Raw genomic sequence first — 55950 nt, 5'->3', positions numbered from 1 at the left:
ATGAAAACATCGCCCGACGGCATTCGCGTTTTTCATTTTTATTGAAACTTTTGAAATTTTTCCCGCGAAAGCAAGGACTTATATTACTTACTGGCCGGCCGGCAAAACGGGAAAATTTAATATAGGCTTCAAGCATCTATATAAATCCCGCGGCGACTGCGCTACGATTAGCAGCTGCGCTTCTGCTGCCAGCGAGAAATTATTATTTCGAAGCCGGCAAAAACATTCGATGCCCTGGGGAACTCCCCCGCGCCGCCTGTCGCGCGATCCGGTCCTGCCGGCTTGCAGCGGACACCGGCGTCCCCGCCGCAGGCGCGGGGCCCGTTGCGGGCATCACGGGTGGCCGACACCACCAAGCAAGCTCGCCTATCTCTCCCGGGAGTCGTTGATGGATCGTAATCCGCTGGTTCTGCTGGACTTGGCTTGCGCGCCGCGCGCGCGATTACTGGCTCACCGGGCCCGCCGGCGGCTTTGGGTCCGGCACGACGTCATCGCGAAGACCTAGTCTTTCCGCAGCTCCGCCACCTCCCGCGTGGCGCTCTCCCTGGCTCTTCGCCGTGACTCTGAACTTAAGCGCTACCCAGGTGCTTACCTTGGGCAGCCCCGCCATCGCCCTGGTCATCTCGGGAAGCTTCCTGTGCATCTGGAAGTTCCTGGATCGCCGCGCCTATCTCGCCTTGCTGGCAGGCGCCTTCCTGCTCTACGCGGCCGGCGCGGCCATGCAGATCCTGCAATGGCCGCAGGACCGCGACCTGAACGTCACCATCCCCGCGGCGATCTATCTGCTGAGCATCGCCTGCATGACCGAAGGATTGTTGCGGCGCTACGACCAGCATGCGGGCTATCCGCTGGCGCTTGCCTGCCTGGCCATCTGGATGGCCGTGGCGTATTTCTGTTATGTCGCGCCCGATGCGGATGCGCGCAGCTATGTCCTGAATTTCGGCATCGGCGCCATCCTGTGCACCGCCGCCTGGCGTATCCGGCGCGCGCGGCGCGCCAGCCATATCGACAAGACGGTCTATTGGGTGTTTGCGCTGTTCGCGCTGAGTTTCTTTGCCCGCACGCTGCTCACGCTCGCCCTGCCCGCCTATTTCGTGCCGCAAGTCTTCGGCAGCCTGGCGTTCTGGTTCATCCTGCAGCTGACGCTGGTGCTCACCGGGCTGGTGCTGGCCCTGTTGCTGTTCGCGGCCAGCCTGGCCGACATGATCACGCGGCTGCGCGACGATAGAGACCTCGACGGCCTGACCGGCCTGTGGAACCGGCGCGCGCTCGACGAGCGCCTAGAGACCCTGATCGCGCGCGCCAGGCAGCGGCCTTATGCCTTGCTGCTCATCGATATCGACCACTTCAAGTCCATCAATGACCGCTATGGCCATGCGGTGGGCGACCATGTGCTGCGCGTGGTCAGCAGCCTGATCCGCGACTGCGCGGGCGATGACGCGCTGACAGGCCGGGTGGGCGGAGAGGAATTCGCCATTGTCGTGCCGGCCGAGCTGTCCGCGGCCTATCTGCTCGCGCAGCGCCTGAGCCGCGTGCTGGCCGAGACCCGCATCGCCGAACTGGACGAGAACCACGTGATCACCGCCAGCACCGGCCTGACTATGCTACAACCCGGCGATACCGTCTCCCTCTGGATGCGGCGCGCCGACACCCTGCTCTACCAGGCCAAGCGCGACGGCCGCAACCAGGTGGTGCTGCAGTCGGCCGCCGCCTGAGCGCGTCGCGGCCTTTCTTCTTTTACTACGCCCCGTTTTGAAACTCCCTATCGATACGTTCGTGCTGCGCTGGAAGGAAACCTGCGCGCCATACCCAAGCGACATCCTCACCCTGGCCCATGCGCGCGTCGACCAACAGGCGCACGAGCTCGCCGATGCTTTCTACGAAAGCATGCTGGCCGACGAAGCGGCCGCGTATTTTCTTTCCGACCAGCTGGTCCGCCAGAAACTGCACGCCTCCCTGCAAGCCTGGCTGCGCTCGGTGTTCGGCGCCGCGGTGCATCATGACTACGAAGCGGCCGTCGCCTTCCAGCAGCGCGTGGGCCAGGTGCACGCCCGCATCGACATCCCCATCCACCTGGTGATGCAGGGCACGCGCATGCTGATACGCCGCATGCGCGCCACCTTGGCCGACGACCCCGCCGTTGAGCAGACGCTGCGCTGGCCGCTGTCCAGCTATCTGGGCGAAATCATGCTGTTCGCCATCGAGCTCATGTCGCTGGCCTATGCCAGCTCGCATGATCGCAATGCCCGCGCCGAAGAAGGCTATCGCCTGTTGAGCCTGTCCCAGAACATCGGCACCGAGAAAGAGCGCCAGCGCGCGGCCCTGCTGGACTGGGAAAACCAGCTGCTCTTCGGCCTGTCCGTGGGCGACAGCGCCCAAAGCCTGCCGCGCCTGCGCAAGTCGGAATTCGGCCTGTGGTTCACACACAAGGCCGAGCATGCGTTCGAGGGCGCCAAGGAGGCCGAGGCCGCGCGCCTGCGGATCGAGGCGGTGGACCGCCTGCTGGATGCGGCGGATGCGCCGGACCGCATCGGCCTGCTGCACGCCGTGCGCGACGCCACCAGGGCCATCGCCTACCTGCTGGACATCCTGTTCGAAAAGGCCAACCACCTGGAGTCAGGACGGGACACGCTGACCCATCTGCTCAACCGGAAATTCCTGCACGTGGTGATGAGCAAGGAAGTCGCCTATGCGCGCAAGACCGGCTCGCCGCTGGCGGTGCTGATGGTCGACATCGATCACTTCAAGAACGTCAACGACGAGCATGGGCACGATGCCGGCGATTTCGTGCTGCAGCAGGTCGCCACCCTCATTTCGACGTATAGCCGGGGCGGCGACTATGCCTTTCGCCTGGGCGGGGAGGAGTTTCTGGTGGTGCTGGTCGACGCCAATGCCGACCAGGCACGGCATGTGGCGGAAAACCTGCGCCAGCGCCTGGCCGGCAGGACGCTGGCCCTGCCGGACGGCTCACAGCGGCGCGTGACCATGAGCGTAGGCGTGGCCGCCCACGACGGCCATCCCGACTACCAGCGCCTGCTCAAGCGCGCCGATGGCGCGCTCTATGCGGCCAAAGCGCGGGGCCGCAACACCTGCGTGCTGGCCGATTAATTGGTGCTGGCGCGCCAGGCGCCGGAGGGCTGCTGGCAGAACCAGAACGTCCAGTCTTCCTTGCCCGTGCCCTGGGCCACGCGCGCTTCGAGCTGGCGGCAGCGATTGGCCTTGGAGGTCGTGCTCGTCTGGCGCGGCGTCAGGCTCACCTCGATGGCGGGCTGCCGGCGCGTGGCCGTGCTGGTCCAGCGGGTGGTCTGCCCATCCGCCGACTGGTTCAGCGCGGCGGCCACCGCCTCCTGGAACTGAGGGCGGTCGCTCTTGGAGATGTTATTGATGATGGTGTGGTTGAGAAACACGGGCGGAGCCGCCTGGACCGCCGTCATCCCCGCCAATCCCAATATCGACACCGCGACAAAACGCGCAACGCTCATAGTCTTCTCCTGGGGAAATACCCACTGCGCAATATACCAATAGCGCGCCCGGCCTGCCGCCCCCGCTAGGCCGGCGGCGATTCCGGCAGCCAGTCGCGCAATACCGAAGCATGCTCCGGAATACTGCCATAGGCGCGCAGATAATCGGATTGCAGGATGCTCATGCGATAGGCATCGCGATAGCGGCCGTTGGAGAAGAATTCCTCGCGCAGCTCCCCTTCCACCGAAAACCCGCAGGCTTTGTAGATATGCACGGCCGCCAGATTGTCCTTGTCGACCACCAGATAGACTTTATGCAGATTGAGGACCCGGAAGGCGTAGCCGATGGCCACCCGCGTGGCGGCCTTGGCATAGCCATGGCCCTGGAAGCCGGGCGCGATGATGATCTGGAATTCCGCGCGGCGGTGGATATGGTTGATCTCGACCAGTTCGACCAGGCCCACCATCTGGCCAGCCTCGCGCTCGACGATGAAACGCCGCTCGAATTGGTCATGGATATGCCTGTCGTAGAGCGCCATCAGCTCGTCATAGGCCTCGTAGGGCTCTTCGAACCAATAGCGCATGATGGCGTCATTGTTGTTCAGGGCATGCACGAAGTGCAGATCGCCGCGTTCGAGCGGCCGCAGCTGGATGTCGCTGGCAGTGGCTGTCATGCCATTCTCCTTGGGGTCGTCAAGGCCGCCGCAGCAAGGCCGCTCGTTCGAGCGTGCGCACGCCGGCGCGGGCGAACATCTCCATGGCCTGGCGCGCCGTGTCGGGCGCGATGGCCCGGCAGGCGGCGAGGTTGACGATCACGTCCAGGCCCGCGCGGCGCAGCTGCAGCGCCGTGCTCTTGACGCAGTAATCGAGCGCCAGCCCGCCGACGATGACGGCCTGCACGTCCCGGCTCCTGAGAAACTCAAGCACGCCGGTCGAGCGGCGCTCCGCGAGATCATGGTAGCAGGCTCCGTAGGGATGCATATCGGGCTCCACCCCCTTCCAGACGAAAAAATCGTAGTCGGCCGGCCGGGGCAGGCCGTCCAGCAATTCGAAGCCCTTGGTGCCCGGCACGCAGTGCATGTCCCAATGCGTGTCCGCATGCGGCGCGTCCAAGGGCGTGAACATGGGCTTGTCGGCCGTCGCGCGCCAGATGGCGTAGGGGCTGTGCGCGTCCTTGGAGCCCAGGCGCCAGCAGGCAAAGCGCGCCTGGGCATTGAGTTCGGCGACGATTTCATCGCCGCGCGGAACCGGCAGCTCGTCCGGACACAAAGGGGTGAAGCCCTTCTGGGCGTCTACATCGAAAGCCGCCACGCGGCCTGGCAACAACATCCGGCACCCCCGGGGGGCTTGATATCAGGATTCGGCGCGGTCGCGGCCCTGCGGCAGGCTTTCGGCGTCCTTGGCCAGATCGTCGGGATCGGGCGGCGAAAACAGGTCCCAGCAGGCCACGAACAGCGCGGCGATGAGCGGTCCGATGACAAAGCCGTTCAGGCCGAACAAGGCCATGCCGCCCAGCGTCGAAATGAGGATGACGTAGTCCGGCAGCTTGGTGTCCTTGCCCACCAGAATGGGCCGCAGCACATTGTCGACCATGCCGATGACCAGGATGCCGAACAGGATGAGCACCACGCCCTGCCAGATGGCGCCCGTCACGAGGGAATAGACGGCCACCGGCGCCCAGATCAAGCCGGCGCCCACGGCCGGCAACAGGGACAGGAAGCCCATGATGACGCCCCAGAGCAAGGCGCCCTGGATGCCCAGCGCCCAGAAGATGAGGCCGCCCAGCGCCCCCTGCACGGCGGCCACGGCGATATTGCCCTTGACCGTCGCGCGCACGACGGTGGTGAACTTGCGGAACAGGTGCTGTTTGTAAGCCTCGTCCAGCGGCGCGGCGCGGCGCAGCCTGCGCGACAGGCGCGGCCCGTCGCGCAGCAGGAAGAACAGCAGATAGAGCATGACGCCGAAGCTCACCAGGAACTGCGCCGTGTCCTGCCCGATATTGACCAACTGCGTGGCCAGGAATTGGCTCAGTTGCATGGCGCCAGCCGAAAGCTTTTCCTGGATGCTGCCCAGGTCGGCCAGGTCGAAGCGCGCCAGCAGTTCGTGCACCATGGGCGGCATGGCGTCCATGACCTGCTGGAAATAGGCGCCGAAGTTCAGCGAGCCCGAACGGATGCGTTGATAGAGGTTGGCGCCCTCCTGCACCAGCGAGCCGGTGATCACGATCAGCGGAAGGATCACCACCAGCAGCACCAGGCACAGCGACAGCAGCGCGGCCAGATTGTTGCGCGGCGCCAGGCGCCGCGCCAGCTTGCGGTGCAAGGGGGAGAAGATGATGGCCAGGATGGTGCCCCAGAACACCGCGCCATAGAAGGGCCACAGCAGCCAGATGAACGCCAGGGAGACGGCGATCAGCAGCCCGATGAAGGTCCGGCTGTGCAAAAGAGGCGATTGCGTCATGAGTCGTCCTGAATACGGGGCGCGGGCGCCATTGTAGGCGAGGCCGGCCCGCTCGGACACCAGGCCTGGGCGGCGCAAAGCGCGGCCGCCTGCTCCAGGGCGCGCGACTGCGCATTGAGCGCCGCCAGCAGGTCATTGAGGGCATCGCGCACCGAAGGATCGCGCACCTGGGTCAGCGAACCGAAGGTGGCGATCTGGTCTTGGTGCACGGCGGCAAAATCGGCCACCTTCAGCGACAGGGACAGCGGCGCTTCCAGCAGGTCCCACAGCGGGCCGATGGCCGCCTGCCGGCCGATCACCAGGCGCTCGAAGGCCTGGTCGTAGGCCTGTTTGAGATCGGCGGCCTGCAATAGATCGGCGCGCTGGGAAAGGGCCTGCCGATAGGCCTGCTCCAGGTCCTGTTGGTCGCGGTGCAGGCTGGCGCGCAAGGCCTGCAGACGCTCGCGGCGCGCCGACAGGTCTTCCAGGGCATGCACCGGCAGCGCGGCCAGCGCCTGGCGGATCGTCCCGGCCGCGCGCCGCAAGGCCTGCTGGTAATCGCCAATCACCGCGTATTGCCTGGCGTAGTCCCCGAAATGCTCGAGGGTTGCCGCGTCAGGCGCGGCCCCGCCAGCCTCCCGCAGCCAGTGAATGAACGCGGCCCGCTCCTCGGGCTCGTGCTGGGTGCAAGCCTGCAAGCCCAGCGCCAGGCAGGCCGCCAGCACGGCGCGCGGCGCCCCGCCCGGCCGCCGCCGAAACGGAGGGAAAGAAAAAAGGGACAGCAAGTAGACGTCTATCCGGGAAAGAAGATCCCTGAGCTTAGCCCAAGCCGTCCCCCGGCCCGGCGCGGCGGGCATTTTGTTGCCAACGAAGCCTGATGTCACAACAAGGCTTGACAAAACAAAGACTTATCTCTACTATAGATAGATTGACCACGCGCGTTTATGGTTTAGCCATGGCGCGCATGATGTCAGCAGCCCTACCGGGCGACAAACTGACAGGCGGACAATGCTGTCCACGGATCGGCCCTTGCATGATCCCCGTCCGCCCCCACGTCGATGCTGTCTGGTCCCGCCACATCCAATATTTATACAGGCGGCCTTTGCATCGATATCGCCTCCCTCGGCCGGCCATGCCAGCCGCAGCGCAGGCGCTTTCGTTAATCCGCGGTTTGTCCGCCGGCGGCCAGTGTGTGGCCTCCCGCCGGATTATCGCGTACGACCCCCTCGGGAAACTCACGTCCCGCAATCGTTCGTCCACCAAGGACGGATTCCGACGCATCTGATGTGCGCCGGCATAGAAGTACGCTGTCCGGGCGACCGGAGCCGTGTTTCCATAAAAAAAATTGAACGAGGAAAACATATGAATACGCTGTTCAACATTCAAGACCTGGTGCGCCGTCCGGCCCATTCCAAACTGGACGACATGCCCATCAACGTGGGCGACGTGGTGCACCTGAAGCTGGCCGACGGCAAGGCCATCCGCGCCGCCGTCATCTACAACGCGCCCATCAACGGCACGACCACCTATACGACCGAAGTCATCCGTCCCTGCGGCACGAACCGCGGCGAGCGCATCCGCTTTCGCCACGAGCATGTGCATCGCATCGAGCCGGTGGCCCGGCAGCGCAGGCTGTCGGCCTGATCGCTGTCGCCGGGCGTGTTACATTGGCCGCGTCTGAAACCGCCCGCCGCCCGCCCCATGCCCTCCACGCTGCGCATCTGGGACCTGCCGACCCGATTGTTCCACTGGGCCCTCGCGGCCTGCGTGCTGGGCGCCTTCATCACCGTCAAGCTGGGCGGCCTGTACATGGAATGGCATGTGCGCTTCGGGCTGGCGACCCTGGGCCTCATTCTTTTTCGTGTGCTGTGGGGCCTGTTCGGCTCGCGCTATGCGCGCTTCTCGCAATTCCTGCGCGGCCCCCGCGCCGTCGCCGCCTATCTGCGCGGCGGCCTGCGCACCGCGGGCCATAATCCGCTGGGCGCCCTCTCGGTCATCGCCATGCTGCTGGCCTTCGGCTTGCAGGCCGTCAGCGGCCTGTTCGCCAGCGACGACATCATGATCCAGGGTCCGCTCTATGACCGCGTCGACGAAGGCCTGGCCTCCACCCTGACCAGCCTGCACAAGGCCAATGAGTGGGTGCTGATCGCCCTGGTCGGGCTGCACCTGCTGGCCCTGCTGTGGTATGCCGGCGTCAAGCGCCGGCCGCTGCTGCGGGCCATGGTCACGGGCGATGCGCCCGCCGGGGAGCTGCCCGCCGATGCCGCGCCGGCGCGCGATGACCTGGGCATGCGCCTGCGCGCCCTGCTCATCGCCTTGTGCTGCGCCGCCGTGGCGCTCTGGCTGCTCGGCCTGGAGAGCGCGCCCGCCTTCTAGGCCCGGGATGGGCCGCCCCAAAAACGATGACGCCCCTTGCGGGGCGTTATCGTTTTGCCGGGGCTTTATTTCTTGCGATAGACATCGTGACAGGCCTTGCAGCTGGCGCCAACGTCGCCAAAGGCGGCGCGCACCTTGGCCAGATCGCCGCTGTCGGCCGCCGCCGACAGCTTGCCGACGTTGTCGATCAGGCGCTGCTGCTTGTCCTTGAAGTCGGCCGCATTGCTCCAGACTTCGGGCTTGGCGTCGCCGCCTTCGGTGCCCGGGCCGAAGCCGGCCCAGGGCAGCGCGGCCAGCGTCTTGAGGATGTCGACATTGGCCTTGATCTGCGCGGCGTCATAGGGCGCCTGGCCGCGCACCACCGGCTGCATGCGGCTGAAATGCGAAGCCATCACCGTCAGGGCGGCCTGGCGGTACTTGACGGCGTCTTGGGGCTTGGCAAACTGCGCGGCGGCCGGCATGGCCGCGGCCGTACAGGCCAGGGCAATGAGGGCGGTCAACTTCTTCATGGGGATCTCCTGAGACGGGGCGAATCGCCGGTGTGCTCAGGGCCGCACCGGCGTGCGCACACTATACCGTCCGGGCCAGATCGACGGCCAGCCCCACATAGCTCCGCGGCGTCATTTCCAGCAGGCGCTGCTTGGCGTCGGCCGGCAAGGCCAGGCCGGCGATGAACTCGCGCAGCGCGGTCTCGGTGATGCCCTTGCCGCGGGTCAGGGCCTTGAGCTGCTCGTAGGGCTGCGGCAGGCCATAGCGGCGCATCACCGTCTGCACCGGCTCGGCCAGCACTTCCCAGCAGGCGTCGATGTCGGCACCGATGGCCGCCGTGTTGACCTCCAGCTTGTTCAGGCCGCGCAGGCAGGCATCCCAGGCCACCAGGCAGTAGCCAAAGCCGACGCCCAGGTTGCGCAGCACCGTCGAGTCGGTCAGGTCGCGCTGCCAGCGCGACACAGGCAGCTTGTCCGAAAGGTGACGCAACACGGCATTGGCCAGGCCCAGGTTGCCCTCGGAGTTTTCGAAGTCGATCGGGTTGACCTTGTGCGGCATGGTCGAGGAGCCGACCTCGCCCTCCTTGAGGCGCTGCTTGAAATAGCCCAGGGCGATATAGCCCCAGATATCGCGGTCCAGGTCGAGGACGATGATATTGGCGCGCGTCACGGCGTCGAACAGCGCCGACATCCAGTCATGCGGTTCGATCTGAATGGTGTGGCGGTTCTGGGTCAGGCCCAGGCCGGCCAATACCTTGCGGCTGAACTCGGGCCAGTTGATTTCCGGATAGGCCGACAGGTGGGCGTTGTAGTTGCCGGTCGCGCCGTTGAGCTTGGCCAGCGGCTCGACCGCCTCGATGGCGGCGATGGCGCGCGACAGGCGCGCGGCCACGTTGGCGAACTCCTTGCCCAGGGTGGTCGGGCTGGCCGGCTGGCCGTGCGTGCGCGACAGCATGGGCTGCTCGGCATTGGCCAGCGCCAGCGCATTGAGCTTGGCCAGCACTTCGCGCAGGCGCGGCAGCACGACCTGGTCGCGGGCGCGGCTGAGCATCAGGGCGTGCGAGGTATTGTTGATGTCTTCCGAGGTGCAGGCGAAGTGGATGAACTCCGCCGCCCGCGCCAGTTCGGCGTCATCGGCCACGCGCTCCTTGAGCCAATACTCGACCGCCTTGACGTCATGATTCGTCACGCGCTCGATTTCCTTGATGCGCTCGGCGTCGGCCTCCGAGAAGTCGCTCACCAGGCGCGCCAGGCGGGCGCGGGCGTTCGCGGAAAAAGCGGCCAGTTCGGGCAGGCCGGCATCCGACAGGGCCACCAGCCAGGCCACCTCGACTTCGACGCGGTGCGCCATGAAGCCGGCCTCGGACAGCAGCCCCCGCAAGGCATCGCCGCGCGATGCATAGCGCCCATCCAGTGGCGAAAGGGCATTGAGTTGGGTAAGCTGGTCGGCAATCTGCATGATCGGAAAAAATGGCGGTTGAAAGCGGGTTCCGATTTTATCATCCCGGTCATGTAACACTGTGACGCCCGCCCCCCACGGCCCCGCGAGGGCGGCCCAGCCTGCTATACTGCGGCCGCTTTCCGACTCTCCTATAACTCCATGAAACTTATCGGTTCGCTTACCAGCCCCTACGTGCGCAAAGTTCGCGTCGTGATGGCCGAGAAAAAGCTGGACTACCAGCTGGAACTCGAAAACGTCTGGTCCCCCGATACGCAGATCCAGCAATTCAATCCGCTGGGCAAGGTGCCCTGCCTGGTCATGGAGGATGGCGGCGCCCTCTTCGATTCGCGCGTCATTGTCGAATATCTGGACACGCTGTCGCCCGTCGCGCGTCTCATTCCGCAATCCGGCCGCGAGCGCGCGGCAGTCAAGTGCTGGGAGGCGATCGCCGACGGCCTGCTCGACGCCTGCGTGACCATCGTCAAGGAAAACCAGCGCCCGGAAGCGCAACGCAGCCCCGAATGGATCGAACGCCAGTACGGCAAGATCCGCGCCGCCCTGCGCGCCATGGACAGCAGCCTGGGCGATAACGCGCACTGCATGGGCGTGAACTACACGCTGGCCGATATCGCCGTGGGCTGCGGGCTCGGTTACCTGGACCTGCGCTTCGCCAGCCTGGACTGGCGCGCCGAACACGCCAACCTGGCGCGCCTGCACGACAAGCTGGCGGCCCGCGCCTCGTTCGTCGACACCCTGCCGCCGACCTGAAGCCGGCCTCGGCCAGAACCGCCCGGGCGACCGCCCGGGCTTTTTTTTGCGCCGGCCCCGCCTCAGGCCATGAAAGCCTGCCAGGCCTTGAGCAGCATATAGGCGGCCAGGCAGAACAACAGCCCGGCGAAGACGCGCTTGAGCGTGGCCACGGGCAGGCGATGCGCCAGGCGGGCGCCCACCGGCGCGGTCAGCACGCTGGTGCAAATGAGCGCCAGCAGCGCGGGCCAGTAAATAAAGCCCAGCATCCCCGGACGCTGCACGCCTTCGGCCAGGCCGGAGACCACATAGCCCACGCTATTGGCCAGCGCGATCGGAAAGCCCAGCGCCGCCGAGGTCGACACCGCCGCCAGCAGCGACACATTGCACCAGACCATGAATGGCACGGACAGAAAACCGCCGCCCGCGCCCACCAGGCCCGAAATAAAGCCTATCCCGGCGCCGGCGGCCGTCGTGCCGGCGATGCCCGGCATCTGCCGGCTGGGCTTGGGTTTTTTATTGCGCAGCATGCTCCAGCCCGAATAGCCGACGAACACGGCGAAAAACAATGACAGCCAGGCGGTGCTGATGGCGGCAAAGGCCGCTCCGCCCGAGAGCAGCCCGCCGACGATGATGCCCGGCGCCATGGCAAAGACGATCTTCCAGTCGATGGTGCCCTTTTTCTGATGGGCGCGCACGCTGGAGACGGAGGTAAAGAGAATCGAAGTCATGGACGTGGCAATGGCCGCATGCACGATCATGTCCGCGGGCATGCCGCCCTTCCAGCTGAACAACATGGTCAGGAAAGGCACCAGCACCATGCCGCCGCCTATGCCCAGCAGGCCGGCGGCGAAGCCGACCACCCCGCCCAGAATGAGCAGGCAAATCACCATCGTCACATCCACTTCTGTTCTCCTCTCGTTTTTGATGGAACCGGCGCGAGCGCGGCGGCGCCCGCCTCCCCCGAGGTCCGGGCGCCGGCGCAAAAAATAATCAGCGGATGATGCCGCCCCCCAGGCAGACCTCGCCGTCATACAGCACGGCGGACTGGCCGGGCGTGACCGCCCATTGATCCTGGACGAAGGACAGCGAAAAGCCCTCGCATTCCGGGCTGAGGCGGCAGGCCGCATCGGCCTGGCGATAGCGCGTCTTGGCTGCATAGTCGCCGGCCTCGGGCGCCTGGCCGTCTATCCAGCTGACGTCCTGCGCCTGCAGGGTCTTGGACAGCAGCCAGGGATGGTCATGGCCTTGAACGACGTAGAGCGCGTTGTTCTTCAGGTCCTTGCGGGCGGTGTACCAGGCGTCGGCCGTGCCGTCCTCGCGCTGCTGGCCCTTGACCCCGCCTATGCCCAGGCCCTTGCGCTGGCCCAGCGTGTAGAACGCCAGGCCGTGATGCTGGCCCAGGCGCTTGCCCTCGGGCGTGAGGATGGGGCCGGGAGCGGTGGGCAGGTAGCGGTTGAGAAACTCGCGGAAAGGCCGCTCGCCGATGAAGCAGATGCCCGTGGAGTCTTTCTTGGCCGCATTGTGCAGGCCGATCTCGTGGGCGATGCGCCGCACTTCGGTTTTGTGCAGCTCGCCCAGCGGAAACAGCGTGCGCGCCAGCTGGGCCTGGTTCAGCCGGTGCAGGAAATAGCTCTGGTCCTTGGAGCCGTCCAGCGCCTTGAGCAGCTGGAAGCGCCGGCCGCGCTGGCTGTCGACCGCGCGCACGCGCGCATAGTGGCCCGTGGCGATGTGCTCGGCGCCCAGCGCCATGGCGTGATCCAGAAAGGCCTTGAACTTGATCTCGGCATTGCACAGCACGTCCGGATTGGGCGTGCGGCCGGCGGAATACTCGCGCAGAAAATCGGCGAACACGCGATCCTTGTATTCGGCCGCGAAATTGACGTACTCGAATTCCACGCCGACCCGGTCGGCCACGCTGGCCGCGTCCAGGAGATCCTGGCGGGTCGAACAGTATTCGGAATCGTCGTCGTCCTCCCAGTTCTTCATGAACAGGCCGACGACCTCGTAGCCTTGCTGCTTGAGCAGCCAGGCGGTGACCGAGGAGTCCACCCCGCCCGACATGCCGACCACGACGCGGCCTTTCTTGTGTGATGTCTGAACCATGATGCTGCTTATTTTAAGGGCGCCGTGTCATCCGGCACCGGTTCCGCCGCGCGCGAGACTTCCATGAGCCAGGAGCGGAAGGCCTGCAAGGTGGGCGAGCTGGCTTTCTGCTCCGGATAGCAAAGGTAGTAGCCCTGGCGCGCGCGGATCGGCAACTGGATGGGAACGATGAGTTTGCCGTCGCGCAGTTCGTCTTCGATCAGGCAGCGCGGAATGAGCGCGATCCCGAAACCGGCCGCCGCGGCCTGCGACAACAGGGAATACTGGTCAAAGCGCGCGCCCTCCAGGGCGCGCCGCGTATCGCAGCCGGCCTGCTCGAACCAGTCGCGCCAGCCCTCCAGCGCCGAGGTATGGTGCAGCAGGGGGTAGCGCATCAGGTCGCCGGCCTCGTCGCAGGCCTGGGGAATCAGGCGGGGGCTGCAGACCGGCAGGATCTCGCGGCCGACGATGTAATCGGCCCCGCTGCCCGGCCACACGCCTTCGCCGAAGCGCACCGCCGCGTCGAGCTCGGGCGTGGAAAAGTCATACCCTTGGCGGTGCGGCAGGAACTCCACATGGATGTCCGGCCGCAGGCGCCGGAAGGCCGTCAGCCTGGGGATGAGCCAGCGGGCGCCGAAGGTCGGCATGGAGGTCAGGCGCAGCGTGCCGCCCTTGCCCTGGTGGGCGATGAGCTCCACGGTCGCCGCCTCGATCTGGCTCAGGCCGGCCTGCACTTGTTTGAGGTAGCTGCGCCCCGCCTCGGTCAGGACCAGGCCTTGCCTGATGCGTAGGAATAATTCAACACCGACAAATTCCTCAAGATGTTTCACTTGTTTGCTGACCGCCCCCTGGGTCACGCAGAGCTCCTGGGCGGCGCGAGTGAAACTGCTATGCCTGGCGGCCACTTCAAAGGCCTGCAGGTCGGTAAGCGAGGGGCAGAATCGGCGCATGGGCAATACTCGGCCAGAAATGCTTACACCTCTGGCATGAAAAAAAGTAATAGCTTACGGAGAATCTTTCGTTTGCGCAAACCGGCCCGGGGCTTTCAGAATTCGGAGTCAGTCTTAAAGACCCACGCCAATTCAGGGGAATTCATGCAACGTCGCAACCTCATCCTGGGCCTGTCCCTGGCCGCCGCCGCCCTGGCGGCCCCGTTCACCGCCGTGCACGCCGAAGACAGCTACCCGACCAAGCCCATCCGTCTCATCGTGCCCTTCCCGCCCGGAGGCACGACCGACATCGTCGGCCGCCTGTTCGCCGACAAGCTGGGCAAGGAACTGGGCCAGACCGTGGTGGTGGAAAACCGCGGCGGCGCCGGCGGCTCGATCGGTTCGGCCTTTATCGCCAACAGCGCGCCGGACGGCTACACGCTGGGCATCGCCACCGTGTCGACCCATGGCATCAATCCGGCCATCTATTCCAATCTGGCATTCGACGCCGAGAAAGACTTCACGCCCATCTCGAACCTGGCGGCCGTGCCCAATGTGATGTCCATCAATCCCAAGGTCGCGGCCAAGAACATGGACGCCTTCGTCAAGCTGGCCAAGAGCCAGCCGGGCAAGATCACCTACGCCTCGGCCGGCAACGGTTCGGTCTCGCACATGATGGGCGAGCTGTTCAAGATGTCCGCTGGCGTGGACCTGATGCACGTCCCCTACCGCGGCGTGGGCCCGGCCCTGAACGACACGCTGGCCGGCCAGGTCGACGTGCTGTTCGACAACCTGCCCTCCTCGCTGCCCCACATCCAGTCCGGCGCCCTGGTCGCCCTGGCCGTGGCCGCCCCGCAGCGCGTGGCCAACCTGCCCGACGTCCCGACCTTCGCCGAAGTCGGCCTGACCCCGGTGAACGATTCCTCCTGGTTCGGCCTGGTCGGCCCGGCCAAGCTGCCGCAGGCCATCACGGACAAGCTCTACGCCGCCGTGGCCAAGGTCAGCGCCGACCCCGATGTGAAGGGCCGCCTCAACGGTCTGGGCGCCGCGCCCGTGGGCAACAAGCCCGCTGAGTTCGCCAAGCAGATTTCCGACGAAATCGCCAAGAACAAGCGCGTCGCCAAAGAAGCCAACGTGAAGATCGACTAAGCGGTCTTCGGTCCCCGCCCGGCGCGGGGACCTCTCTTATTTTCGCAGCACCCCTTGTCATGCCTATCATCCATCCCCTGTCCTACCGCCTCGACCTGCCGCAGCGTTTTCCGCAAGCCGCGCCCCTGGTGCTCGATTCGCCTCACAGCGGCACGACCTACCCGCCGGATTTCGCGCCCTCGGTCGATCCCGGCGCCCTGCGGACCGCGGAAGACACCTGGGTGGATGACCTCTGGGGCGACGCCATCGACCTGGGCGTGCCGCTGATCGCGGCCAGCTTCCCGCGCGCCTATATCGACGCCAACCGCTCGGCCGACGAAGTCGATCCGCTGTTGCTCGATGGTCCCTGGGACGGCCCGATGAGCGATTCGCCCAAGGTCAGACTGGGCAAGGGCCTGATCTGGCGCATGCTCGATGACGGCACGCCGCTCTACGACCGCAAGCTCTCGGCCGACGAAGTGCGGCATCGCATCGAAGCCTGCTGGAAGCCCTATCACGCCAAGCTGTCCGAGGTGCTGGACCAGGTCCACGCCCATTTCGGCAAGGTCTGGCACATCAACTGCCACTCCATGCCCAGCGTGGCCGGCGCCTTCGCCACCGACCGCCCGGGCCTGGTGCATCCCGATTTCGTGCTCGGCGACCGTGATGGGTCGACCAGCGACCCGGCTTTCCGCGAATTCGTCGCCCAGTGGCTGCGCGAGCGCGGCTACAACGTGACGGTCAACGATCCCTACAAGGGCGTCGAACTGGTGCGCGTCTTCGGCCGCCCGGCCCAGGGCCGCCACAGCCTGCAGATCGAGATCAACCGCAAGCTGTACATGGATGAAGTCAGCCTGCGCCCCAACGACGGCTACGCCCGGCTCAAATCGGACTTGCGCGGACTGACCGCCGCGCTGGTCGACTGGACGCGCGCGCAGACGGCCTGACGCCGGACGGCTGCGCGCACGGGATGGATCCGGCGGCCAAGGCCCCGGTCATCCGTTCAGCCCCCCGAGGTCCATAAGACCCCGGGGGATTTTTTTTGTCTGCCGGCGCGGCCCTGATGCCCGCGCGCCCGCGGGAGGCTTTCGTGTATAACTACGCAAGCCTTCGGAGGAGGAGCGCAGATGCAGATCGGGATACCCAAAGAAACCCGAGACGGGGAGACTCGTGTCGCCGCCACGCCCGAGACGGTCAAGAAGTACGTGGCCGCCGGACACGCTGTCATCGTGGAGCTAGGCGCCGGCGCCGCGGCCCGCTACCGCGATGACGACTACCAGGCCGCCGGCGCAAGCCTGGCCGACGCGGCGGCCGCCCTGGGCGCCCCGCTCGTGCTCAAGGTAAGGGCGCCGTCCGAGACCGAGCTGCCGCATATGCGCCGCGACGCCGTCCTGGTCGGCATGCTGGATCCCTTCGACGCCGAGGGCCTGGCGCGCCTGGCCCAGGCCGGCCTGACCGCCTTTGCCTTGGAGGCCGCGCCGCGCACCACCCGCGCCCAAAGCCTGGACGTGCTGTCTTCGCAGGCCAACCTGGCCGGCTACCAGGCCGTGCTGCTGGCGGCCAGCCACAGCGGCCGCCTGTTTCCCATGATGATGACCGCCGCCGGCACGCTGAAGGCCGCGCGCGTGGTCGTGCTCGGCGCCGGCGTGGCCGGCCTGCAGGCCATCGCCACCGCGCGCCGCCTGGGCGCCGTGGTGGAAGCCTCCGATGTGCGGCCCGCCGTCAAGGAGCAGATCGAATCGCTGGGGGCCAAATTCATCGACGTCCCCTTTGAAACCGACGAAGAACGCGAGATCGCCCAGGGCGCCGGCGGCTATGCCCGCCCCATGCCCGCCGCCTGGATGGCGCGGCAGGCCGCGCTGGTGGCCCAGCGCTGCCAGCAGGCCGACGTCGTGATCACCACCGCCCTCATCCCCGGACGCCCCGCGCCCGTGCTGATCAGCCCCGAAACCCTGGCGGGCATGAAGCCCGGCGCGGTCCTGGTCGACCTGGCCGTCGAGCGCGGCGGCAACTGCCCGCTGACCGAAAAAGGCCAGGTGGTCGAAAAGCATGGCGTGACGCTGATCGGCCTGACCAACCTGCCCGGCAGGCTGGCCACCGACGCCTCGGCGCTGTATGCGCGCAACCTGCTGGATTTCCTGAAACTCATCACCGGCGAAGGCGGCGCGCTCGACATTCGGCGCGACGACGACATCGTCGCGGCCTGCCTGGTCTGCGAAGGCGGCCAGGTCCTGCGGAGGTCATAAGATGGAAGGCATCAGCCCTACCCTGATCAACCTGATCATTTTCGTGCTGGCGATCTATGTCGGCTACCACGTGGTCTGGAACGTCACGCCGGCCCTGCACACGCCGCTCATGGCGGTCACCAATGCGATATCGGCCATCATCATCGTGGGCGCCATGCTGGCCGCCGCGCTGACCGAAGGCGGCCTGGCGCGCGCCATGGGCGTGCTGGCCGTGGCGCTGGCCGCGGTCAATGTGTTCGGCGGCTTCCTGGTCACCCGCCGCATGCTGGAGATGTTCAAGAAAAAAGACCGTCCGGCCAAGGAGCGCAGCCAATGATCTCGCTGAACCTGGTCACGCTGTTCTACCTCATCGCCTCGGTCTGCTTCATCCAGGCGCTCAAGGGCCTGTCGCACCCGGCCACCTCGCGCCTGGGCAATGGCTTCGGCATGGCGGGCATGGCGATCGCCGTGCTGACCACCGCCGCGCTCATCGTCGGCCTGGCGCGCCAGGATGGCCCGGGCGCCGGCATCGGCCTGGGCTGGGTGCTGCTGGGCCTGCTAGTCGGCGGCAGCGTCGGCACGCTCATGGCCAAGCGCGTGGAGATGACCAAGATGCCCGAGCTGGTCGCCTTCATGCACAGCATGATAGGCCTGGCCGCCGTGGCGATCGCCGTCGCCGTCGTGGCCGAGCCGCATGCCTTCGGCATCGCCGCGCCGGGCATGCCCATCCCGACCGGCAACCGCCTGGAGCTGTTCATCGGCACTTTCGTGGGGGCCATCACCTTCTCGGGCTCGGTCATCGCCTTCGGCAAGCTGTCCGGCAAATACAAGTTCCGGCTGTTCCAGGGCGCGCCGGTCACCTTCGGCGGCCAGCACCTGCTGAACCTGCTGCTGGCCATCGTCATGCTGGCCTGCGGCTTCTGGTTCATGGCCACGCAGTCCTGGACGCCGTTCGTGATCATGACGGCGCTGGCCTTCCTCTTGGGCGTGCTCATCATCATCCCCATCGGCGGCGCCGACATGCCCGTCGTGGTCTCCATGCTCAACAGCTATTCGGGCTGGGCCGCGGCCGGCATCGGGTTCTCGCTCAACAACCCCATGCTCATCATCGCCGGCTCGCTGGTCGGCTCCTCGGGCGCCATCCTGTCGTACATCATGTGCCGCGCGATGAACCGCTCTTTCTTCAACGTGATCCTGGGCGGCTTCGGCGGCCAGGCCGCCGCGGCCGGCGCCTCCGGCGAACACGTCCAGCGCCCGGTCAAATCGGGCAGCCCGGAAGACGCGGCCTTCCTGTTGTCCAATGCCGAGACCGTCATCATCGTGCCCGGCTACGGCCTGGCCGTGGCGCGCGCCCAGCACGCCCTGAAAGAACTGACCGACAAACTGAGCGCCAAGGGCATCAGCGTCAAGTACGCCATCCACCCCGTGGCCGGCCGCATGCCCGGCCATATGAATGTGCTGCTCGCCGAAGCCGAGGTGCCCTACGACCAGGTCTTCGAAATGGAAGAGATCAATGGCGAATTCGGCCAGACCGACGTGGTCCTGGTGCTGGGCGCCAACGACGTGGTGAACCCGGCGGCCAAGAACGACCCGGCCTCGCCCATCGCCGGCATGCCCATCCTCGAAGCCTACAAGGCGCGCAACATCATCGTGAACAAGCGCTCGATGGCGGCCGGCTATGCCGGCCTGGACAACGAGCTTTTCTATATGGACCGCACGATGATGGTCTTTGGCGACGCCAAGAAGGTCGTCGAGGAAATAGGCAAGGCCATCGACTAGGCCGCCGGCTGCGCGGCGCGCAGCCGCTCATCGACGGCTTCCACCCAATGGCGCACGGGCGTGCCCGTGCCCGCCTGCAGGTGGCCGATGCAGCCGATATTGGCCGACAGGATGAGCTCGGCCTCGGTGTCGGCAATGGCGGCCAGCTTGCGGTCGCGCAGGTTCTGCGAGATGCCGGGGTTGAGCACCGAATACGCCCCGGCCGAACCGCAGCACAGATGGGTGTCGGCAAAAGGCTGCAGCGCGAACCCCAGCTCGGCCAGCAGGCGCTCGCTCAAGGGGCGCAGGCCCTGCCAATGCTGCAGCGTGCAGGGCGGATGGAAGGCCGCGCGCGGCGCCGGGCCAAGCTTTTCGGCCAGCGCGGCCGCATGCGGCGCGACCAGTTCGGCCACGTCCTTGACCCGCGCCACGACATAGGCGGCCTTTCCGGCATAGGCCGGATCATGCCGCAGATGATGCGCATAGTCCTTGACCATGGCCCCGCAACCCGAGGCGTTCATGACGATGGCCTCGGCCTGCCCCTCCTGCAGCAAGGGCCACCAGGCGTCGATATTGGCGCGCATCTGCGCCAAGGCCGCCTCCTGGGCATCGAGATGGAAATTCACCGCGCCGCAGCAGCCGGCGCCGCCGGCCTGGCGCACGCCTATGCCCACGGCGTCGAGCACGCGCACCGTGGCGGCATCGATGGAAGGCATCATGCTGGGCTGCACGCAGCCGGCCGGCATCAGGACCTGGCGCGCGTGGCGCGCGGCATCGGGCAGCCGGCCGGGCGCGCGCCAGGCCGGCACCTTGGACCGCAGCGCCTTGGGCAGCAGCGGCCGCAAGGTCTGCGCCAGACGCATGGACGGCGCGAACAGGGCCGAATTCATGCCCTTGCGCAACAGCCAGCGGCGCAGGCGGTCCGGCCAGGCGCGCGCGACGCGCTCGTCGACGACCTTGCGGCCCAGGTCGATGAGATGGCCGTACTGCACGCCCGAAGGACAGGTCGTCTCGCAGTTGCGGCAGGTCAGGCAGCGGTCCAGGTGCAATTGCGTGGCCTGGGTGGGCGCCGCGCCTTCCAGGACCTGCTTGATGAGGTAGATGCGTCCGCGCGGGCTGTCGCGCTCGTCGCCCAGCACCTGGTAGGTGGGACAGGTGGCGGTGCAAAAGCCGCAATGCACGCAGCGGCGAAGAATGGCGTCGGCTTCCTGACCAAGGTCGGTGCCGCGCGCCCAGGAAGCGAGCTGAGTCTGCATCAGGATCTGCCTATAGGTCCAGCACCATGCGGCCCGGATTGAACAATCCCGCCGGGTCCAGTTCCTGCTTGAGCCGGCGCGTGATCTGCGCCACGCCGGGGCTCAAGGGATGAAACACGCCGTCGTCCGGGATGGCGCCGCCCTGGGCGCGGAACAGGGTGGCATGCCCGCCGGCGGCCTGGGCGGCCTCGCGCACGGCGCGGGCATCGGCGCGGGCGCTCAACCACCGCTGGCCACCGCCCCACTCGACGAGCATGGGCCCCAGCGCCAGCGGCGGCGCGGTCGGCGCCACGGCCAGGCGCCACAGCGGCACGCCCCCCTGGAAGAAGGCATGCGTCTGCTCCCGCAGGGCCTGCCAGGCCGCACGCGCCGCGGCCGGATCAAGCTCGGCGCCGCCCAGACGCTGGCGCGCGGCGCGCAAGGCCGGCGCCGTGCCGGACAGGCGCGCCATCCAGCGTCCGCCCTCCCCGCCATCGCCATCGGGCACCCAGGCCGTGGCCGACACCGGCAGCGGCTGCCCGCGCCACTGCGCGAACTGCCGCAGCGCCTCGGCCTGCGTGCCGTGGCCCACGATCGTGGCCTCCTCGGCCGGCAGCGGCACCACTTTGAGCGAGATGTCCAGGATGGCGCCGAAGATACCCAATGAGCCGCTCAACAGGCGGGAGACATCGTAGCCGGCGACGTTCTTCATGACCTCGCCGCCAAAGGACAGGACGCGGCCCTGGGAGTCCAGCAGGCGCGCGCCCAGCACGTAGTCGCGCACGCCGCCGCAGGCCTGGCGCCGCGGGCCGGCCAGCCCGGCCGCCACGCAGCCGCCCACGGTCGCGCCCGCCTCGAAATGGGGCGGCTCGAAGGCCAGCATCTGGCGCTGTTCGGCCAGCGCCGCCTCAAGCTCGGCCAGGGGCGTGCCCGCGCGCACGGTCACCACCAGTTCCGAGGGCTGGTAATTCAGGATGCCGCGATAGGCGGTCATGTCCAGCACATAGTGGCCGGGCGCGGCATGGCGAGGATTGCCATAAAAGCGCTTGCTGCCTCCGCCCGCGATGATGAGCGGCTTATGGCCGGCGTGCGCCGTCATGACCTGGTCGCATAATTCCGACAGGACGAAATCCATCAGGCGTCGCCTCAGAAGCGGGCCAGATCGGGGAAGCGCATTTCACCCGCATGCACGTGCATCTTGCCGTACTCGGCGCAGCGGGCCAGGGTGGGAATCACTTTTTCAGGATTGAGCAGGCCTGGCGGGTCGAATGCCCGTTTGACCGCGAGAAAGGCGTCAAGCTCGTCACGCGAAAATTGCACGCACATTTGATTTATCTTCTCCATACCCACACCGTGCTCTCCTGTCACGGTGCCTCCGACTTGCACGCACAGCTCAAGGATGGCGGCGCCGAATTTCTCGGCGCGCTCCACCTCGTCCGGCTTGTTTGAATCAAACAGAATCAGGGGATGCAGGTTGCCGTCCCCGGCATGAAAGACATTGGCGCAGCGCAGGCCGAACTCGTCCTCCATCTGCTCGATGGCATTGAGCACGCGCGCCAGGTGACGGCGCGGAATCGTGCCGTCCATGCAGTAGTAGTCCGGCGAGACACGCCCCGCCGCCGGAAAAGCGTTCTTGCGGCCGGCCCAGAAACGCAGGCGCTCGGCTTCCGAGGACGACACCTGGCAGCGCGTGGCGCCGGCGGCCCGGAAGATGGCTTCCATGCGTTCGATCTCGTGGGCCACCTCCTCCGGCGTGCCATCGGATTCGCACAACAGGATGGCCTGGGCGTCCAGGTCGTAGCCGGCCTGCACGAATGGCTCGACCATATGGGTGGCCTGCCGGTCCATCATCTCCAGCCCGGCCGGGATGATGCCGGCCGCGATGATCTGCGTGACCGCGTTGCCGGCCGCCTCGACGCTGGCAAAGCTGGCCATGACGACCTGGGCGCAGACCGGCCTGGGAATGAGCTTGACCGTGACCTCGGTCACCACGCCCAGCATGCCCTCGGAGCCGATGAACAGGGGCAGCAGCTCCGGGCCGGGCGCATCGGGCGCCTCGCTGCCCAGCTCGACCACGTCGCCATCGATGGTGACCATGCGCACCTTGAGCACGTTGTGCACGGTCAGGCCATATTTGAGGCAATGCACGCCGCCGGAGTTCTCGGCCACATTGCCGCCGATCGAACAGGCGATCTGGCTGGAGGGATCCGGCGCATAGTAAAGACCGTAGGCCGCGGCGGCTTCGGAAATGGCCAGGTTGCGCACCCCGGGCTCGACCACCGCCAGACCGGCGGCCGGATCGATGCGCTTGATGCGGTTGAACTTGGACAGGCCCAGCAGCACGCCCTGCGCATGCGGCATCGATCCGCCCGACAGGCCCGTGCCGGCGCCGCGCGCCACCACGGGCACGTTCAAGCGTTTGCAGACCCGCAGGACCTCGCGCAGCTGTTCCTCGGTTTCGGGCAAGGCCACGGCCGCGGGCAGTGCGCGAAACAGCGACAGGCCGTCGCACTCATAGGGGCGAGTGTCTTCCTCGCGATACAGCACGCAATGCGCCGGCAGGACGGCCTGCAGTGCCTGTACCAGCGTTCGCGGAGAAAAGGGCGCCTGGGTATGGCTCAGGCCGGCTTCGACGATTGAAGTCATGAACGGAAAGATAGCGTGCGTAACTGCTTTGTTCATGCCGGGATTTACCCGCAGAGCGGGTTTTCCACCAGCCAAGAAAAAGGCGCCCCTCACGGGCGCCTGCCGCGTCGAGCCGCTGGCGGCCTACCAGGCGAGGATCTTGCCCGGGTTGAGGATGTTGTTGGGATCAAAGGCGTGCTTGAGGCTGCGCATGAGCGCCAGGGCATCCTCGCCATGCTCCTCGGCCATGAACTGCATCTTGTGCAGACCCACGCCGTGCTCGCCCGTGCAGGTGCCGTCGGCGGCGATCGCGCGGCGGACCAAATTGTGATTAATGGTTTCAGACTCCTGCCATTCGGCTTCGCTGTCGCCATCGAGCAGCATCAGCACGTGGAAGTTGCCGTCGCCCACATGGCCGACGATGGTGTACGGAAAGCTGGCGCGGTCCAGCTCATCGACCGTTTCGCGCACGCAATCGGCCAGGCGCGAAATCGGCACGCAGACGTCGGTGGTGCTGGCGCGGCAGCCCGGGCGCAGCTGCAGGCCGGCGAAATACGCATTGTGCCGCGCCGTCCAGAGGCGGTTGCGGTCCTCGGGGCGCTCGGCCCACTCGAAATCCATGCCGCTATGTTCGGCGGTGATGGCCTGCACCGTCTCGGCCTGCTCTTGCACGCCGGCCGGGCTGCCATGGAATTCGAACACCAGCATGGGCGTCTCGCGCAGCGAAAGCTTGCTATGCAGGTTGACCGCCTTGACGGCGGCCGCATCCATGAACTCCACGCGCGCCACCGGCACGCCCATCTGGATGATTTCGATCACGCTTTGCACCGCGTCGTCCAGGGTCGGGAAATTGCACACGGCGGCCGACACGGCTTCAGGCTGCGGATACAGGCGGACGGTCACCTCGGTGATGATGCCCAGCGTGCCTTCGCTGCCCACGAAAATCCGTGTGAGGTCATAGCCGGCCGAGGACTTGCGCGCGCGGCCGGCGGTGCGCACGACACGCCCGTCCGCCGTCACCACGGTCAGCGACACCACGTTCTCGCGCATCGTGCCGTAACGCACGGCATTGGTGCCCGAGGCGCGCGTGGCGGCCATGCCGCCCAGGCTGGCGTCGGCGCCCGGATCGATCGGGAAGAACAGGCCGGTGCTGCGGATTTCTTCGTTGAGCTGCTTGCGCGTGACGCCGGCCTGCACGGTCGCGGTCAGGTCTTCGGCATTGACGGCAAGCACCTGGTTCATCTGCGACAGGTCCAGGCTGATGCCGCCCTGGATGGCCAGCAGATGCCCTTCGAGCGAGGAGCCGGCCCCGTAGGGGATCAGGGGCACGCGATGCTCATTGCACAGCCTGGCCACCTGGGCCACCTCTTCGGTGGACTGCGCGAAGACCACGGCATCGGGCAGCATGGGAGGATACGGCGACTCGTCCCGGCCGTGGTGCTCCCGCACCGCCGCCGACACCGACAGGCGATCGCCAAACAGCGCCTTGAGCGCATCCAGACAGGCGGCGGGCACGGGACGGCGCAGGGTTTCGGAGTGCAAGGGAGCGTTCATGGTGAGCAGGAAGAGAGGTTGGTATCCGGCCATTCTACGCCGACAGGCCGCCGTGCTGGCTGAGCCAGCGCATGAAAAACCCGGTCCAGGACCGGGTTTCTCGGCAAGACGGCTTCACTTGCCGCTGACCAGCGCCGCGCGGCGGCGCTCGCGCACGCCCTGCGCCAGGCGTTCCAGCGTCTGGACCGAAGCGTCCCAGTCTATGCAGCCATCGGTGATGCTCTGGCCATAGGTCAGCGCCTGGCCCGGCACGTGGTCCTGGCGGCCGCCCACCAGATGGCTTTCGATCATGATGCCCACGATGCGCGAATCGCCGCTTTCCATCTGGCGCGCCACGTCTTCGGCCACCAGGGGCTGGTTCTCCGGCTTCTTGCTGCTGTTGGCGTGGCTGGCGTCGACCATGACGCGCTGCGCCAGGCCCGCCTTGGACAGATTCTGGCACGCCGCCTCGATGCTGGCCGCGTCGTAATTCGGCGTCTTGCCCCCGCGCAGAATGACATGGCAGTCTTCATTGCCGGCGGTCGACACGATGGCCGAATGGCCGCCCTTGGTCACCGACAGGAAATGATGCGGCTGCGAGGCGGCCTTGATGGCATCGACCGCGATCTTCACATTGCCGTCCGTGCCGTTCTTGAACCCCACCGGGCAGGACAGTCCGGAGGCCAGCTCGCGATGCACCTGGCTTTCCGTCGTGCGCGCCCCGATCGCCCCCCAAGCGACCAGGTCGGCAATATATTGCGGCGTGATCATGTCCAGGAACTCACACCCCGCCGGCAAGCCCAGGCTGTTGATCTCCAGCAGCAGTTCGCGCGCCACGCGCACGCCCTTGTTGATGTCGAAACTGCCGTCCAGGTTGGGATCGTTGATCAGCCCCTTCCAGCCGACGGTGGTGCGCGGCTTCTCGAAATAGACGCGCATCACGATTTCCAGGTCGGCCGAGAGCTTGTCGCGCAGCGGCTTGAGCCGCTTGGCGTACTCCAGGGCGGCGCGGGTGTCATGAATGGAACAAGGACCGATGACGACGATCAGGCGGTCGTCCATGCCGTGCAGGATGCGGTGCATGGCATTGCGGGCGGCAAATACGGTTTCCGACGCTTCCTTGGTGCACGGGAACTCGCGCATGACGTGCGCGGGCGGGTTCAGCTCTTTGATTTCACGGATGCGAAGGTCGTCGGTATTGTGTGACACGGTTGTGCTCCTGGGGTGGGTATGGCTTGCTTGGGTCATTCCCGCAAACCCACCAGGCTGACGGCAACAAAAAAGCCGCCATTACGCTGGCGGCTTTTTCGGGGGGATTCTGTACTAGGTTGAGCGCGTCCCTTCCTCCGCCAGCGGCTTCAGAAAACCAAAAAAATAAAAATAAAAAGCGGGGGACGCGAATTTCATAGGCAAAAACTCTAGCACAAAAAAAGCCGCGCGTCATCCGGCGGCGGCCTGGCCGGCCGTTCAGGCGGTGCCGCCCACGGTCAGGCCGTCCATGCGCAGCGTGGGCATGCCCACGCCGACCGGCACGCTCTGCCCCTCTTTGCCGCAGGTGCCCACGCCGGAATCCAGCCGCATGTCCTTGCCTATCATGCTGACGCGGTTCATCGCGTCGGGGCCGTTGCCGATCAGGGTGGCGCCCTTGACCGGATAGCTGATCTTGCCGTTTTCGATCATATAGGCCTCGGAAGCCGAAAAGACGAACTTGCCGCTGGTGATGTCCACCTGGCCGCCGCCGAAATTGACCGCATACAGGCCCTTCTTGACCGAGGCGATGATTTCCTCGGGCGCCTTGTCGCCACTGAGCATATAGGTGTTGGTCATGCGCGGCATGGGCAGGTGGGCGAAGGATTCGCGCCGGCCATTGCCCGTGGCCTGGGTCTTCATGAGACGGGCATTGAGGGTGTCCTGCATATAACCGCGCAGGATGCCGTCTTCGATCAGCACATTGCGCTGCGAGGCATTGCCTTCGTCATCGATATTGAGCGAGCCGCGGCGGCCCTCCAGGGTGCCGTCGTCGATGACGGTCACGCCCTTGGACGCCACCCGCTGGCCGATGCGCCCGGAAAAGACGCTCGACCCCTTGCGGTTGAAATCCCCTTCCAGCCCGTGGCCCACCGCTTCGTGCAGCAGGATGCCGGGCCAGCCGGAACCCAGCACGACCGGCATTTCCCCGGCCGGCGCCGGCCGCGCCTCGAGATTCACCATGGCCTCATGCACGGCCCGTTCGACGTAGTCGCGCAAGATCTCGTCGGAGAAGTAGGCCAGGCCGCTGCGGCCGCCGCCGCCGGCATGACCCATTTCGCGCCGGCCGTTGCGCTCGGCGATGACCGTCAGCGACAGGCGCACCAGGGGACGCACATCGGCGGCCAGGCGGCCATCGCTGCCGGCTACAAGTATGACGTCATACTCTGCCCCCAGCCCGGCCATCACCTGGATCACATGCGGGTCGCGCGCCCGCGCCATGCGCTCGATGCGTTCGAGCAAGGCGACTTTGTCGGCGGCGCTCAAGGTGGCCAGCGGATCGATGTCGGCATACAGGCTGCGGCTGTCCTCGGGCGGCCGATGCGCGGCCACCTTGACCTTGCCCGCCCCCTGGCGCGCGATGCCGCGCACGGTGCGGGCCGAAGACAGCAAGGCCTGCGGCGACAAGGAGTCGGAATAGGCGAAGGCGGTTTTCTCGCCGCTGATGGCGCGCACGCCCACGCCCTGGCCGATGGAGAAACTGCCGGTCTTGACGATCCCCTCTTCCAGGCTCCAGCCCTCGCTGCGCGTGTACTGGAAATACAGGTCGGCGTAGTCGACCTTGTGAGCGAAGATTTCGCCCAAGGCCCGGGCCAGATCGGCTTCGGTCAGGCCCCAGGGGTCGAGCAGCAGGGATTTGGCAGTCGCCAGGGATTGAATCGCGGGATCGATCAGTTTCATGGAATTCCGTATTTAGGGCCCGCACAGAACCGGCGGGCATGCCTCGCGAACCGTCTCGAGGCGCGCAACCGTTATCGTACCGCCGAACGGCGCGGGCAAGCGCGCGCCAAAATGGTGCAGCAAAAGTTTTCACTTTCTCAAACATCGCCGGCCGGCCTCACTCATCATATGACCGCCGAAACCTGGGTTGCCGAATAAGCCGGTTCGCAAAAGGGATAAAACCCGGCGAGCCCGGCCTATGCCCTGGTTTTTTCCGAGCATGCCGGCGACAAGCCTGTTCATTAAAAGCAGTATGGCGGCGCCGATCAGAACCTGCTGATATTTGGACGCCCGCCCGCGGAGCAGCCGGCGGGCGACGTCTTGCGGGCCCGGCCATGCTTCTGATTCTGTCATCAAGCTGTCCAGAATGTCAGTCATCTGAAACAATTATCTGCCGACAAAGTTAAAGACTGTCGAAGACAATTTATGTATTATTGAAATACAACAACTATATATACAAGCAAGCCGGCGAATCGAAGTCCATAACCAGGAAGAAACATGCCCCGAGAGACTTACGCAGCACAGCAAGCCAAGATCGAGAAAGAAATCAACCGCCTGCAAAAGCGCGCCGAAGCGCTGCAGACGCGGCGCCGCAAACCGGTCATCGCGTCCATCGTGAAGTCGATGCGCGAATACAATATCACTCCCGAGGAAATCGTCGCCGCCCTGGGCAGCGCCAAGTCGCCGCGCGCCGCCTCGCCGCGCCGCAAGGCCGCGGCCGACGGCGCCAAGCGGGCCGTGGCCCCGAAGTATCGCCACCCCGAATCGGGCGAAACCTGGAGCGGCCGTGGCAAAGCCCCGCGCTGGCTGGTCGCGGAAGAAAGCAAGGGCGCAAAGCGCGAGAGCTTTCTCATAAAATGATAATCAAGGTTTATTGAATAACGGCGCCCTCGGGCGCCGTTATTTTTTGGGGACACTATCGATTCAAGGGATATTCGACTTCGCGTTCGGCGCCATTATTTCCCGGAAAGTGGTCGAAAATGGCACGCACCAGGTAAGGCATGGCGCGCAAAAGGTCCTCACGCTGGCTGACAATATAGGCGCTGGAACGATAGACCTCCGCATCGCCGCGCGCCGAATCCCGGATCTGCAGGTTCAGGCCATTGCGGAATGCGACGGTCGGCACATCCACCCACTCCGGTCCCCAGAAGGGCCCCGGGCCCCAGGGGCCGCCCCAGCCGCGCGGACCATAATAGCCGCCATACCCCCCATAAAAATACGGGTCGTAGGCGCGGCGCACCATGACCTGGGTCTGCGTCGCCCCATAGGTAAAGCTCACGATGAAGCGGGCGGCCTGCCCATCGCGCGCCTCGACCAGGCCGGTCGGGCCGATGCCGGCGCGCACCATGTCCTGGAAGGATTGGTATTCGAGATTATTTTCCTGGCCGGCATTGGCCGTCTGGAAGCGGTAGGTCTGCCCTTCCACGCCCTGGGGCCATTGCTGGAACGATGTGACGCGGGCGGACACGGTAGGGGCGGCGCAACCGCTGATAAGAACGGCCGCGGCCACGGCGAGCGAGGCCGCCGCAAGGCGGCTCCACCGGGCGGCGCCCATAGAACTGAACATTTCGCAACTCCTCGGACGTGCGCAGCAATGATAATTGGACCGGCGCCCGCAAGGAAAGGTTGCATATCGTCCTGCAAGGCCTGCCCCTGTCCGCCAACCACTACAATAGTGCGGTTGTTTACCGCCTAGAAGGGATCCCATGCGCACCGACACGCCAGTCACCGTATATCGCAAGGATTATCAGCCCTATCCTTACGCGATTCCCGAGGTCGCGCTGAGTTTCGATCTCGATCCCGAAAGCACCCTGGTCACCGCCACGCTGCGCCTGGAGCGCAAGCCCGATGCCCCGGCCGACGCGGCGCTGGAGCTCGACGGCGAGGAACTCGAACTGGTGTCGCTGCGGGTCGACGGCAAGGATTGGCCGCGGTATCAGCTCGACGAGCGCCGTCTCCAGGTGCTCGGCCTGCCGCCCCTGTGTTCGCTGGAGATCGCCAGCCGCTGCCGGCCTTCGGCCAACTCCACCCTGATGGGCCTTTATGTGTCCGGCGGGAATTTCTTCACGCAGTGCGAGGCCGAGGGTTTCCGGCGCATCACCTGGTTTGCCGATCGGCCCGATGTCATGTCGCGCTACCGGGTCACGCTGCGCGCCGACGGACGCTATCCCGTCCTGCTGTCCAACGGCAATCTGCTGGCCACGCGGCAACTGCCCGACGGCCGCCAGGAGGCGGAATGGGAAGACCCCTTCCCCAAGCCCTGCTATCTGTTCGCCCTGGTGGCCGGCAAGCTGACCCACCGCGAAAAGCGCGTCCGCACCCGCGGCGGCCGCGAAGTGCTGCTGCAGGTCTATAGCGACCCGGGCTCGGAGTCGCGCACCGGCTGGGCGCTCGAATCGCTGGAACGCGCGCTGCGCTGGGACGAAACCCGTTTCGGCCTGGAGCTGGACCTGGACCGCTTCATGGTGGTTGCCGTGCGCGACTTCAATATGGGCGCCATGGAAAACAAGGGGCTCAATATCTTCAACGCGGCCTATGTGCTGGCCGACCCGCAGACGGCGACCGACGTCAATTACGAAGGCATAGAGTCGGTCATCGGCCACGAGTACTTCCATAATTGGACGGGCAACCGCGTCACCTGCCGCGATTGGTTCCAGCTGAGCCTGAAAGAAGGCCTGACGGTGTTCCGCGACCAGGAGTTCAGCGCCGACATGATGGCCCGCGACATGGACGCGGCCGCCGCGGCCAGCGCGCGCGCCGTCAAGCGCATCGACGACGTGGTCACGCTGCGCGCGGCGCAGTTCCCCGAGGATGCGGGCCCCATGGCCCACCCCATCCGGCCGGACAGCTACCAGGAAATCGGCAACTTCTATACCGCCACGGTCTATGAAAAAGGCGCCGAGGTGATCCGCATGCAGCACACGCTGCTGGGCGAAGACGGTTTCCGCGCCGGCATGGACGAGTACTTCCGCCGCCATGACGGCCAGGCCGTGACCTGCGACGATTTCGTCAACGCCATGGACTCGGTCTATCGCCAGCTCCACCCTGGGCGCGACCTGAGCGTCTTCCGCAACTGGTACCGCCAGGCCGGCACGCCGCGCGTGGCGGTCACGCTCAAGCAAGAGGCGGCGCGCCTGACGGTCACGCTCAGCCAGCGCTGCGCTCCCGTGGGCGTGGAAAAACGGGCCGGCGCCGCCGCCAAGCAGCCCTTTCATATTCCCTTTGCCATCGGCCTGCTGGACCGCCAGGGCCGCGCCCTGCCCTTGAAACTGGCCGGCGAGCCAGCCGCCCGCGACACCGTCCTGCTGGAACTGCGCGAGGCGGTCGAAAGCTGGGTGTTCGAGGGCATAGACGTGCCGGTCGTGCCCTCGCTGCTGCGCGGCTTCTCGGCGCCGGTGATCGTCGAATACGACTGGAACGACGCCGAACTGGCCTTGCTCTCGGCCCACGACACCGACCCCTTCGCCCGCTGGGAGGCCGGCCAGGAGCTGGCCAGCCGCCAATTGCTGGCCCTGGCCGGCCGCCACCAGGCCGGCCAGCCCCTGGTGGCGGACACCGCCTTCATCGAGGCCTGGCGCGCCCAGCTGACCGATCCCTCGCTGGACGCGGCCTATCGCGCCCGCGTGCTGGCGCTGCCCTCCGAAAAAACCCTGGCCGAACGCATGCAGGCCATCGATCCGCCCGCGCTGGCCGCGGCGCGCGACTTTTTGCGCGCCGAGCTTGGCCGGCAGCTGGCTCCCGAGTGGCTGGACGCCTTCGAGTCCAACCAGACCCGCGGCGCCTACAGCCCGGCGCCCGGACCGGCCGGACAGCGGGCCCTGAAAAACCAGGCGCTGTCGCATCTGATGGCCGCCGGCGTGGCCGATGCCCAGACCCGCGCCGCGCGCCAATACGAGCAGGCGGACAATATGACCGACAGCCTGGCCGCGCTGGGCTGCCTGGTCAATTACGCCGAGCCGCCCGTCGCCCAGGCCGCGCTGGAGCGCTTCCATGCGCGCTGGAAGGATGACCCGCTGGTGATCGACAAATGGTTCACCCTGCAGGCCACGGCCCGCTCCACGGGCCTGGCCCAGGTGCGCGCGCTGATGCAGCACCCCGATTTCACCCTGCGCAACCCCAACCGCGCCCGCGCCCTGGTGTTCCAGTTCTGCCTGAACAACGCGCGCGGCATGCATGTGGCCGACGGCTCCGGCCATGAGTTCTGGGCCGAGCAGGTGCTGGCCCTCGACGCCCTGAATCCCGAAATCGCCGCCCGGCTGGCGCGCGCCATGGACAATTGGTCGCGCTTCACGCCCGCCCTGCGCGACAGCATGCGCGCCGCGCTGGAGCGCGTGCGCGCCCATAGCGGCCTGTCGCGCAACGTCGCCGAAATCGTCTCCAAATCCCTTGAGTTCTCCGCATAGGAATTCCAATGAAACGTAAAACCCTCACCCAATACCTGGTCGAACAGCAGCGTTCGGCCCAGGCGCTCGCGCCCGAAGTGCGCTTGCTGATCGAAGTCGTGGCGCGCGCCTGCAAGGCCATCAGCCATGCGGTCAGCAAGGGCGCCCTGGGCGGCGTGCTGGGCAGCCTGGACAGCGAAAACGTGCAAGGCGAGGTGCAGAAGAAACTGGACGTGCTGTCCAATGAAATCCTGCTCGAGGCCAATGAATGGGGCGGCCATCTGGCCGCCATGGCCTCGGAAGAAATGGAAACCATCCATCGCATCCCGAACCGCTATCCCAAGGGCGAATACCTGCTGCTGTTCGATCCGCTGGACGGCTCGTCCAATATTGACGTCAACGTCTCGATCGGCACGATTTTCTCGGTCTTGCGCGCTCCGCATCATGTCTCGGGCGCAGAGGTCACCGAGGCCGATTTCCTGCAGCCGGGCCGCGACCAGGTGGCCGCCGGCTATGCGGTCTACGGGCCGCAGACCATGCTGGTGCTGACCATAGGCAATGGCGTGGTCGGCTTTACGCTGGACCGCGAAATGGGTTCGTGGGTGCTGACCCACGAAACCATGAGCATCCCCGCCGACACCAAGGAATTCGCCATCAATATGTCGAACATGCGTCACTGGGCCGCCCCGGTCAAGCGCTATATCGACGAATGCCTGGCTGGCAAGACCGGCCCCCTGGGCAAGGACTTCAATATGCGCTGGATCGCCTCCATGGTGGCCGATGTGCATCGCATCCTGACCCGTGGCGGGATTTTCATGTACCCCTGGGATGCCCGCGAACCGGGCAAGGCGGGCAAGCTGCGCCTGATGTACGAAGCCAATCCCATGAGCTTCATCGTCGAACAGGCCGGCGGCGCCGCCATCAACGGCGAGCAGCGCATCCTCGACATCCAGCCCGAGCAGCTGCACCAGCGCGTGAGCGTCATCCTGGGCTCGAAGAACGAAGTCGAGCGCCTGGGTAAATATCACGCCGAGGCCCAGGCCAAATAATGGCCCAAAAACGAAAAGCCCCTTGCGGGGCTTTTCGTTTTGTCCTGGACGTTAATTGATCTGCTCGATCGACTTTATGTCGTCCTTGTTGATCTGCACCTTGCGCCCGTCCTGGTCATACTCATACATGCCCGATTTCTTGTTGTATTCAGGCTCATCAGGGGTAATGACCTGGCTGCCATCGGACTTGTGTACGACCGACGGCGACGAGCATCCCGCCAATACGCCGAATCCGGTGACGGCCAGCGCGAGAGTCAGGTGTTTAAGGCTCATGGTTATCCTCCGTTAGTCAATCACAAAGCGGTAGTTCCACTGTAGGTCCCCTGCCCGGCCGATGCAGTGACGGGATGTCGGCAAAATGCGTGGGACTGTAATTGCCGCAACCATGAGCCGCCGAAAATGTAACAGAGCTAATGAAAAATCCCCCGCGGCCTCGGGCCGCGGGGGATTTTCGCTTGCCTGTGTTGCGCGGATCAGACCTTGGCGTGCGCCTCGATAAAGGCGCGCACCTGACCGGCGTCGCAATCCAGCACGGTCACGCGCTGCGGCAGGGACTCCAGGTCCGCCAGTTCGGCCGGCGGCGGAACCGGGCGGCCCAGGGCCTCCTCGATGGTGTCGGAGAACTTGGCCGGCAGGGCCGTCTCCAGCACCAGCATGGGAATCCCCGGTTCGATGAAGTCGCGGGCCACTTTCACGCCGTCGGCGGTATGCGGATCGATCAGCACCCCGGTTTCGTCGAACACCGTGCGTATGGTGGCCAGGCGGTCTTCATGCGTGCTCACGCCCGAGACAAAACCATAGCGCGCGGCAAAATCGGCGCGCTGGGCCGACAGGTCGAAGCTGCCCTTGTCGGCCAGTTCGCGCCACAATGCCCGCACGCGCTCGGCGTCGCCGCCCACCAGGTCGTAGACGAAGCGCTCGAAGTTGGACGCGCGCGAGATGTCCATGGACGGGCTGGAGGTCGCATAGGTCTGCTCGGGCGCGCGCGGACGATAGATCCCGGTGCGGAAAAATTCTTCCAGCACGTTGTTCTCGTTGGTGGCCAGCACCAGGCGGCGCACCGGCAGGCCCATGCCGCGGGCGATATGGCCCGACAGGATGTTGCCGAAATTGCCCGAGGGCACGGCAAACGACACCTCCTGGCCCGGCGCACGGCTGGCGCGCAGCCAGCCATGGAAGTAATACACCACCTGGGCGGCGATACGCGCCCAGTTGATCGAGTTCACGGCGCCGATGCGATAGCGTGTCTTGAACGCCAGGTCCGCGGCCAGGGCCTTGACGATGTCCTGCGCCTGGTCGAACACGCCCTTGACGGCGATGTTATGGATGTTCTCGTCCTGCAGCGAATACATCTGGGCGCGCTGGAAGGAGCTCATGCGGCCGTGCGGCGACAGCATGAACACGCCCACGCCGCGCTTGCCGCGCAGGGCGTACTCGGCCGCCGAGCCGGTGTCGCCCGAGGTGGCGCCCACGATGTTCAGCGTCGTGCCGCGCTTGGCGAGCACATACTCGAAGACCTGGCCCAGGAACTGCATGGCCATGTCCTTGAAGGCCAGCGTCGGACCTTCGGACAGGCCCAGCAGCTGCAGGCCGCCGGACAGGGGCCGCAGGGGCACGATCTCATCGCTGGAAAAGACTTCGCCGTTATAGGCGGCATGCGCCATCCGGCTCAGGTCCTGACGCGGGATGTCGGTGGCGAACAGCGACAGGACTTCGACGGCCAGGTCGGCATAGGACAGGCCGCGCCAGGCCTCCAGGGTCTGGCCATCGACCTTGGGCAGCTGCTGCGGCACCGCCAGCCCGCCGTCGGGCGCCAGGCCCTCCAGCAGGATGTCGGAAAAATCCTGGGGGGCCATGCCGCCACGAGTCGAGACGTACTTCATGTGAGGTTCTCCACGCGCAGGCGGGTCACCTTGGAGCGCACGAAAGACAGCGACTCGATGTGCTCGATCGCCTGGTTCACATTGCCTTCCAGCGCCTCATGCGTCAGGAAGATGATATCGGCGCCGCCGATATGCGAAGGCTGCTGGATCATGGAGCCGATGGAGATGCTGCGATCGGCCAGGATACGGGCGATATCGGCCAGCACGCCGGGCTGGTCGTCCACGCGCAGGCGCAGGTAATACGAGGTGCTGATCTGCTCGATGGGCAGAATCGGCGTGTCGGCCATGGCATCGGGCTGGAAGGCCAGATGCGGCACCCGGTTGCCCGGATCCGCGGTGTGCAGGCGGGTCACGTCGACCAGGTCGGCGACCACGGCCGAGGCGGTCGGCTCTTCGCCGGCGCCCTGGCCGTAATACAGCGTCGGGCCCACGGCGTCGCCGCGCACCAGCACGGCGTTCATCGCGCCCTCGACATTGGCCAGCAGGCGCTCGGCCGGCACCAGGGCCGGATGCACGCGCAGCTCGATGCCCTCGGCGCGGCGCTTGGTGATGCCCAACAGCTTGATGCGATAGCCCAGGCGCTCGGCATGGGCGATGTCTTCCTGGGCCAGCTGCGAAATGCCCTCGATATAGGCGCGATCGAACTGCACCGGAATGCCGAAGGCCAGCGAGGCCAGCAGCGTGAGCTTGTGGGCCGCGTCCACGCCTTCGACGTCGAAGGTGGGGTCCGCCTCGGCATAGCCCAGGCGCTGCGCCTCGGCCAGCACCTCGCCAAACGGCAGGCCGCGCGAACGCATCTCCGAGAGGATGAAATTGGTGGTGCCGTTGATGATGCCGGCCACCCATTGGATGCGGTTGGCCGTCAGGCCCTCGCGGATCGCCTTGATGATGGGAATGCCGCCGGCAACCGCCGCCTCGAAGGCCACCATGACGCCGCGCGCGGAGGCCGCGGCGAAGATCTCGTTGCCATGCTTGGCCAGCAAGGCCTTGTTGGCCGTGACCACGTGCTTGCCCTGCGCGATGGCTTCCAGCACCAGTTCCCGGGCCAGGGTATCGCCCCCGATCAGCTCGACCACGATGTCGATCTCGGGGTCGCGCACCAGGGCGTGCACATCGGTCGAGACCTCGATGCCTTCGCCCACGCGCGCGCGCGCCTTGGCCACATCGCGCACGGCGATGCGGCTGACTTCGATACGCCGCCCGGCGCGGCGCGCAATTTCTTCGGCGTTGCGGGTGAGCACGCTCCACGTGCCGCCACCCACGACGCCCAGGCCCAGCAGGCCTACCTTCATCGGATTCATTTCAACAAACCGTCCTTGCGGAACATATCTTTGATGCCGCGCACCGCCTGGCGGGTGCGCTGCTCGTTCTCGATAAGAGCGAAGCGGACATAATCGTCGCCGTACTCGCCGAAGCCGATCCCGGGGGACACGGCCACCTTCGCATCCGACAGGACACGCTTGGCGAATTCCAAAGAGCCCATCGCCCTGTAGGGTTCGGGGATCTGCGCCCATATGTACATGGACGCCTTCGGAATCTCCACATTCCAACCTGCTTCATGCAGACCGCGGGCCAGCACATCGCGCCGGCTCTGGTACTGCTGGACGATTTCCGACACACAGTCCTGCGGACCGTCCAGGGCGGCGATGGAAGCCACCTGGATGGGCGTGAAGGTGCCGTAATCGTGATAACTCTTGATGCGCGCCAGCGCGCCGACCAATTCGCGGTTGCCCACCATGTAGCCGATACGCCAGCCGGCCATGTTGTAGCTCTTGCTCATGGTGAAGAACTCGACCGCCACGTCGCGGGCGCCAGGGACCTGCATGATGGACGGCGCCACATAGCCGTCGAAGCAGATGTCCGCGTAGGCCAGGTCATGCACCACCAGGATGTCATGCTCCTTGGCCAGGGCGACCACGCGCTCGAAGAAGGACAGGTCCACGCACTGCGCGGTCGGGTTGCTGGGAAAGCCCAGGATCATCATCTTGGGCTTGGGAATGGATTCGCGCACCGCGCGCTCCAGTTCCTCGAAGAAGTCCACGCCCGGGGTCATGCGCACCGAGCGGATGTTGGCGCCGGCGATGACCGCGCCATAGATATGGATGGGGTAGCTGGGATTGGGCACCAGCACGGTGTCGCCGCGATCCAGCGTGGCCAGCATCAGGTGCGCCAGGCCTTCCTTCGAGCCGATGGTGACGATGGCCTCGGAATCCGGGTCGAACTCGACCGCGTAGCGGCGCTGGTACCAGTCGCAGATGGCCTTGCGCAGGCGCGGGATGCCCTTGGAGACGGAATAGCCGTGCGTGGTCGGACGCGCCGAGGCCTCGATCAGCTTGTCCACGATATGCTGCGGCGTCGCGCCATCGGGGTTGCCCATGGACATGTCGATGATGTCCTCTCCCCGCCGACGCGCTGCCATCTTGAGCTCACCGGTGATATTGAAAACATAGGGCGGCAAACGCTCGATGCGCGAAAACTTCCTCATGATGGACGGATCCTAATTTGGCGAGGGCGGGGTCGGAGGGATGGTGCGATGCGCCAGGAATAGCGGCGCTGCAGGCTTGCGGTGCAACAAAACCTTGTAATCTATCGCAAGCACGGCCCAGGGGCAAATGGGCCCCGTTCCGTCCCCCCGCTCACAGTGGATACCCTGCAACATGGGTAAAGTCCGATGCGCTATCATCGGGCGTGTATAGCCGGAGTGTTTATTGAAGCTGCATACCGATCCTGCGACGGCCCTCAATACCGTCACCGCCTACGGCGAAGGCTACATTGAGGTCAACCAGGTTAGATTTTCCCACGCGGTCGCCTTCGGCCCCGAAGGCGACGTCACCGAATGGCCCGTTCGCGCACCGGCCGACATCTCTTCCGCCCATCTCCAGCAGGCCGCCGGCCTGGTGGCCGCCAAGCGCGACCCGCTGGCCTTCCTGGATGAGCCAGAATCCCCCGCCCTGCAGCGTTCGGCCGATACGCCGGAAGTGCTCATCGTCGGCACCGGGCTGCGGCAGCGCCTGCTGCCCCCGGAGGCATTGCGTCCCCTTTTGATGGCCGGCGTTGGCGTCGAGGTCATGGATACCCAGGCCGCTGCAAGGACCTACAACATTTTGATGGCCGAGGGCCGGCGCGTGGTCGTCGCCCTTCTGCCCACCGACGGAGATCCCCCCGCATGACCGCCATCATCGGCAAGCCCGCCCCTCAGTTCACGGCGGAAAGCACCATCGGCCCGATCAGTCTGGAGCAATGCCAGGGCCGCGCGGTGATTCTGTACTTCTATCCCAAGGACAACACGCCGGGCTGCACCACCGAAAGCCAGGACTTCCGCGATCTGCACGCCGATTTCCTGGCCGCCAGCGCCGTCGTGATCGGTATTTCGCGCGACTCGATCAAGTCGCACGAAAACTTCAAGACCAAGTACGAGCTTCCCTTCCCTCTCATCTCCGACGCCGACGAAACCGTGTGCAATCTGTACGGCGTCATCAAGCAGAAGAATATGTATGGCAAACAGGTGCGCGGCATCGAACGCAGCACCTTCCTCATCGATGCCTATGGCGTCCTGGTGCAGGAATGGCGCGGGGTGAAGGTGCCCGGCCATGCCAAGGAAGTGCTCCAGGCCGCAAAAAGCATCGGTTGACCTTCGGGCAACCGTTACAGGTACCGGCTTACACAGGAGATACACCCTTATGCCGCTTCCGAAGATGCCTACCCGGCCGGCAGCCATCCTCAGTTTTCCCAGCGGCGAAGCCGCCGCGGCCCGGTCCGCGAGGGACGACGAGGACATCGCGCCGGTGCAGCCGGAACTCGACGGGATCAAGCCCGCCGTGATCGCGCGCGTCCCGCTGGCCAAGGCGCCCGCCGCGCCCGGCAAGCCGGCGCCGGCCGGCAAACCGGCGCCGGCCGGCAAACCGGCCGCGCAGCCCCGCGCGGCCAAGACCGCCGGCAAGCGCGCCGGCAAATCCGGCGCCGACGGCGCCAGCAAGCTCTTCGTGCTGGACACCAATGTCCTGCTGCACGATCCGTCCTCGCTCTTCCGCTTTGAAGAGCACGACATCTTCCTGCCCATGATGACGCTGGAAGAGCTGGACCATCAGAAGAAAGGCATGTCTGAAGTGGCGCGCAACGCGCGCCAGGTCAGCCGTTCGCTGGATTCCCTGGTGCAGGACACGACGCAGCTCGACGCGGGCATCGCCCTGAGCAAGCTCGGCAACAAGGAAGCCACCGGCCGGCTGCTGTTGCAGACCACCGCCATCCACAGCACCCTGCCCTCGGACCTGCCCATGGGCAAGGCCGACAACCAGATCCTGGGCGTGGTGCGCGCCCTGGCCGAAAAATACCCGCAGCGCGAGGTCGTGCTGGTGTCCAAGGACATCAACATGCGCCTGAAGGCGCGGGCCCTGGGCCTGGCGGCCGAGGACTACTACAACGACCACGTCCTCGAAGACACCGACCTGATGTACTCGGGCGTCATGCCCTTGCCCGAGGACTTCTGGAACCGCCACGGCAAGGATGTCGAATCCTGGCAACAGGGCGGCACGACCTTCTACCGCATCCGCGGCCCCCTGTGCTCGCAGTTCGTCGTCAACCAGTTTGTCTACTTCGAAGGCCAGATGCCGCTGTATGCGCAGGTGCGCGAAGTCAGCGGCAAGACGGCCGTGCTGGCCACGCTGCGCGACTATACCCATGGCAAGAACAATGTCTGGGGGATCACGGCGCGCAACCGCGAGCAGAATTTCGCCCTCAACCTGCTGATGAATCCCGAATGCGACTTCGTGTCGCTGCTCGGGCAGGCCGGCACCGGCAAGACCCTCCTGGCGCTGGCCGCCGGCATCACCCAGGTGCTGGAAACCAAGCGCTACACCGAGATCATCATGACGCGGGTCACGGTCCCGGTGGGCGAGGACATCGGCTTTCTGCCCGGCACGGAAGAAGAAAAAATGCTGCCCTGGATGGGCGCGCTGGAGGACAACCTCGACGTGCTCAACATGGGCGACGGCGAAGGCAGCGGCGACTGGGGCCGCGCCGCGACCATGGACCTCATCCGCTCCCGGATCAAGGTCAAGTCGCTCAACTTCATGCGCGGGCGCACCTTCCTGAACAAATACCTCATCATCGACGAGGCGCAGAACCTGACGCCCAAGCAGATGAAGACGCTGGTCACCCGCGCCGGCCCCGGCACCAAGGTGGTCTGCCTGGGCAATATCGCCCAGATCGACACGCCCTACCTCACCGAGGGCAGCTCCGGCCTGACCTTCGTGGTCGACCGCTTCAAGGGCTGGCCGCATGCGGGCCACGTCACGCTGCAGCGCGGCGAGCGCTCACGGCTGGCCGACTACGCCGGCGACGTGCTCTGAGCCCGGCCGCCTCCCGGCCCCGCCTCGCGCGGGGCCTTTTTCTTTCCGGGCCCGCCCTTGCGCGGCGCCGGGGTGTAGCATGAAGGCCTGGCCGTTTTCCTCGCACCTGACTCATGAATACCCCAGTCGGCTTCACCCTGGGCGATGCCGCCGGCATCGGCCCGGAAATCATCGTCAAAGCCTTTGCCCACGGACTGAAGGCGCCCGCCATCGTGTTCGGCGACGCGGGCGCGCTGCGGCGCGCCGTGCGGCAGCTGGGCGCGCGCCTGGAGGTGCGCGTCATCGCCTCGCCGCGCCAAGCCCGAGGCGGGGCCGATGTCATCGAGGTGGTGCAGGCCGGCGCGGCCCTGCCCGCCAGCCTGCCCATGGGCGGCGTGAGCGCCGAGGCCGGCCAGGGCGCCTATGACTATCTCTGCCGGGCCATCGACGCCGCCATGGCCGGCGAGATCCGCGCCATCGTCACCGCGCCCCTGAACAAACACGCCATGCACCTGGCCGGCATCGACCAGCCCGGGCATACCGAAATCCTGGCCGAGCGCTCCGGCACCGAGCACTACGCCATGATGCTGGCCAACGATGAGTTGCGCGTGCTGCTGGTGACCATCCATGTCGCGCTGGCCGAGGTGCCGGCGCGCATCACGCGCCAGGCCGAGCTGCGCGCCATCCGGCTGGCCGAGCGCGCCTGTCGCCAGATGGGCATCGCGCGGCCGCGCATCGCCGTGGCGGGTTTGAACCCGCATGCCGGCGAAGACGGCAAGTTCGGCCGCGAGGACATCGATGCGATCGCGCCGGCCATCGCCGAGGCGCGCGCCGAAGGCATAGACGCCAGCGGCCCCTGGCCGGGCGACACCATCTTCATGCGCGCGCGGCGCGGCGAGTTCGATATCGTCGTGGCGCAGTATCACGACCAGGGGCTGATCCCGGTCAAATACCTGGGCATCGATCACGGCGTGAACGTGACGGTCGGCCTGCCCTTCGTGCGCACCAGCGTCGACCACGGCACGGCCTACGATATCGCCGGGCAAGGCGTGGCCGACGCCAGCTCGCTGCTCGTGGCCTTCGACCTCGCGCTGGCCATGACACCCGGCTGACGGAAAGCTGACCGGGTGGCGGCCGGAAAACTGGATCCAGTCCGACTACAATAGCGGCGCTGTCCTGTTTCCACCTCTATCCTATCTATGCGCTTCCTGCCCGATCGCTTTACGCTGCTGCTGATCACGACCGTCATCATTGCAAGTCTTTTGCCCGCTCATGGCCAGGGTATCGAGATTTTCGGGTGGATCACCAATATTGCCGTCGCCCTGCTCTTTTTTCTCCATGGCGCCCGCCTGTCGCGCGACGCCATCGTGGCCGGCGTCACGCACTGGCGCTTGCACCTGACGATTTTCTCGGCGACCTTCCTGATCTTTCCCTTGCTGGGCGTGATCCTCAAGCCGGTGCTCGAACCGCTGGTCACCCCTGAGCTCTACCTGGGCATCCTCTTTCTGTGCTGCCTGCCCGCCACGGTGCAGTCGGCCATCGCCTTTACCTCGATGGCGCGCGGCAATGTCCCCGCCGCCGTGTGCAGCGCCTCGGCCTCCAGCCTGCTGGGCATTTTCCTCACGCCGCTGCTGGTGGGCACGGTCCTGGCCAGCGCGGCCGCGGCGCCCATCTCCTTCGACGCGGTGGGCAAGATCATGCTGCAGCTGCTGCTGCCCTTTGTGCTGGGCCAGCTGCTGCGCCCCTGGATAGGCGCCTGGGTGCACAAGCGCAAGGCCATGCTCAAGTGGGTCGACCAGGGCTCCATCCTGCTGGTGGTCTACACGGCCTTTTCCGAGGCGGTCAATGAAGGGCTGTGGCATAACACCCCGGCGCCCGCGCTGCTGGGCCTGGTGGCGGCCTGCGGCATCATCCTGGCGCTGGCCCTGGGCGCCTCGCTGCTGCTGGGCAAGGTGTTCAAGTTCAATATCGAAGACCGCATCACGCTGCTGTTCTGCGGCTCGAAAAAGAGCCTGGCCAGCGGCATCCCCATGGCCCAGGTCATCTTCGCCGGCCAGGCCGTGGGCGCCATCGTGCTGCCCCTGATGCTGTTTCACCAGATCCAGCTCATGGTCTGCGCGGTGCTGGCCGCCCGCTATGCGCGCCGCCCCGAAGCATAAGGCCCCCCGCCCATGAAAAAGCCCAGGCCATGGCCTGGGCTTTTTTGTCGAGCCGCCTCAGTACTGCGGCGCGGAGGTGAAATTGAGAAAGCGCGTGCTCATGCCCTGGAAGGTCAGGCGCACCGTGCCGATGGGGCCGTTACGCTGTTTGCCGATGATGATCTCGGCCGTGCCCTTGTCGGGAGAATCGGGGTTGTAGACCTCGTCGCGGTAGATGAAGAGGATCACGTCGGCGTCCTGTTCGATGGCGCCCGATTCACGCAGATCGCTCATCACGGGCCGCTTGTTGGGACGCTGCTCCAGGCTGCGATTGAGCTGCGACAGGGCAATCAGCGGGCAGTTCAGCTCCTTGGCCAGGCCCTTGAGCGAGCGGCTGATTTCCGAGACCTCGGTCGCGCGGTTCTCGCCCGCGGAACTGGCCGACATCAGCTGGATATAGTCGATGATGATCAGGCCGAGCTGGCCGCACTGGCGCGCCAGGCGCCGGGCCCGGGCCCGCACTTCCATGGCCGACAGCGCCGGGGTTTCGTCGATATAGACCTGGGCGTCCTGCATGAGCTGCACGGCATGGGTGACGCGCGGCCAGTCTTCGGCGATGAGCTTGCCGGTGCGCATGCGGTGCTGGTCCAGCATGCCGACCGAACCCAGCATACGCATGGCCAGCTGCACCGCGCCCATTTCCATGGAGAACACCGCCACGGGCAGGCCCTGCTCGATGGCGACGTGTTCGCCGATATTCATCGAGAAGGAGGTCTTGCCCATGGACGGACGGCCGGCCACGATGACCAGGTCGCCCGGCTGCAGGCCGGATGTCATCTTGTCCAGGTCGGTAAAGCCCGTGGGCACCCCGGTGACATCCGATTCGCTATCGCGGTGATAGAGCTCGTCGATGCGCTCGACCACCTGCGTGAGCAGGGGCTGGATCTCCTGGAAGCCGCCCGAGCCGCGCGCGCCCTCCTGGGCGATCTTGAAGACCTTGGACTCGGCCTCGTCCAGCAGCTGGCGCGCCTCCTTGCCTTGCGGGCTCATGGCGGCGGCCGAGATTTCATCGGCGATGGTGACCAGCTTGCGCAAGGTGGCGCGCTCGGCCACGATCTCGGCGTAGCGGCGGATATTGGCCGCCGACGGCGTGTTGTGCGCCAGGGCATTCAGGTAGGCCAGCCCGCCGACGTCCTCGGATTTGCCGGCGACCACCAGGGACTCATTGACCGTGATCACGTCGGCCGGCCGCGCCAGCCCGATCAGACGCGCGATGTGCTGCCAGATCAGGCGGTGATCGTGCCGGTAGAAGTCTTCTTCGGCCAACACATCGGCAATGCGATCCCAGGCTCCGTTATCCAGCAGCAGGCCGCCAAGCACCGATTGCTCGGCCTCGATGGAATGCGGCGGGACCCGCAGGTATTCAAGTTGGGAATCGGCGGGAGTGTTCATTGCAATACTGACCTCAGGGTGTCACTGACCTGGAAGAAGGTGCGCACATCGCGCCACGGCAGTTGGCCGGCCAGGGGTTTGAGGATACGGGCCAGGCCGCAGATCGGGCGGGCCAGGCGCTTGAGCGCGGCGCGCACGGCCGGGTCGGGGTTGGCCTCGAAATAAGTCTCTAGGATCAGTTTACCTATGAGTGGGATATGTTCGCGCGGTATTTTGCTCAGGGACACGACCGAGCTCAGGGTCTGGAACACATCGTAGGCCTGGGCCAGCGGCAGGGACAGGGCCGCGCCGATGTTCTCCTCGAAATCGATGCGCCAGAGCTGCCCATCATCGCGTAGCGTGACGTTGCGCACCTGGGCGCCGCCATGCCACAGCCCGCGCCGGTGAAAGGCGGCCAGGTCGTCGGCCAGCATGCGGATCAGTTCCAGGCGATGCGCATCGTCGGCGCGGCGCAGGAAGTAAGGCAGGTCATCGCCCACATGCTCCAGCACCACCAGTCCGGGCTGCTGCCACCACACTTCGGGCACGCGGCAGCCTGCCTGCAGCAGCCGCCGCAAGCGTTCAGCCTCATAGGCCAGGCCATTGCGCAGCAGCACGCTGGGGCGCGGAAACTCGCCCAGGGTCAGCTTGCAGCCTATGGCCAGCATCAGGGCGCGCAGATAGCGCAGCACATAGCTGATGCCGCGGCTCAGGCCGGGTTTGCGCCGCTTGATGACGCAACGCTCGCCGTCGACGACGACTTCCTTCACCGATGTCACTGCCTCCGCCTCGGGGCTGTCCAGCCAGGCGCGCAGGCCGGGCGGCGCATTGTGATGTAACGGCGTCTGTGTCACGCAATTCCTCAAGAAGGCTCGGACGGCGCAAGGCCGCGGGGGACAATATCAAAGCGTATCAAGAAAAAAGCCGGCACCAGGCCGGCTTTTTCTTTGGACCGATGCGGGTGGACCGATCAGTTCATCTCGCCTTCGACGAGGATGGTCACATCGACCAGCACGTCAGCGTGCAGGGCGACCTGGACCGGGTACTCGCCGACGGCCTTGAGCTGGCCGTTGGGCAGGCGGACCTGAGCCTTTTCAACACCGTCGAAGCCGGCGGCGCGCAGGCCCGCGGCGATGTCGGCGTTGGTGACCGAACCGAACAGACGGCCGTCGACGCCGGCCTTCTGGGCGATCTTCAGCTGGTAGCCGTTCAGACGCTCGCCCAGCGCCTGGGCGACGGCCAGCTTCTCGGCCTGGACTTTTTCCAGTTCGGCGCGGCGGGCCTCGAACTCTTGCAGAGCGGCTTCGGTGGCGCGGCGGGCCTTCTTCTGGGGGATCAGGAAGTTGCGGGCGTAGCCATCACGCACACGCACGACTTCACCGAGGTTGCCCAGGTTGACGACTTTTTCGAGCAGGATAACTTGCATGACGTTGCCCCGGATTAGTTGTGGTTGTCGGTGTAGGGCAACAGGGCCAGGAAGCGCGCGCGCTTGATGGCGGTGTCCAGCTGACGCTGGTAGATTGCCCGGGTGCCGGTCAAACGAGCCGGAATGATCTTGCCGTTTTCTTGCACGAAGTCGCGCAGGGTGTCGAGATCCTTGTAGTCGATCTCTTCAACGCCGGCAGCGGTGAAGCGGCAGAACTTGCGGCGCTTGAACAGCGGGTTCTGCTGGGTGAACTTGCGTTTTTCTTTGCGTTTTCCGAAGAAAGCCATGATATGTGCCTCTTAGTTTGTTTGGGACAGATCCAGCCATGGATCTTGTCGCCGTAATCCGTGCCGGGCCAGCGCCAAGCGACTCAAGCAAGCATGGGATCGGCACCGGCGCTGCCGCCCGTTTTACGGGCGCGCTGCAAATGCAGCTTCAGCTTGACCGAGTCTTTGCGGGCCGGGGCCAGAAAGCCCTCCACCTGCATCTCGGTCCCCAGTGCGACGCCTGCCAACATCTGCGCCAGATCCCCCAGGGCAACCGCGTGTATCGTCAGTTCAACCCGGCGCGGATGTCCCGCCTCGGTGACTTCGGACTCATGGCCCAGGAGCATCTCCAGGGCCGCCACTCCTGCCGGAGTATGGCGCAGCGGCTCGCATTCAAGAACACGGACGCTGAGTTGCAGTTGATTCATGGGGCTGGGCGATGTCGCCTGCTTGTATCGCTTGCCGGTTACTGCCTAACCGGCCCTGCGATTCTGTACCGACGTTTACTCAGCCTGGACAGCGGCGGCTTCAGCCGACGCCTTGCGGGCTTCTTCACGCTCGACCGACTTCATCATGATCGAGGCGCCAGCGGGGGCCTTCTTGGTCTTGATGACCAGGTGGCGCAGCACGGCGTCGTTGTAGCGGAAGGAATGCTCCAGCTCGTCCAGGGTAGCCTGGTTGCACTCGATGTTCATGCAAACATAGTGTGCCTTGACCAGCTTCTGGATCGGGTAGGCCAGTTGGCGGCGACCCCAGTCTTCCAGGCGATGCACCGTGCCGCTTTGGCCGGTGACAAGCGATTGGTAGCGTTCGACCATGGCGGGCACTTGCTCGCTTTGATCGGGGTGAACGATGAACACTACTTCGTAGTGGCGCATGTATTACTCCTTGTGGATGTCTTCGCGGGAAACATGTAAACCCGCAGAAGGGTCAGCCCGCCATCGAAATGGAGCGAGCAAGAAAGCTCTCGATTATCGCCCATGGGGCGGACAGATGCAAGCGCTATCATCCGGCCCCGCCCCGCCGCCGGCTCGGGCATATATTTGGGGACATATAAAATGTAAAACGGCCGCGTGAAACCACGCGGCCGCTGCCTCCGGGCGTCTGCGCCCGGACCTGCCGGCGCGGGACTCAGCCCTCGACCACGGCATAGGCCGAATGGTTGTGGATGGACTCGAAGTTCTCGGCCTCGACACAGAAGCGCGCCACCGAGGGGTGGGCCTTCAGGCGGGCGGCCACGTCGCGCACCAGGTCTTCGACGAACTTGGGATTGTCGTAGGCGCGCTCGGTGACGTATTTTTCGTCCGGACGCTTGAGCAGGCCCCACAGCTCGCAGGAGCCCTCGTCCTCGACCAGGCGGATGATGGCATCCATGGCCACCTCGCCCTCCAGGATGGCCGACACCGTCACGTGCGAGCGCTGATTATGCGCGCCGTACTCGGAGATGGCCTTGGAACACGGGCACAGGCTGGTCACGGGCACCAGCACGCGCAGCTCGAACTCGACCTGGTCGCCGGCGGCGCGCGCCGTCCAGGTGACTTCGTAATCCAGCAGGCTCTGCACGCCGGAGACCGGGGCGGATTTGTTGATGAAATACGGGAAGGAGGCGGTCAGGTCGCCACGCTCGGCATGCAGCAGCGGCAGCATGTCGCGCGCCATCTGCGCGAACAGGGCCGGCGTCATGGGCGTGCTGCGATATTGCTCCAGCAGCGCCACGAATCGGGACATATGCGTCCCCTTTTCTTCGGCGGGCAGCGCGACCGTCAGCGTCCAGTTGGCCACCGTGGGCTGGGCCGAGCCATCGCCGGCCACGACCAGCATCGGGTGGCGCACGCCGCGGATACCCACACGTTGAATCGGGATATGGCGCGTGTCCGCCGAACTCTGGACGTCGGGCATCACGATGGCGGGGTCGATCGGGGAATTCATGTCGCTTACCTATCAGGGCATGGGATACAGCCATCCCTGGAATTAAGAACCGGAAGGGCATTATCGCCCAAACTCCGGCACGGGGTCGGGAAGACCCTGTTGATCGTGTGTCGGCCAGGCGGAACGCACTGTTCCGCCTGGAATAAAGCGCCCGGCCAGGCTTATTGGCAATGCAGGAGCGCGCTGAAGCGCTCGCGCACCGCGCGCTCGATGCCGGCGGCATCCAGGCCCAGGCCGGCCAGCAGCGCGGCCTGGTCGCCGTGATCGATGAACTCGTCGGGCAGGCCCAGCTGCAGAACCGGCAGCGTCAGGCCCATGTCGTTCAGGGCTTCGGTCACGGCGCTGCCCGCGCCGCCCATGATCGCGGCCTCCTCGAGCGTGACCAGGGCATCGTGGCCGGCGGCCAGCTCGCGCAGCAGTTCGCGGTCCAGCGGTTTGACAAAGCGCATGTCGGCCACGGTGGCGTCCAGCTTGTCGGCCGCGGCCAGGGCGGCCGGCACCAGGGTGCCGAAGCCCAGCACGGCGATCTTGCGGCCGCGCCGGCGCACCAGGCCCTTGCCCAGCGGCACGGTGCCCAGCCCCGCGGCGACCTCCGCGCCGCGGCCCGCGCCGCGCGGGTAGCGCACGGCGGCCGGGCCCGGGTAGGCGTAACAGGTAGACAGCAGCAAGCGGGTTTCGTTCTCGTCGGAGGGCGTGGCCACCACCATATTGGGCACGCAACGCAGGAAGGCAATGTCGTAATTGCCGGCATGGGTGGCGCCGTCGGCGCCCACCAGCCCGGCGCGGTCCAGGGCGAAGGTGACGTCCAGGTTCTGCAGCGCCACGTCGTGGATAAGCTGATCGTAGCCGCGCTGCAAAAAGGTGGAGTAGATCGCCACCACGGGTTTCTGTCCCTCGCAGGCCAGGCCGGCGGCGAAGGTGACCGCATGCTGCTCGGCGATGCCGACATCGAAATAGCGGGTCGGGAAGCGTTTTTCGAACTCCACCAGGCCGCTGCCCTCGCGCATGGCCGGGGTGATGCCCACCAGCCGGGTGTCGGCCTGGGCCTGGTCGCACAGCCACTGGCCGAACACCTGGGTGAAGGTCTGCTTGGCGGGCGTCTTGGCCTTCTGGATGCCCACGGCCGGGTCGAACTTGCCGGGGCCGTGGTACAGCACCGGGTCGGCCTCGGCCAGCTTGTAGCCCTGCCCCTTGCGCGTGACCACATGCAGGAACTGCAGGCCTTGCAGGGCCTTGAGGTTCTGCAAGGTGGGCACCAGCGCATCCAGGTCGTGGCCGTCGATGGGACCGACATAGTTGAAGCCAAGCTCTTCGAACAGCGTGGCCGGCGTGATCATGCCCTTGGCGTGCTCTTCGAGACGGCGGGCCAGCTCGAGCACGGGCGGCACATGCTGCAGGACCGCCCGGCCGACATTCTTGGCCGCGGCATAGAAGCGGCCCGACATCAGGCGCGCCAGATAACGGTTCAGGGCCCCGACCGGCGGCGAGATCGACATGTCGTTGTCGTTCAGGATCACCAGCAGGTTGACATTGGGCGTGACACCGGCGTTGTTCATGGCCTCGAAGGCCATGCCGGCCGACATCGCGCCGTCGCCGATCACGGCGATGTGCTGGCGCGCCACGCCGGCATTGCGGGAGGCCACGGCCATGCCCAGCGCCGCCGAGATCGAGGTCGAGGAATGCGCGGTGCCGAAGGCGTCGTACTCGGATTCGCTGCGCTTGGGAAAGCCCGAGATGCCGCCCTGCTGGCGCAGATGGGCCATGCCGTCGCGGCGGCCGGTCAGGATTTTGTGCGGATAGGATTGATGGCCCACGTCCCAGACGATGCGGTCATGGGGGGTGTCGAAGACATAGTGCAAGGCCAAGGTGAGCTCGACCGTGCCCAGATTGGACGACAGGTGACCGCCCGTCTTGGAGACCGATTCCAGCACGAAAGCCCGCAGCTCATCGGCGATGGGCTTGAGATCGCGCCAATCCAATTTGCGCAGGTCGGCCGGCGAATGAATGCGGTCCAGGTGTTCTGTCGTCGTCATTTGAAGCTTGAGTGGTTATCCGCGCCATCCGGCGCCGCGGTATTCAACGATCGCGTAGCACGATGAAATCAGCGAGCTGGGCCAGCCGCGCGCCCGAGTCTCCCAGGGGCCCCAGGGCCAGGAGAGCGGCCCGGCGCAGTTCTTCGGCCAGTTCGCGCGCCTGGTCCAGGCCCAGGAGCGACACATAAGTGGGTTTGTTCTCGACGGCGTCCTTGCCCGGCGTCTTGCCCAGGCTGGCGCTGTCGGCCGTCACATCGAGGATATCGTCCACGACCTGGAAGGCCAGGCCCATGGCCTGGGCATAGCTGTCCAGCGCCTGGCGCGCCGACGAACTGGCGCCGGCCACGATGCCGCCCAGCGTCACGCTGGCGGCCAGCATGGCGCCGGTCTTCATGCTGTGCATGGTCTGCAGTTCGTCGCGGCTGAGCGTCTTGCCCACGCTGTGCAGGTCGATGGCCTGGCCGCCCGCCATGCCCAGGCTGCCGGCCGCGCGGGCCAGCACCTGGGTGGCCTGGACCACCAGCGCCGGCGCGATGGGCATGCCGGCCAGCAGCTCGAAAGCCAGGGGCTGCAGGGCGTCGCCGGCCAGCATGGCCGTGGCCTCGTCGAATTGCACATGCGTGGTCGGGCGGCCGCGGCGCAGCGTGTCATCGTCCATGCAGGGCAGGTCGTCGTGCACCAGCGAGTAGGCGTGGATCAGCTCGACGGCGGCCGCCGCGCGATCCATGGAGGCCTCGATGGCCAGCACGCTGCCATTGACCGGGCAGGCCTGCCCGGCCGCGTAGACCAGGGCGGCGCGCACACGCTTGCCGCCGCCCAGGACGGCATAGCGCATGGCCTCATGCAGGCGCGCGGGCGCAGCATCGGCCGCGGGCATCAGTTCTTCGAGTACCTGCTCGATATGGTTGGCGCGTTCGCGCAGCCAATCGGCGCAGGCGAGATGGGGTTGCTTCATCCGAGACTCTATTCGTCATCCAGGGCGCCCGGCTGCAAGGGGCGCAACAATTCACCTTCGAGCACCTTGACCTGCTGCTCGGCCTGCGACAGCCGCTCCTGGCAGATGCGGGTCAGCTCCACGCCGCGCCGGTAGGCCGCCAGCGACTGCTCCAGCGGCAGCGAGCCGTTTTCCATGGCCTGCACCAGGGCCTCCAGCTCGGCCAGGGCGGTTTCGAAATCTTGAGGCAGAGGTGATGAGGCCAAGCGGGTCTCCGGAGCGGCGCGGCAAGGATTGATCGGGCAATCCTGAATTGTACGAGATCGCGTAATGCCCCGCGTCAGCCGCCGCTAAGCCGTCCCGCGATCCGTTTGAGGGCCGGGGCCACGCGCTCGCGCAGCACGGCCTCGGGCAGCAAAGCGGCCGGGCCGCCGCAGCTCAACACGAACAGGCCCTCCCCGGTCAAGGCGCTGAATGCGATGGCCGCGGCGTTGATGCCGGACTGCCATTGCCCGATGGCGAAGCAGCAGCCGGTGGCCTCGCGGTCGCGCACCGCCTCGTCCATGGCTGGCCGCGCGATGCCCGCGCCGGCCGCCAGCGCCTGGCGCGCCGGCGCCTCCAGCGCCGCCAGATAGGCCCGGCCCATGGCCGTGTCCAGGCTGGCCCGATAACCGACCGGCAGGCGCAGATAGAGCGCCGAGGAGCCGTGGATGGCTTCGACATAGACCATGGCATCGCCATCGAAAGCGCCCAGCGCCACGGCCGCGCCGGTCTCGGCGGCCAGCGCGGTCATATCGGTCTTGGCCAGGTCGCGGATGGCCAGCCCGGCCAGCAGCCCGAAGCCCAGCGCCAGCGCGGCATGGCCCGGCGAGTATTTGCCGGTATCCGCGTGATACCGCAGATAGCCCAGCTCGGTGAGCGTGAAGGTGATGCGGCTGATCGTCGGCTTGGGCAGCCCGGTCAGGCGGGCCAGCTCCTGGTTGCCCAGGGTTCGCGGCCCCAGCCGGAAACAGCGCAGCACATCCAGGCCGCGCGCCAGCGCGGTGATGAAGTCCGGCGAGTCCGCGCCCGCCCCGCCCGCCTGCCGTTTGCGGCGCGCCGGGCCTGATGTGTCGGAAATCGGTTGCATTTCGAGCCGTGGGTTTTTATATTTGAATTTCGAATTACAAAATTAAATTCCGTATATCGGAATTTATAACATTCGGGCTTCTAGCGAAAGCCCTCTGTTATCAAGGGAAAATCATGTTTCGTCGCACGTTGAAGTTCTGCATGGCCGCCCTGCTGGCCGGCGCCGCCTGCGCCCCCGCCCTGGCCGACACCTACCCCAGCCGCCCCATCAAGGTGATTTCGCCCTTTCCGGCCGGCGGCGCCACCGACGTCCTGACCCGCATCCTGGCCGAGCGCATGGGCAAGGACCTGAACCAGAGCCTGATCGTCGAAAACAAAGCCGGCGCCGGCACCACCATCGGCGCGGCCTATGTCGCGCGCGAACAGCCCGATGGCTACACCATCCTGATGGCGACCAACTCCACCCTGGTCACCAACCGCTTCCTGTACAAATCCCTGCCCTACGATCCCGACGGTTTCGCGCCCATCGGCATGGTCGGCATCGGGCCCCTGGTCCTGCTGTCCAGCCCCAAACAGCCCTTCAAGAGCACCGGCGAACTGGTGGCCTATGCCAAGCAGCATCCGGGCAAGCTGACCTTCGCCAGCTTCGGCCCGGGCACCTCCTCGCACCTGGCCGGCGAGCTGTTCAAGGAGCAGGCGGGCGTGGACATCCTGCACGTGCCGTTCAAGGGAGCGACCCAGGCCCTGCCCGCGCTCATCAGCGGCGACGTGGACATCTTCTTCGACATGGTCGCCACCGGCATGCCGCAGGCCAAGGCGGGCAAGATCCATGTCTTCGGCATCACCAGCAAGACCCGGCTGCCTACCGAGGCGCAGCTGCCCACCCTGGCCGAAGAGGGCTATCCCAAGTTCGACATGAGCGCCTGGTTCAGCTTCGTGGCGCCCAAGGGCACGCCGCCCGAGGTGCTGGCGCGCCTGCAGCAAGCCCTGCAGACCACGCTCAAGGACGAGACCGTGCGCGCCAAGATGCTGGACATGGGCATCGACCCGCGCTCGGGCCGCGCCGACGAGCTGCAGGCCCAGATCGCCAGCGAACAGCCCATCATCAAACAGCTGGTCAAACAGGCCAACGTCGCCCTGCAATAAGGCCCTGTTTTTGCAACAAACTCTTCCCGGCGGACGGGCCGCCGCCGGCAGGCGGCTCACCCCGGCACACACCCCTTAACCGGTCGATACAGGGACGGACAGGCGCGCTGATAGTGTGGTGACAATGGCGTCGTCGGGCGCCTCATCCCTACCGGAGCGCCATGTCCCCTGCCCGTTTCGAACGGTTGGACGCGGCGCGCTGGCTGGCCGCCCTCGCCGTGGTCATGCTGCACAGCGCCGCGCAAACCGTTTCCGATCCCGCCATCTACGCCAGCCGGGGCTGGCTGGCCGCCAACCTTTATGACTCGGCCGTGCGCTGGTGCGTGCCCGTCTTCGTGATGATCAGCGGCGCCCTGCTGCTGGACCCGCGGCGCAGTCTGCCGCCGCGCGAGTTCTACCAGCGCCGTCTGGCGCGCATCCAGGCCCCGCTCATCTTCTGGACCCTGTTCTATCTGCTGTGGACGACGACGCTGGGGCGCTGGGACGCCGGCTATTTCGATTTTTCCTTCTGGGCGCGCAAAGTGGCCGAGGGCCGGCCCTACTACCACCTTTGGTATCTGTACATGGTCGTGGGCCTGTATCTCTTCGCGCCCGTGGTGCGGCTGCTCTACGCCCGCAGCAGCGTGGCCGGGCGCAAGCTCTGGGTCGTGGGCATCCTGGGCGTGGCCGTCCTCGACAGCCTTTACCGCCAGGCCCTGGGCGCGACGCCGGGCTTCTTCCTGACCTGGTTTCTGCCCTATCTGGGGTATTTCATCGCCGGGCGGATGATTTTCGAGGGCGAGTGGCGGATCCCGCGGCCCGGCCTGCTGTTGCTGGCCGGCATCGCGCTCACCGCGGGCGGCGTGGCCTGGCTGTCGAATACCCAGGCCCTGAACCTGTATTTCTATGATTATTTCAGCCTGACCGTGCCGCTGATGTCGCTGGCGGCCTTCCAGTGGTTCGTGGATACGCCGGCCCTGCCCCGGCTGCCCGCGCTGGCGCCGCTGACCTTCGGCGTCTATCTGGTCCATCCCGCGCTGCTGGACCTGGCGCAGCGCGCCGGGCTGACGGCCCCCGATACCGGGGCCGTCTGGCGCCTGCCACTGGTGGCGATACTGGTATTTTCACTGTCGGCCGCCATGGTCTGGGCCTTGCGGCAACACCGGCTTACGCGCCGGCTGGTTTGATCCCCCCCGGCTTGGGGGATGGGGTACAATTCTCCGTTTGGGATCGGCCAGTCCGATTTTTCTTCGCGCCAGCACGGACTGAGGGCTACACAAGGAATGCCTTCCCCCGTCCTGGCTTTTTCATCCGAGCGGAGGGAATCATGACCGACATTGGTCGGATGGCACATGTCGTGCCAGCTCGCACCCAGCTTCCGGTAAGCGCCTATTTCGACGAAGCCCGCTTTGCGCGCGAGCAAGAACTCATTTTCAAGCAATCCTCCTTGTATGTCGGCCACGAAAAGCTCGTGCCCGAGATCGGGGATTGGCGTACCCTGGTTCAAGAGAACGGAGGGCGCGTTCTGGTACGCAACCAGAACGGGGTAGAACTCATCTCAAATGTCTGCCGCCACCGCCAGGCCTTGATGCTCGGCGGCGAGACCGGCAACGTCAGCGGCAACGTCAACACCAGCGGCTCCCTGCAGGGCACCGGCGGCAACATCGTCTGCCCGCTGCACCGCTGGACCTACAACAACCGCGGCGAATTGCTGGGCGCGCCCCAGTTCGATGCCACGCCCTGCATGAATCTGCAGCGCTTCCGCCTGCGCGATTGCCATGGCCTGCTGTTCGAAGGTCCGCGCGACCCCGCCGCCGACATGGCGCCGCTGTTCGCGCGGCCCGAGTTCGACTTCGGCGACTATGTGCTCGACCACGTCGAGGTGCATCAGTGCAACTACAACTGGAAGACCTTCATCGAGGTCTATCTGGAGGACTACCACGTCGGGCCTTTCCATCCCGGCCTGGGGCGCTTTGTCACCTGCGACGACCTCAGCTGGGAGTTCAACGACTGGTACAGCCTGCAGAAAGTCGGCGTGCACCAGGCGCTGGCCCAGCCGGGTTCGGACGTCTATCGCCAGTGGCATGACCGCCTGCTGGATTTCCGCGCCGGCCAGGCGCCGGACTTCGGCGCCGTGTGGGTCACTTACTTTCCGACCCATATGATCGAGCTCTACCCGCACGTCGTGGTCCTGTCCACGCTCTACCCCAAGAGCCCGCAGGAAACCGTCAATGTGGTCGAGTTCTATTACCCCGAGGAAATCGTCGCCTTCGAGCGCGAATTCGTCGAGGCCCAGCGCGCGGCCTATATGGAAACGGCGGTCGAGGACGACGAGATCGCCGAACGCATGGACGCCGGCCGCCGCGCCCTGATGGAGCGCGGCGTCAACGAAGCCGGCCCCTACCAATCCCCCATGGAAGACGGCATGCAGCACTTCCATGAATGGTATCGGCGCATCATGGACGAGCAGGGCGACTGATCCCTGCCCGCCCCGCGAGCCCGGCTTCGGCCGGGCTTTTTCTTGCCGGCGCGAAGCGATTTAGATATCTGTCATCAAACGGTCAAGAGCCTCTGGTCTACTGGTCCTCCCTTCTGGCGCGCGGATCAACCGGGGAAGCCCATGCCCTTGAGCCTCTACGATATCGAGCAAGTGTTTCTTGAACGCGGCCACCGCATCTATGACGGCGAGCCCGTCAGCCACCTCAAGCACGCCCTGCAGACCGCGACGCTGGCCGAACAGGCCGGCGCCCCGGCCCATCTGGTGACGGCCTGCCTGCTGCATGACCTCGGCCATCTCATCGCCGACCATCCGGAGACCCCCACGCTGCGCGGCGTGGACGACAAACACCAGTACTTCGTGCTGCCCTTTCTGCGCGGACTGTTCGGCGCGCGCGTGCTCGACCCTATCCGCCTGCACGTCGAAGCCAAGCGCTATCTCTGCTATGTCGAGCCCGAGTACGCCTTGATGCTGACGGAAGATTCGCGGCGCAGCCTCAATCTGCAAGGTGGATGCTTCGATGCGGGGCAGGCCATGGATTTCGCCGCCCTGCCGGGCGCGCCCGATGCCATACGCCTGCGCCGCTGGGACGACCTGGCCAAGGCCCCCACTATGGCCACCGGCTCGCTGGGCCATTTCCTGGACCTGGCTTCGAGCGTATCCGAGCGTCGCCGGCTGATCGCCGCCTGAAGCGCCCATAAAACAACGGGCCATCGGATGGCCGGCAAGCCCTTCCCCGCAACGGGAGGGGTTTTTTCATGGCGGGGACATGCCGCAGGCCGGGCGGGAAGAACACAGCACGCGGACCATGCCGGCACAGAGGCGCGAATACCGATATCGGCTTGTACGACATCTGCAAGCCCCATGTAAGAACGCCTTTCCTGGTTACGGACTGGCCTGATTCGGACGGCAAGCCGCTCGGCCGAATACAGCCCTGTTGATCATATGTGTGACGTCTGAGTACCCGGCCATCCCACACATCTGATCAGCAGGTAGTTATGCCACCTCTCCTCGCCCCCCCCCCC

General features: G+C 66.0%; 55 protein-coding genes. 22 read left to right on the top strand and 33 right to left on the bottom strand.

Annotated elements, in window-relative coordinates; all coding sequences use genetic code 11:
- The first annotated feature begins 557 nt into the window (after window positions 1-557).
- Complete coding sequence (locus L540_RS18630; RefSeq protein ID WP_131726013.1) at window positions 558-1715, top strand: GGDEF domain-containing protein; 1158 nt, start codon at window positions 558-560, stop codon at window positions 1713-1715.
- A 37-nt stretch (window positions 1716-1752) separates the two neighbouring features.
- Window positions 1753-3108 carry a diguanylate cyclase gene (locus L540_RS18625; RefSeq protein ID WP_043207654.1) on the top strand — a complete coding sequence of 452 codons (1356 nt, stop codon included), beginning with the start codon at window positions 1753-1755 and terminating at the stop codon, window positions 3106-3108.
- On the opposite strand, the gene L540_RS18620 is transcribed toward L540_RS18625, so the two are convergent.
- From L540_RS18620 to L540_RS18600, 5 genes are all read right to left on the bottom strand, one after another.
- Entirely contained in the window at window positions 3105-3482 is a 378-nt protein-coding gene (locus L540_RS18620; protein WP_043207652.1) for a hypothetical protein, read from the bottom strand. The two genes, L540_RS18625 and L540_RS18620, sit on opposite strands and share 4 nt — an antisense overlap.
- A 65-nt stretch (window positions 3483-3547) precedes the next feature.
- The gene (gene speG / locus L540_RS18615; protein WP_043207650.1) at window positions 3548-4135 is read right to left on the bottom strand and encodes a spermidine N1-acetyltransferase; all 588 of its coding nucleotides are present in this window, start codon (window positions 4133-4135) and stop codon (window positions 3548-3550) included.
- A 19-nt stretch (window positions 4136-4154) separates the two neighbouring features.
- The gene (locus tag L540_RS18610) at window positions 4155-4790 is read right to left on the bottom strand and encodes an isochorismatase family protein (RefSeq protein ID WP_043207648.1); all 636 of its coding nucleotides are present in this window, start codon (window positions 4788-4790) and stop codon (window positions 4155-4157) included.
- Between the two features lie 24 nt (window positions 4791-4814).
- Window positions 4815-5921, bottom strand: coding sequence for an AI-2E family transporter (locus tag L540_RS18605; RefSeq protein WP_043207646.1), 1107 nt, complete (start codon window positions 5919-5921; stop codon window positions 4815-4817).
- Entirely contained in the window at window positions 5918-6685 is a 768-nt protein-coding gene (locus tag L540_RS18600; protein ID WP_048026640.1) for a DUF3053 family protein, read from the bottom strand. The genes L540_RS18605 and L540_RS18600 overlap by 4 nt, the downstream gene beginning before the upstream one ends.
- A gap of 577 nt (window positions 6686-7262) precedes the next feature.
- On the opposite strand from L540_RS18600, the gene L540_RS18595 reads away from it, so the two are divergent.
- Window positions 7263-7544, top strand: a complete 282-nt coding sequence (locus L540_RS18595) for a hypothetical protein (RefSeq protein WP_043207644.1) — start codon at window positions 7263-7265, stop codon at window positions 7542-7544.
- Window positions 7545-7601: 57 nt separating this feature from the next.
- Window positions 7602-8276 carry a cytochrome b/b6 domain-containing protein gene (locus tag L540_RS18590; protein WP_043207642.1) on the top strand — a complete coding sequence of 225 codons (675 nt, stop codon included), beginning with the start codon at window positions 7602-7604 and terminating at the stop codon, window positions 8274-8276.
- A gap of 65 nt (window positions 8277-8341) precedes the next feature.
- On the opposite strand, the gene L540_RS18585 is transcribed toward L540_RS18590, so the two are convergent.
- Both L540_RS18585 and purB read right to left on the bottom strand, forming a co-directional pair.
- Window positions 8342-8785 (bottom strand): c-type cytochrome, encoded by a 444-nt coding sequence (locus L540_RS18585; RefSeq protein ID WP_043207641.1) that lies wholly within the window; start codon window positions 8783-8785, stop codon window positions 8342-8344.
- A gap of 61 nt (window positions 8786-8846) precedes the next feature.
- Window positions 8847-10223 carry an adenylosuccinate lyase gene (purB, locus tag L540_RS18580; protein ID WP_043207639.1) on the bottom strand — a complete coding sequence of 459 codons (1377 nt, stop codon included), beginning with the start codon at window positions 10221-10223 and terminating at the stop codon, window positions 8847-8849.
- 141 nt (window positions 10224-10364) lie between these two features.
- On the opposite strand from purB, the gene L540_RS18575 reads away from it, so the two are divergent.
- The gene (locus L540_RS18575) at window positions 10365-10973 is read left to right on the top strand and encodes a glutathione S-transferase N-terminal domain-containing protein (protein ID WP_043207637.1); all 609 of its coding nucleotides are present in this window, start codon (window positions 10365-10367) and stop codon (window positions 10971-10973) included.
- Between the two features lie 62 nt (window positions 10974-11035).
- On the opposite strand, the gene L540_RS18570 is transcribed toward L540_RS18575, so the two are convergent.
- From L540_RS18570 to gcvA, 3 genes are all read right to left on the bottom strand, one after another.
- Window positions 11036-11857, bottom strand: a complete 822-nt coding sequence (locus tag L540_RS18570) for a sulfite exporter TauE/SafE family protein (RefSeq protein WP_043207636.1) — start codon at window positions 11855-11857, stop codon at window positions 11036-11038.
- An 88-nt stretch (window positions 11858-11945) separates the two neighbouring features.
- The gene (gene mnmA, locus L540_RS18565; protein WP_043207634.1) at window positions 11946-13058 is read right to left on the bottom strand and encodes a tRNA 2-thiouridine(34) synthase MnmA; all 1113 of its coding nucleotides are present in this window, start codon (window positions 13056-13058) and stop codon (window positions 11946-11948) included.
- 8 nt (window positions 13059-13066) lie between these two features.
- Entirely contained in the window at window positions 13067-13987 is a 921-nt protein-coding gene (gene gcvA, locus L540_RS18560) for a transcriptional regulator GcvA (protein WP_043207632.1), read from the bottom strand.
- 144 nt (window positions 13988-14131) lie between these two features.
- Between gcvA and L540_RS18555 the strand changes: the two genes are divergently transcribed.
- From L540_RS18555 to L540_RS18535, 5 genes are all read left to right on the top strand, one after another.
- Window positions 14132-15115, top strand: a complete 984-nt coding sequence (locus L540_RS18555) for a tripartite tricarboxylate transporter substrate binding protein BugE (RefSeq protein ID WP_043207630.1) — start codon at window positions 14132-14134, stop codon at window positions 15113-15115.
- Window positions 15116-15174: 59 nt separating this feature from the next.
- A complete protein-coding gene (locus L540_RS18550) occupies window positions 15175-16041 on the top strand; it encodes an N-formylglutamate amidohydrolase (protein ID WP_043207628.1) in 867 nt (288 codons plus the stop codon).
- A gap of 180 nt (window positions 16042-16221) precedes the next feature.
- Window positions 16222-17340, top strand: a complete 1119-nt coding sequence (locus L540_RS18545) for a Re/Si-specific NAD(P)(+) transhydrogenase subunit alpha (RefSeq protein WP_043207626.1) — start codon at window positions 16222-16224, stop codon at window positions 17338-17340.
- Between the two features lies 1 nt (window position 17341).
- Window positions 17342-17656 carry an NAD(P) transhydrogenase subunit alpha part 2 gene (locus L540_RS18540; protein WP_029579666.1) on the top strand — a complete coding sequence of 105 codons (315 nt, stop codon included), beginning with the start codon at window positions 17342-17344 and terminating at the stop codon, window positions 17654-17656.
- Window positions 17653-19098 (top strand): NAD(P)(+) transhydrogenase (Re/Si-specific) subunit beta, encoded by a 1446-nt coding sequence (locus tag L540_RS18535; protein ID WP_043207624.1) that lies wholly within the window; start codon window positions 17653-17655, stop codon window positions 19096-19098. The genes L540_RS18540 and L540_RS18535 overlap by 4 nt, the downstream gene beginning before the upstream one ends.
- On the opposite strand, the gene glcF is transcribed toward L540_RS18535, so the two are convergent.
- The 7 genes from glcF to L540_RS21820 form a co-directional block, all read right to left on the bottom strand.
- Complete coding sequence (gene glcF / locus L540_RS18530) at window positions 19095-20333, bottom strand: glycolate oxidase subunit GlcF (protein ID WP_043207622.1); 1239 nt, start codon at window positions 20331-20333, stop codon at window positions 19095-19097. The two genes, L540_RS18535 and glcF, sit on opposite strands and share 4 nt — an antisense overlap.
- 10 nt (window positions 20334-20343) lie before the next feature.
- On the bottom strand, window positions 20344-21447 hold the full coding sequence (glcE, locus tag L540_RS18525; protein ID WP_043207619.1) for a glycolate oxidase subunit GlcE: 1104 nt from the start codon (window positions 21445-21447) through the stop codon (window positions 20344-20346).
- A gap of 11 nt (window positions 21448-21458) precedes the next feature.
- Window positions 21459-22958, bottom strand: a complete 1500-nt coding sequence (locus L540_RS18520; protein WP_043207618.1) for an FAD-linked oxidase C-terminal domain-containing protein — start codon at window positions 22956-22958, stop codon at window positions 21459-21461.
- Between the two features lie 123 nt (window positions 22959-23081).
- On the bottom strand, window positions 23082-24491 hold the full coding sequence (locus L540_RS18515; protein WP_043207848.1) for an FAD-binding oxidoreductase: 1410 nt from the start codon (window positions 24489-24491) through the stop codon (window positions 23082-23084).
- Window positions 24492-24605: 114 nt separating this feature from the next.
- Entirely contained in the window at window positions 24606-25679 is a 1074-nt protein-coding gene (gene aroG / locus L540_RS18510; RefSeq protein WP_043207616.1) for a 3-deoxy-7-phosphoheptulonate synthase AroG, read from the bottom strand.
- A 258-nt stretch (window positions 25680-25937) separates the two neighbouring features.
- Window positions 25938-27398, bottom strand: a complete 1461-nt coding sequence (tldD, locus tag L540_RS18505) for a metalloprotease TldD (RefSeq protein ID WP_043207614.1) — start codon at window positions 27396-27398, stop codon at window positions 25938-25940.
- Between the two features lie 129 nt (window positions 27399-27527).
- Window positions 27528-27815 carry a hypothetical protein gene (locus L540_RS21820; RefSeq protein WP_131726012.1) on the bottom strand — a complete coding sequence of 96 codons (288 nt, stop codon included), beginning with the start codon at window positions 27813-27815 and terminating at the stop codon, window positions 27528-27530.
- Between the two features lie 120 nt (window positions 27816-27935).
- On the opposite strand from L540_RS21820, the gene L540_RS18500 reads away from it, so the two are divergent.
- Window positions 27936-28298, top strand: a complete 363-nt coding sequence (locus tag L540_RS18500) for an H-NS histone family protein (RefSeq protein ID WP_043207611.1) — start codon at window positions 27936-27938, stop codon at window positions 28296-28298.
- A gap of 55 nt (window positions 28299-28353) precedes the next feature.
- Here the strand turns inward: L540_RS18500 and L540_RS18495 are convergent, their stop codons facing one another.
- The gene (locus L540_RS18495) at window positions 28354-29004 is read right to left on the bottom strand and encodes a DUF4136 domain-containing protein (protein ID WP_043207609.1); all 651 of its coding nucleotides are present in this window, start codon (window positions 29002-29004) and stop codon (window positions 28354-28356) included.
- Window positions 29005-29143: 139 nt separating this feature from the next.
- On the opposite strand from L540_RS18495, the gene pepN reads away from it, so the two are divergent.
- Together pepN and L540_RS18485 are read left to right on the top strand one after the other, a co-directional pair.
- A complete protein-coding gene (gene pepN, locus L540_RS18490) occupies window positions 29144-31840 on the top strand; it encodes an aminopeptidase N (protein ID WP_043207608.1) in 2697 nt (898 codons plus the stop codon).
- Between the two features lie 8 nt (window positions 31841-31848).
- A complete protein-coding gene (locus L540_RS18485; protein WP_043207606.1) occupies window positions 31849-32868 on the top strand; it encodes a class 1 fructose-bisphosphatase in 1020 nt (339 codons plus the stop codon).
- A 51-nt stretch (window positions 32869-32919) separates the two neighbouring features.
- Here the strand turns inward: L540_RS18485 and L540_RS18480 are convergent, their stop codons facing one another.
- The 4 genes from L540_RS18480 to alaC form a co-directional block, all read right to left on the bottom strand.
- Window positions 32920-33141 (bottom strand): YgdI/YgdR family lipoprotein, encoded by a 222-nt coding sequence (locus L540_RS18480; protein ID WP_043207604.1) that lies wholly within the window; start codon window positions 33139-33141, stop codon window positions 32920-32922.
- Window positions 33142-33341: 200 nt separating this feature from the next.
- Window positions 33342-34751 carry a threonine synthase gene (gene thrC, locus L540_RS18475; RefSeq protein WP_043207601.1) on the bottom strand — a complete coding sequence of 470 codons (1410 nt, stop codon included), beginning with the start codon at window positions 34749-34751 and terminating at the stop codon, window positions 33342-33344.
- Window positions 34748-36052 (bottom strand): homoserine dehydrogenase, encoded by a 1305-nt coding sequence (locus L540_RS18470; protein ID WP_043207600.1) that lies wholly within the window; start codon window positions 36050-36052, stop codon window positions 34748-34750. The genes thrC and L540_RS18470 overlap by 4 nt, the downstream gene beginning before the upstream one ends.
- A complete protein-coding gene (gene alaC, locus L540_RS18465; RefSeq protein WP_029579681.1) occupies window positions 36049-37236 on the bottom strand; it encodes an alanine transaminase in 1188 nt (395 codons plus the stop codon). The genes L540_RS18470 and alaC overlap by 4 nt, the downstream gene beginning before the upstream one ends.
- 223 nt (window positions 37237-37459) lie before the next feature.
- Between alaC and L540_RS18460 the strand changes: the two genes are divergently transcribed.
- The 5 genes from L540_RS18460 to L540_RS18440 all read left to right on the top strand — a co-directional run bounded on the left by L540_RS18460 (window position 37460) and on the right by L540_RS18440 (window position 42237).
- The gene (locus L540_RS18460) at window positions 37460-37921 is read left to right on the top strand and encodes an Mth938-like domain-containing protein (RefSeq protein ID WP_043207597.1); all 462 of its coding nucleotides are present in this window, start codon (window positions 37460-37462) and stop codon (window positions 37919-37921) included.
- On the top strand, window positions 37918-38382 hold the full coding sequence (locus L540_RS18455) for a peroxiredoxin (RefSeq protein WP_043207595.1): 465 nt from the start codon (window positions 37918-37920) through the stop codon (window positions 38380-38382). Before L540_RS18460 ends, L540_RS18455 begins: the two co-directional genes overlap by 4 nt.
- A gap of 49 nt (window positions 38383-38431) precedes the next feature.
- A complete protein-coding gene (locus L540_RS18450) occupies window positions 38432-40099 on the top strand; it encodes a PhoH family protein (protein ID WP_043207593.1) in 1668 nt (555 codons plus the stop codon).
- A 113-nt stretch (window positions 40100-40212) separates the two neighbouring features.
- Window positions 40213-41190, top strand: a complete 978-nt coding sequence (gene pdxA, locus L540_RS18445) for a 4-hydroxythreonine-4-phosphate dehydrogenase PdxA (RefSeq protein WP_043207592.1) — start codon at window positions 40213-40215, stop codon at window positions 41188-41190.
- 87 nt (window positions 41191-41277) lie between these two features.
- A complete protein-coding gene (locus L540_RS18440; RefSeq protein ID WP_043207590.1) occupies window positions 41278-42237 on the top strand; it encodes a bile acid:sodium symporter family protein in 960 nt (319 codons plus the stop codon).
- Window positions 42238-42294: 57 nt separating this feature from the next.
- On the opposite strand, the gene L540_RS18435 is transcribed toward L540_RS18440, so the two are convergent.
- From L540_RS18435 to L540_RS18385, 11 genes are all read right to left on the bottom strand, one after another.
- Window positions 42295-43668 (bottom strand): replicative DNA helicase, encoded by a 1374-nt coding sequence (locus tag L540_RS18435; protein ID WP_043207588.1) that lies wholly within the window; start codon window positions 43666-43668, stop codon window positions 42295-42297.
- Window positions 43665-44501: a BUD32 family EKC/KEOPS complex subunit gene (locus L540_RS18430; RefSeq protein ID WP_043207585.1), complete on the bottom strand. Its 837-nt coding sequence runs from the start codon at window positions 44499-44501 to the stop codon at window positions 43665-43667. The genes L540_RS18435 and L540_RS18430 overlap by 4 nt, the downstream gene beginning before the upstream one ends.
- A gap of 116 nt (window positions 44502-44617) precedes the next feature.
- Window positions 44618-45073, bottom strand: coding sequence for a 50S ribosomal protein L9 (rplI, locus tag L540_RS18425; RefSeq protein WP_043207583.1), 456 nt, complete (start codon window positions 45071-45073; stop codon window positions 44618-44620).
- Window positions 45074-45087: 14 nt separating this feature from the next.
- Window positions 45088-45360, bottom strand: a complete 273-nt coding sequence (gene rpsR / locus L540_RS18420) for a 30S ribosomal protein S18 (protein ID WP_029579690.1) — start codon at window positions 45358-45360, stop codon at window positions 45088-45090.
- Window positions 45361-45443: 83 nt separating this feature from the next.
- Entirely contained in the window at window positions 45444-45767 is a 324-nt protein-coding gene (gene priB, locus L540_RS18415; RefSeq protein ID WP_043207581.1) for a primosomal replication protein N, read from the bottom strand.
- 75 nt (window positions 45768-45842) lie between these two features.
- Window positions 45843-46217: a 30S ribosomal protein S6 gene (gene rpsF, locus L540_RS18410; RefSeq protein WP_043207579.1), complete on the bottom strand. Its 375-nt coding sequence runs from the start codon at window positions 46215-46217 to the stop codon at window positions 45843-45845.
- 253 nt (window positions 46218-46470) lie between these two features.
- Window positions 46471-47268: a GTP cyclohydrolase FolE2 gene (gene folE2, locus L540_RS18405; protein WP_043207577.1), complete on the bottom strand. Its 798-nt coding sequence runs from the start codon at window positions 47266-47268 to the stop codon at window positions 46471-46473.
- Between the two features lie 161 nt (window positions 47269-47429).
- Complete coding sequence (gene dxs / locus L540_RS18400; RefSeq protein WP_043207575.1) at window positions 47430-49301, bottom strand: 1-deoxy-D-xylulose-5-phosphate synthase; 1872 nt, start codon at window positions 49299-49301, stop codon at window positions 47430-47432.
- A gap of 43 nt (window positions 49302-49344) precedes the next feature.
- On the bottom strand, window positions 49345-50256 hold the full coding sequence (locus tag L540_RS18395; RefSeq protein ID WP_043207573.1) for a polyprenyl synthetase family protein: 912 nt from the start codon (window positions 50254-50256) through the stop codon (window positions 49345-49347).
- An 8-nt stretch (window positions 50257-50264) separates the two neighbouring features.
- Entirely contained in the window at window positions 50265-50501 is a 237-nt protein-coding gene (locus L540_RS18390) for an exodeoxyribonuclease VII small subunit (protein ID WP_048026637.1), read from the bottom strand.
- A 74-nt stretch (window positions 50502-50575) separates the two neighbouring features.
- Entirely contained in the window at window positions 50576-51364 is a 789-nt protein-coding gene (locus L540_RS18385) for an IclR family transcriptional regulator (protein ID WP_043207569.1), read from the bottom strand.
- A 113-nt stretch (window positions 51365-51477) separates the two neighbouring features.
- Between L540_RS18385 and L540_RS18380 the strand changes: the two genes are divergently transcribed.
- The 4 genes from L540_RS18380 (at window position 51478) to L540_RS18365 (ending at window position 55615) form a co-directional block, all read left to right on the top strand.
- Window positions 51478-52449, top strand: coding sequence for a Bug family tripartite tricarboxylate transporter substrate binding protein (locus L540_RS18380; RefSeq protein ID WP_043207568.1), 972 nt, complete (start codon window positions 51478-51480; stop codon window positions 52447-52449).
- A 161-nt stretch (window positions 52450-52610) separates the two neighbouring features.
- Window positions 52611-53615: an acyltransferase gene (locus tag L540_RS18375; protein WP_043207566.1), complete on the top strand. Its 1005-nt coding sequence runs from the start codon at window positions 52611-52613 to the stop codon at window positions 53613-53615.
- Between the two features lie 140 nt (window positions 53616-53755).
- Window positions 53756-54907, top strand: a complete 1152-nt coding sequence (locus L540_RS18370) for an aromatic ring-hydroxylating oxygenase subunit alpha (RefSeq protein ID WP_043207564.1) — start codon at window positions 53756-53758, stop codon at window positions 54905-54907.
- A gap of 141 nt (window positions 54908-55048) precedes the next feature.
- Window positions 55049-55615 carry a phosphonate degradation HD-domain oxygenase gene (locus L540_RS18365; protein ID WP_043207563.1) on the top strand — a complete coding sequence of 189 codons (567 nt, stop codon included), beginning with the start codon at window positions 55049-55051 and terminating at the stop codon, window positions 55613-55615.
- Window positions 55616-55950 lie beyond the last annotated feature (335 nt).

The sequence above is a fragment of the Bordetella pseudohinzii genome (genome assembly GCF_000657795.2).
GTDB classification, from domain to species: Bacteria; Pseudomonadota; Gammaproteobacteria; order Burkholderiales; family Burkholderiaceae_B; genus Bordetella; species Bordetella pseudohinzii.
Note: the sequence above shows the minus strand (reverse complement) of the source record. Positions and strands in the feature narration are given on the sequence as shown.

Excerpts from the sequence above, each read along its gene's own strand:
- priB (WP_043207581.1), bottom strand. The coding sequence starts at position 45,767 with ATGAATCAACTGCAACTCAGCGTCCGTGTTCTTGAATGCGAGCCGCTG.
- L540_RS18550 (WP_043207628.1), top strand. The coding sequence starts at position 15,175 with ATGCCTATCATCCATCCCCTGTCCTACCGCCTCGACCTGCCGCAGCGT.
- L540_RS18605 (WP_043207646.1), bottom strand. The coding sequence starts at position 5,921 with ATGACGCAATCGCCTCTTTTGCACAGCCGGACCTTCATCGGGCTGCTG.
- L540_RS18380 (WP_043207568.1), top strand. The coding sequence starts at position 51,478 with ATGTTTCGTCGCACGTTGAAGTTCTGCATGGCCGCCCTGCTGGCCGGC.
- L540_RS18485 (WP_043207606.1), top strand. The coding sequence starts at position 31,849 with ATGAAACGTAAAACCCTCACCCAATACCTGGTCGAACAGCAGCGTTCG.
- pepN (WP_043207608.1), top strand. The coding sequence starts at position 29,144 with ATGCGCACCGACACGCCAGTCACCGTATATCGCAAGGATTATCAGCCC.
- L540_RS18365 (WP_043207563.1), top strand. The coding sequence starts at position 55,049 with ATGCCCTTGAGCCTCTACGATATCGAGCAAGTGTTTCTTGAACGCGGC.
- L540_RS18495 (WP_043207609.1), bottom strand. The coding sequence starts at position 29,004 with ATGTTCAGTTCTATGGGCGCCGCCCGGTGGAGCCGCCTTGCGGCGGCC.
- rplI (WP_043207583.1), bottom strand. The coding sequence starts at position 45,073 with ATGCAAGTTATCCTGCTCGAAAAAGTCGTCAACCTGGGCAACCTCGGT.
- speG (WP_043207650.1), bottom strand. The coding sequence starts at position 4,135 with ATGACAGCCACTGCCAGCGACATCCAGCTGCGGCCGCTCGAACGCGGC.
- L540_RS18440 (WP_043207590.1), top strand. The coding sequence starts at position 41,278 with ATGCGCTTCCTGCCCGATCGCTTTACGCTGCTGCTGATCACGACCGTC.
- L540_RS18610 (WP_043207648.1), bottom strand. The coding sequence starts at position 4,790 with ATGTTGTTGCCAGGCCGCGTGGCGGCTTTCGATGTAGACGCCCAGAAG.
- mnmA (WP_043207634.1), bottom strand. The coding sequence starts at position 13,058 with ATGGTTCAGACATCACACAAGAAAGGCCGCGTCGTGGTCGGCATGTCG.
- L540_RS18470 (WP_043207600.1), bottom strand. The coding sequence starts at position 36,052 with ATGAATCCGATGAAGGTAGGCCTGCTGGGCCTGGGCGTCGTGGGTGGC.
- thrC (WP_043207601.1), bottom strand. The coding sequence starts at position 34,751 with ATGAAGTACGTCTCGACTCGTGGCGGCATGGCCCCCCAGGATTTTTCC.
- tldD (WP_043207614.1), bottom strand. The coding sequence starts at position 27,398 with ATGAAACTGATCGATCCCGCGATTCAATCCCTGGCGACTGCCAAATCC.
- L540_RS18480 (WP_043207604.1), bottom strand. The coding sequence starts at position 33,141 with ATGAGCCTTAAACACCTGACTCTCGCGCTGGCCGTCACCGGATTCGGC.
- pdxA (WP_043207592.1), top strand. The coding sequence starts at position 40,213 with ATGAATACCCCAGTCGGCTTCACCCTGGGCGATGCCGCCGGCATCGGC.
- L540_RS18435 (WP_043207588.1), bottom strand. The coding sequence starts at position 43,668 with ATGAACACTCCCGCCGATTCCCAACTTGAATACCTGCGGGTCCCGCCG.
- glcE (WP_043207619.1), bottom strand. The coding sequence starts at position 21,447 with ATGGATTTCGTCCTGTCGGAATTATGCGACCAGGTCATGACGGCGCAC.
- L540_RS18575 (WP_043207637.1), top strand. The coding sequence starts at position 10,365 with ATGAAACTTATCGGTTCGCTTACCAGCCCCTACGTGCGCAAAGTTCGC.
- L540_RS18500 (WP_043207611.1), top strand. The coding sequence starts at position 27,936 with ATGCCCCGAGAGACTTACGCAGCACAGCAAGCCAAGATCGAGAAAGAA.
- L540_RS18455 (WP_043207595.1), top strand. The coding sequence starts at position 37,918 with ATGACCGCCATCATCGGCAAGCCCGCCCCTCAGTTCACGGCGGAAAGC.
- glcF (WP_043207622.1), bottom strand. The coding sequence starts at position 20,333 with ATGCAGACTCAGCTCGCTTCCTGGGCGCGCGGCACCGACCTTGGTCAG.
- L540_RS18520 (WP_043207618.1), bottom strand. The coding sequence starts at position 22,958 with ATGACTTCAATCGTCGAAGCCGGCCTGAGCCATACCCAGGCGCCCTTT.
- L540_RS18555 (WP_043207630.1), top strand. The coding sequence starts at position 14,132 with ATGCAACGTCGCAACCTCATCCTGGGCCTGTCCCTGGCCGCCGCCGCC.
- L540_RS18590 (WP_043207642.1), top strand. The coding sequence starts at position 7,602 with ATGCCCTCCACGCTGCGCATCTGGGACCTGCCGACCCGATTGTTCCAC.
- alaC (WP_029579681.1), bottom strand. The coding sequence starts at position 37,236 with ATGAGGAAGTTTTCGCGCATCGAGCGTTTGCCGCCCTATGTTTTCAAT.
- L540_RS18620 (WP_043207652.1), bottom strand. The coding sequence starts at position 3,482 with ATGAGCGTTGCGCGTTTTGTCGCGGTGTCGATATTGGGATTGGCGGGG.
- L540_RS18450 (WP_043207593.1), top strand. The coding sequence starts at position 38,432 with ATGCCGCTTCCGAAGATGCCTACCCGGCCGGCAGCCATCCTCAGTTTT.
- gcvA (WP_043207632.1), bottom strand. The coding sequence starts at position 13,987 with ATGCGCCGATTCTGCCCCTCGCTTACCGACCTGCAGGCCTTTGAAGTG.
- purB (WP_043207639.1), bottom strand. The coding sequence starts at position 10,223 with ATGCAGATTGCCGACCAGCTTACCCAACTCAATGCCCTTTCGCCACTG.
- L540_RS18595 (WP_043207644.1), top strand. The coding sequence starts at position 7,263 with ATGAATACGCTGTTCAACATTCAAGACCTGGTGCGCCGTCCGGCCCAT.
- dxs (WP_043207575.1), bottom strand. The coding sequence starts at position 49,301 with ATGACGACGACAGAACACCTGGACCGCATTCATTCGCCGGCCGACCTG.
- L540_RS18540 (WP_029579666.1), top strand. The coding sequence starts at position 17,342 with ATGGAAGGCATCAGCCCTACCCTGATCAACCTGATCATTTTCGTGCTG.
- folE2 (WP_043207577.1), bottom strand. The coding sequence starts at position 47,268 with ATGAATTCCCCGATCGACCCCGCCATCGTGATGCCCGACGTCCAGAGT.
- L540_RS18585 (WP_043207641.1), bottom strand. The coding sequence starts at position 8,785 with ATGAAGAAGTTGACCGCCCTCATTGCCCTGGCCTGTACGGCCGCGGCC.
- L540_RS21820 (WP_131726012.1), bottom strand. The coding sequence starts at position 27,815 with ATGACTGACATTCTGGACAGCTTGATGACAGAATCAGAAGCATGGCCG.
- L540_RS18545 (WP_043207626.1), top strand. The coding sequence starts at position 16,222 with ATGCAGATCGGGATACCCAAAGAAACCCGAGACGGGGAGACTCGTGTC.
- rpsF (WP_043207579.1), bottom strand. The coding sequence starts at position 46,217 with ATGCGCCACTACGAAGTAGTGTTCATCGTTCACCCCGATCAAAGCGAG.
- L540_RS18375 (WP_043207566.1), top strand. The coding sequence starts at position 52,611 with ATGTCCCCTGCCCGTTTCGAACGGTTGGACGCGGCGCGCTGGCTGGCC.
- L540_RS18535 (WP_043207624.1), top strand. The coding sequence starts at position 17,653 with ATGATCTCGCTGAACCTGGTCACGCTGTTCTACCTCATCGCCTCGGTC.
- rpsR (WP_029579690.1), bottom strand. The coding sequence starts at position 45,360 with ATGGCTTTCTTCGGAAAACGCAAAGAAAAACGCAAGTTCACCCAGCAG.
- L540_RS18385 (WP_043207569.1), bottom strand. The coding sequence starts at position 51,364 with ATGCAACCGATTTCCGACACATCAGGCCCGGCGCGCCGCAAACGGCAG.
- L540_RS18370 (WP_043207564.1), top strand. The coding sequence starts at position 53,756 with ATGACCGACATTGGTCGGATGGCACATGTCGTGCCAGCTCGCACCCAG.
- L540_RS18515 (WP_043207848.1), bottom strand. The coding sequence starts at position 24,491 with ATGAACGCTCCCTTGCACTCCGAAACCCTGCGCCGTCCCGTGCCCGCC.
- L540_RS18395 (WP_043207573.1), bottom strand. The coding sequence starts at position 50,256 with ATGAAGCAACCCCATCTCGCCTGCGCCGATTGGCTGCGCGAACGCGCC.